General features: G+C 41.4%; 54 protein-coding genes, 1 other RNA gene, 2 pseudogenes and 1 riboswitch (2 of these 58 cut by a window edge). Of the genes and pseudogenes, 42 read left to right on the top strand and 15 right to left on the bottom strand.

Annotated elements, in window-relative coordinates:
* From ACF1X7_RS00560 to ssrA, 11 genes and pseudogenes are all read left to right on the top strand, one after another.
* A protein-coding gene (locus ACF1X7_RS00560; RefSeq protein WP_064777317.1) for a type II secretion system F family protein crosses the window boundary here: on the top strand, nucleotides 1-578 show its 3' portion. 424 nt of this gene lie to the left of the window's left edge; 578 of the gene's 1,002 nt are visible here — the last part of the coding sequence; its start codon lies beyond the left edge, outside the window; the stop codon is at nucleotides 576-578.
* Nucleotides 575-883: a competence type IV pilus major pilin ComGC gene (locus ACF1X7_RS00555; RefSeq protein WP_004270901.1), complete on the top strand. Its 309-nt coding sequence runs from the start codon at nucleotides 575-577 to the stop codon at nucleotides 881-883. Before ACF1X7_RS00560 ends, ACF1X7_RS00555 begins: the two co-directional genes overlap by 4 nt.
* Nucleotides 884-947: 64 nt before the next feature.
* Nucleotides 948-1,307: a hypothetical protein gene (locus ACF1X7_RS00550; RefSeq protein ID WP_158022155.1), complete on the top strand. Its 360-nt coding sequence runs from the start codon at nucleotides 948-950 to the stop codon at nucleotides 1,305-1,307.
* Nucleotides 1,294-1,599 (top strand): hypothetical protein, encoded by a 306-nt coding sequence (locus tag ACF1X7_RS00545; protein ID WP_039099485.1) that lies wholly within the window; start codon nucleotides 1,294-1,296, stop codon nucleotides 1,597-1,599. The genes ACF1X7_RS00550 and ACF1X7_RS00545 overlap by 14 nt, the downstream gene beginning before the upstream one ends.
* Nucleotides 1,565-1,648: pseudogene (locus tag ACF1X7_RS00540) on the top strand (type II secretion system protein); the annotation flags it as partial. The gene ACF1X7_RS00545 and the pseudogene ACF1X7_RS00540, both read left to right, overlap by 35 nt.
* Before the next feature lie 3 nt (nucleotides 1,649-1,651).
* Nucleotides 1,652-2,050, top strand: coding sequence for a ComGF family competence protein (locus ACF1X7_RS00535; protein ID WP_240327155.1), 399 nt, complete (start codon nucleotides 1,652-1,654; stop codon nucleotides 2,048-2,050).
* Entirely contained in the window at nucleotides 2,028-2,351 is a 324-nt protein-coding gene (locus ACF1X7_RS00530) for a hypothetical protein (protein WP_039099486.1), read from the top strand. Before ACF1X7_RS00535 ends, ACF1X7_RS00530 begins: the two co-directional genes overlap by 23 nt.
* Nucleotides 2,352-2,475: 124 nt before the next feature.
* Entirely contained in the window at nucleotides 2,476-3,486 is a 1,011-nt protein-coding gene (locus ACF1X7_RS00525; RefSeq protein ID WP_039099487.1) for a class I SAM-dependent methyltransferase, read from the top strand.
* A 21-nt stretch (nucleotides 3,487-3,507) separates the two neighbouring features.
* Entirely contained in the window at nucleotides 3,508-4,701 is a 1,194-nt protein-coding gene (locus ACF1X7_RS00520) for an acetate/propionate family kinase (RefSeq protein WP_064777313.1), read from the top strand.
* 59 nt (nucleotides 4,702-4,760) lie between these two features.
* Nucleotides 4,761-5,213 carry a laaL gene (locus ACF1X7_RS00515; RefSeq protein WP_004270908.1) on the top strand — a complete coding sequence of 151 codons (453 nt, stop codon included), beginning with the start codon at nucleotides 4,761-4,763 and terminating at the stop codon, nucleotides 5,211-5,213.
* Between the two features lie 53 nt (nucleotides 5,214-5,266).
* Nucleotides 5,267-5,636: a transfer-messenger RNA gene (gene ssrA / locus ACF1X7_RS00510) on the top strand.
* Between the two features lie 126 nt (nucleotides 5,637-5,762).
* On the opposite strand, the gene ACF1X7_RS00505 is transcribed toward ssrA, so the two are convergent.
* The 5 genes from ACF1X7_RS00505 to ACF1X7_RS00485 all read right to left on the bottom strand — a co-directional run bounded on the left by ACF1X7_RS00505 (nucleotide 5,763) and on the right by ACF1X7_RS00485 (nucleotide 9,058).
* Complete coding sequence (locus ACF1X7_RS00505; RefSeq protein ID WP_004270896.1) at nucleotides 5,763-6,128, bottom strand: DUF805 domain-containing protein; 366 nt, start codon at nucleotides 6,126-6,128, stop codon at nucleotides 5,763-5,765.
* 154 nt (nucleotides 6,129-6,282) lie between these two features.
* Nucleotides 6,283-7,050, bottom strand: coding sequence for a TraX family protein (locus ACF1X7_RS00500; protein WP_411162353.1), 768 nt, complete (start codon nucleotides 7,048-7,050; stop codon nucleotides 6,283-6,285).
* A gap of 167 nt (nucleotides 7,051-7,217) precedes the next feature.
* The gene (locus ACF1X7_RS00495; RefSeq protein ID WP_069468081.1) at nucleotides 7,218-8,045 is read right to left on the bottom strand and encodes a DNA/RNA non-specific endonuclease; all 828 of its coding nucleotides are present in this window, start codon (nucleotides 8,043-8,045) and stop codon (nucleotides 7,218-7,220) included.
* 3 nt (nucleotides 8,046-8,048) lie between these two features.
* Complete coding sequence (locus ACF1X7_RS00490) at nucleotides 8,049-8,648, bottom strand: hypothetical protein (RefSeq protein WP_064777300.1); 600 nt, start codon at nucleotides 8,646-8,648, stop codon at nucleotides 8,049-8,051.
* Between the two features lie 101 nt (nucleotides 8,649-8,749).
* Nucleotides 8,750-9,058, bottom strand: a complete 309-nt coding sequence (locus ACF1X7_RS00485) for a hypothetical protein (RefSeq protein WP_004270905.1) — start codon at nucleotides 9,056-9,058, stop codon at nucleotides 8,750-8,752.
* A gap of 151 nt (nucleotides 9,059-9,209) precedes the next feature.
* On the opposite strand from ACF1X7_RS00485, the gene ACF1X7_RS00480 reads away from it, so the two are divergent.
* The gene (locus ACF1X7_RS00480) at nucleotides 9,210-9,335 is read left to right on the top strand and encodes a hypothetical protein (RefSeq protein WP_004270909.1); all 126 of its coding nucleotides are present in this window, start codon (nucleotides 9,210-9,212) and stop codon (nucleotides 9,333-9,335) included.
* 136 nt (nucleotides 9,336-9,471) lie between these two features.
* Nucleotides 9,472-11,310: a translation elongation factor 4 gene (lepA, locus tag ACF1X7_RS00475; protein WP_039099490.1), complete on the top strand. Its 1,839-nt coding sequence runs from the start codon at nucleotides 9,472-9,474 to the stop codon at nucleotides 11,308-11,310.
* 140 nt (nucleotides 11,311-11,450) lie between these two features.
* Here the strand turns inward: lepA and ACF1X7_RS00470 are convergent, their stop codons facing one another.
* The 3 genes from ACF1X7_RS00470 to ACF1X7_RS00460 form a co-directional block, all read right to left on the bottom strand.
* Nucleotides 11,451-11,660 (bottom strand): DUF378 domain-containing protein, encoded by a 210-nt coding sequence (locus ACF1X7_RS00470; protein ID WP_221276462.1) that lies wholly within the window; start codon nucleotides 11,658-11,660, stop codon nucleotides 11,451-11,453.
* 167 nt (nucleotides 11,661-11,827) lie between these two features.
* On the bottom strand, nucleotides 11,828-12,022 hold the full coding sequence (locus tag ACF1X7_RS00465) for a hypothetical protein (RefSeq protein ID WP_039099492.1): 195 nt from the start codon (nucleotides 12,020-12,022) through the stop codon (nucleotides 11,828-11,830).
* A gap of 87 nt (nucleotides 12,023-12,109) precedes the next feature.
* Nucleotides 12,110-13,015 (bottom strand): tyrosine-protein phosphatase, encoded by a 906-nt coding sequence (locus ACF1X7_RS00460; protein ID WP_411162336.1) that lies wholly within the window; start codon nucleotides 13,013-13,015, stop codon nucleotides 12,110-12,112.
* Between the two features lie 197 nt (nucleotides 13,016-13,212).
* Here ACF1X7_RS00460 and ACF1X7_RS00455 point away from each other — a divergent pair, with 197 nt between their 5' ends.
* The 3 genes from ACF1X7_RS00455 to ACF1X7_RS00445 all read left to right on the top strand — a co-directional run bounded on the left by ACF1X7_RS00455 (nucleotide 13,213) and on the right by ACF1X7_RS00445 (nucleotide 15,478).
* Nucleotides 13,213-13,722, top strand: a complete 510-nt coding sequence (locus tag ACF1X7_RS00455; RefSeq protein ID WP_221276464.1) for a DinB family protein — start codon at nucleotides 13,213-13,215, stop codon at nucleotides 13,720-13,722.
* 147 nt (nucleotides 13,723-13,869) lie between these two features.
* Nucleotides 13,870-14,469: a WxL domain-containing protein gene (locus ACF1X7_RS00450; RefSeq protein WP_136904345.1), complete on the top strand. Its 600-nt coding sequence runs from the start codon at nucleotides 13,870-13,872 to the stop codon at nucleotides 14,467-14,469.
* Nucleotides 14,470-14,497: 28 nt separating this feature from the next.
* Nucleotides 14,498-15,478 carry a WxL domain-containing protein gene (locus ACF1X7_RS00445; RefSeq protein WP_221276466.1) on the top strand — a complete coding sequence of 327 codons (981 nt, stop codon included), beginning with the start codon at nucleotides 14,498-14,500 and terminating at the stop codon, nucleotides 15,476-15,478.
* Nucleotides 15,479-15,557: 79 nt separating this feature from the next.
* Here the strand turns inward: ACF1X7_RS00445 and ACF1X7_RS00440 are convergent, their stop codons facing one another.
* The 3 genes from ACF1X7_RS00440 to galE all read right to left on the bottom strand — a co-directional run bounded on the left by ACF1X7_RS00440 (nucleotide 15,558) and on the right by galE (nucleotide 17,370).
* Nucleotides 15,558-15,884 carry a heavy metal-binding domain-containing protein gene (locus tag ACF1X7_RS00440; RefSeq protein WP_039099495.1) on the bottom strand — a complete coding sequence of 109 codons (327 nt, stop codon included), beginning with the start codon at nucleotides 15,882-15,884 and terminating at the stop codon, nucleotides 15,558-15,560.
* 15 nt (nucleotides 15,885-15,899) lie between these two features.
* Entirely contained in the window at nucleotides 15,900-16,265 is a 366-nt protein-coding gene (locus ACF1X7_RS00435) for a DUF1304 domain-containing protein (protein WP_004270080.1), read from the bottom strand.
* Between the two features lie 109 nt (nucleotides 16,266-16,374).
* On the bottom strand, nucleotides 16,375-17,370 hold the full coding sequence (gene galE / locus ACF1X7_RS00430; RefSeq protein WP_064777296.1) for a UDP-glucose 4-epimerase GalE: 996 nt from the start codon (nucleotides 17,368-17,370) through the stop codon (nucleotides 16,375-16,377).
* A gap of 152 nt (nucleotides 17,371-17,522) precedes the next feature.
* On the opposite strand from galE, the gene recJ reads away from it, so the two are divergent.
* Both recJ and ACF1X7_RS00420 read left to right on the top strand, forming a co-directional pair.
* The gene (recJ, locus tag ACF1X7_RS00425) at nucleotides 17,523-19,817 is read left to right on the top strand and encodes a single-stranded-DNA-specific exonuclease RecJ (RefSeq protein ID WP_411162335.1); all 2,295 of its coding nucleotides are present in this window, start codon (nucleotides 17,523-17,525) and stop codon (nucleotides 19,815-19,817) included.
* Nucleotides 19,818-19,851: 34 nt separating this feature from the next.
* Nucleotides 19,852-20,370, top strand: a complete 519-nt coding sequence (locus ACF1X7_RS00420; protein ID WP_004270038.1) for an adenine phosphoribosyltransferase — start codon at nucleotides 19,852-19,854, stop codon at nucleotides 20,368-20,370.
* A 218-nt stretch (nucleotides 20,371-20,588) separates the two neighbouring features.
* On the opposite strand, the gene lexA is transcribed toward ACF1X7_RS00420, so the two are convergent.
* Entirely contained in the window at nucleotides 20,589-21,203 is a 615-nt protein-coding gene (lexA, locus tag ACF1X7_RS00415) for a transcriptional repressor LexA (RefSeq protein ID WP_146955458.1), read from the bottom strand.
* A 135-nt stretch (nucleotides 21,204-21,338) separates the two neighbouring features.
* Between lexA and ACF1X7_RS00410 the strand changes: the two genes are divergently transcribed.
* From ACF1X7_RS00410 to mgtA, 6 genes and pseudogenes are all read left to right on the top strand, one after another.
* Nucleotides 21,339-21,581, top strand: coding sequence for a DUF896 domain-containing protein (locus ACF1X7_RS00410; RefSeq protein ID WP_004270057.1), 243 nt, complete (start codon nucleotides 21,339-21,341; stop codon nucleotides 21,579-21,581).
* An 80-nt stretch (nucleotides 21,582-21,661) separates the two neighbouring features.
* Nucleotides 21,662-21,889, top strand: coding sequence for a YneF family protein (locus ACF1X7_RS00405; protein WP_004270078.1), 228 nt, complete (start codon nucleotides 21,662-21,664; stop codon nucleotides 21,887-21,889).
* Nucleotides 21,890-22,045: 156 nt separating this feature from the next.
* On the top strand, nucleotides 22,046-23,791 hold the full coding sequence (locus tag ACF1X7_RS00400) for an ABC transporter ATP-binding protein (protein ID WP_069468087.1): 1,746 nt from the start codon (nucleotides 22,046-22,048) through the stop codon (nucleotides 23,789-23,791).
* Nucleotide 23,792: 1 nt separating this feature from the next.
* Complete coding sequence (locus ACF1X7_RS00395; RefSeq protein ID WP_411162334.1) at nucleotides 23,793-25,583, top strand: ABC transporter ATP-binding protein; 1,791 nt, start codon at nucleotides 23,793-23,795, stop codon at nucleotides 25,581-25,583.
* A gap of 59 nt (nucleotides 25,584-25,642) precedes the next feature.
* A complete protein-coding gene (locus tag ACF1X7_RS00390; RefSeq protein ID WP_004270067.1) occupies nucleotides 25,643-26,575 on the top strand; it encodes an alpha/beta hydrolase in 933 nt (310 codons plus the stop codon).
* A 59-nt stretch (nucleotides 26,576-26,634) separates the two neighbouring features.
* Nucleotides 26,635-26,798, top strand: a riboswitch (M-box (ykoK) riboswitch).
* Between the two features lie 59 nt (nucleotides 26,799-26,857).
* Nucleotides 26,858-29,407: pseudogene (gene mgtA / locus ACF1X7_RS00385) on the top strand (magnesium-translocating P-type ATPase).
* A 39-nt stretch (nucleotides 29,408-29,446) separates the two neighbouring features.
* Here mgtA and ACF1X7_RS00380 read toward each other — a convergent pair.
* Nucleotides 29,447-30,070 carry a lysophospholipid acyltransferase family protein gene (locus tag ACF1X7_RS00380; protein WP_064777293.1) on the bottom strand — a complete coding sequence of 208 codons (624 nt, stop codon included), beginning with the start codon at nucleotides 30,068-30,070 and terminating at the stop codon, nucleotides 29,447-29,449.
* A gap of 104 nt (nucleotides 30,071-30,174) precedes the next feature.
* Between ACF1X7_RS00380 and ACF1X7_RS00375 the strand changes: the two genes are divergently transcribed.
* The 7 genes from ACF1X7_RS00375 (at nucleotide 30,175) to frr (ending at nucleotide 35,100) form a co-directional block, all read left to right on the top strand.
* Entirely contained in the window at nucleotides 30,175-30,918 is a 744-nt protein-coding gene (locus tag ACF1X7_RS00375) for a tRNA1(Val) (adenine(37)-N6)-methyltransferase (RefSeq protein WP_411162333.1), read from the top strand.
* Nucleotides 30,911-31,186: a GIY-YIG nuclease family protein gene (locus tag ACF1X7_RS00370; protein WP_004265409.1), complete on the top strand. Its 276-nt coding sequence runs from the start codon at nucleotides 30,911-30,913 to the stop codon at nucleotides 31,184-31,186. The genes ACF1X7_RS00375 and ACF1X7_RS00370 overlap by 8 nt, the downstream gene beginning before the upstream one ends.
* Before the next feature lie 15 nt (nucleotides 31,187-31,201).
* Nucleotides 31,202-31,741, top strand: coding sequence for a GNAT family N-acetyltransferase (locus ACF1X7_RS00365; RefSeq protein WP_069468091.1), 540 nt, complete (start codon nucleotides 31,202-31,204; stop codon nucleotides 31,739-31,741).
* 161 nt (nucleotides 31,742-31,902) lie between these two features.
* Nucleotides 31,903-32,697 carry a 30S ribosomal protein S2 gene (gene rpsB, locus ACF1X7_RS00360; protein WP_004265428.1) on the top strand — a complete coding sequence of 265 codons (795 nt, stop codon included), beginning with the start codon at nucleotides 31,903-31,905 and terminating at the stop codon, nucleotides 32,695-32,697.
* Between the two features lie 106 nt (nucleotides 32,698-32,803).
* Nucleotides 32,804-33,679 (top strand): translation elongation factor Ts, encoded by an 876-nt coding sequence (gene tsf, locus ACF1X7_RS00355; RefSeq protein ID WP_004270050.1) that lies wholly within the window; start codon nucleotides 32,804-32,806, stop codon nucleotides 33,677-33,679.
* A gap of 136 nt (nucleotides 33,680-33,815) precedes the next feature.
* The gene (pyrH, locus tag ACF1X7_RS00350; RefSeq protein WP_221276471.1) at nucleotides 33,816-34,541 is read left to right on the top strand and encodes a UMP kinase; all 726 of its coding nucleotides are present in this window, start codon (nucleotides 33,816-33,818) and stop codon (nucleotides 34,539-34,541) included.
* 1 nt (nucleotide 34,542) lies between these two features.
* Nucleotides 34,543-35,100, top strand: coding sequence for a ribosome recycling factor (frr, locus tag ACF1X7_RS00345; protein WP_004265410.1), 558 nt, complete (start codon nucleotides 34,543-34,545; stop codon nucleotides 35,098-35,100).
* Between the two features lie 53 nt (nucleotides 35,101-35,153).
* Here the strand turns inward: frr and ACF1X7_RS00340 are convergent, their stop codons facing one another.
* Nucleotides 35,154-37,901 (bottom strand): YhgE/Pip family protein, encoded by a 2,748-nt coding sequence (locus ACF1X7_RS00340; protein ID WP_411162332.1) that lies wholly within the window; start codon nucleotides 37,899-37,901, stop codon nucleotides 35,154-35,156.
* A 313-nt stretch (nucleotides 37,902-38,214) separates the two neighbouring features.
* On the opposite strand from ACF1X7_RS00340, the gene ACF1X7_RS00335 reads away from it, so the two are divergent.
* From ACF1X7_RS00335 to ACF1X7_RS00290, 10 genes are all read left to right on the top strand, one after another.
* Nucleotides 38,215-38,967: an isoprenyl transferase gene (locus ACF1X7_RS00335; RefSeq protein ID WP_085845014.1), complete on the top strand. Its 753-nt coding sequence runs from the start codon at nucleotides 38,215-38,217 to the stop codon at nucleotides 38,965-38,967.
* Between the two features lie 14 nt (nucleotides 38,968-38,981).
* On the top strand, nucleotides 38,982-39,770 hold the full coding sequence (locus ACF1X7_RS00330) for a phosphatidate cytidylyltransferase (protein ID WP_004270081.1): 789 nt from the start codon (nucleotides 38,982-38,984) through the stop codon (nucleotides 39,768-39,770).
* 264 nt (nucleotides 39,771-40,034) lie between these two features.
* Nucleotides 40,035-41,306: an RIP metalloprotease RseP gene (rseP, locus tag ACF1X7_RS00325; protein ID WP_411162331.1), complete on the top strand. Its 1,272-nt coding sequence runs from the start codon at nucleotides 40,035-40,037 to the stop codon at nucleotides 41,304-41,306.
* 25 nt (nucleotides 41,307-41,331) lie between these two features.
* Nucleotides 41,332-43,053 (top strand): proline--tRNA ligase, encoded by a 1,722-nt coding sequence (locus tag ACF1X7_RS00320; RefSeq protein ID WP_411162330.1) that lies wholly within the window; start codon nucleotides 41,332-41,334, stop codon nucleotides 43,051-43,053.
* A 294-nt stretch (nucleotides 43,054-43,347) separates the two neighbouring features.
* Nucleotides 43,348-47,688 carry a PolC-type DNA polymerase III gene (locus ACF1X7_RS00315; RefSeq protein ID WP_146955450.1) on the top strand — a complete coding sequence of 1,447 codons (4,341 nt, stop codon included), beginning with the start codon at nucleotides 43,348-43,350 and terminating at the stop codon, nucleotides 47,686-47,688.
* Between the two features lie 164 nt (nucleotides 47,689-47,852).
* Nucleotides 47,853-48,419 carry a hypothetical protein gene (locus ACF1X7_RS00310; RefSeq protein WP_004270077.1) on the top strand — a complete coding sequence of 189 codons (567 nt, stop codon included), beginning with the start codon at nucleotides 47,853-47,855 and terminating at the stop codon, nucleotides 48,417-48,419.
* Nucleotides 48,420-48,422: 3 nt separating this feature from the next.
* Nucleotides 48,423-51,632: a type I restriction endonuclease subunit R gene (locus ACF1X7_RS00305; protein ID WP_411162329.1), complete on the top strand. Its 3,210-nt coding sequence runs from the start codon at nucleotides 48,423-48,425 to the stop codon at nucleotides 51,630-51,632.
* A 30-nt stretch (nucleotides 51,633-51,662) separates the two neighbouring features.
* Nucleotides 51,663-53,279 (top strand): type I restriction-modification system subunit M, encoded by a 1,617-nt coding sequence (locus ACF1X7_RS00300; RefSeq protein WP_411162328.1) that lies wholly within the window; start codon nucleotides 51,663-51,665, stop codon nucleotides 53,277-53,279.
* Nucleotides 53,280-54,506 carry a restriction endonuclease subunit S gene (locus ACF1X7_RS00295; protein ID WP_411162327.1) on the top strand — a complete coding sequence of 409 codons (1,227 nt, stop codon included), beginning with the start codon at nucleotides 53,280-53,282 and terminating at the stop codon, nucleotides 54,504-54,506.
* Between the two features lie 86 nt (nucleotides 54,507-54,592).
* Nucleotides 54,593-55,516, top strand: coding sequence for a site-specific integrase (locus ACF1X7_RS00290; RefSeq protein ID WP_411162326.1), 924 nt, complete (start codon nucleotides 54,593-54,595; stop codon nucleotides 55,514-55,516).
* Between the two features lie 46 nt (nucleotides 55,517-55,562).
* On the opposite strand, the gene ACF1X7_RS00285 is transcribed toward ACF1X7_RS00290, so the two are convergent.
* On the bottom strand, nucleotides 55,563-56,756 hold the full coding sequence (locus tag ACF1X7_RS00285) for a restriction endonuclease subunit S (RefSeq protein WP_411162325.1): 1,194 nt from the start codon (nucleotides 56,754-56,756) through the stop codon (nucleotides 55,563-55,565).
* A gap of 220 nt (nucleotides 56,757-56,976) precedes the next feature.
* On the opposite strand from ACF1X7_RS00285, the gene ACF1X7_RS00280 reads away from it, so the two are divergent.
* Nucleotides 56,977-57,671: the beginning of an McrB family protein gene (locus tag ACF1X7_RS00280; RefSeq protein WP_411162324.1), read on the top strand. Its footprint extends 955 nt past the window's final position; the window shows 695 of its 1,650 coding nt (coding positions 1-695); the start codon lies at nucleotides 56,977-56,979; the stop codon falls past the right edge of the window.

Raw genomic sequence — 57,671 nt, 5'->3', positions numbered from 1 at the left:
CGGCGACATCACCATTACAACTATTTTTTAGAGTGATGGGGACATTCGTTATTATGGCTGGTGGTCTGATTAGTGTGTATTTATTCCGTTGGTATCGGCGACCGCTATTACAACGATTGGCGGCGGCATTTAGATGGCCGTTCATCGGTAAAACGTTGCAGGCTTACTATCAGTATTGCTTATTATTTGATTTAGCGACTTGCCTGAATAACGGCTTAAACTTGGCCGAAATGCATCAGCTTACACATCGTTTGGCGAAAACATCGTGGCTTGTACAATTAATGCAACAACTTGAAACGGCTGTCCAAAAGGGGGGCACGCTATTAGCGAACTTAGCGGATGGCGTTTTTTATCCACCTGAGCTGCAATTAGTGCTCGCTAAGGGAAGTCCGTTACAACAGATGGCCAAGGAGGTTGATCTGCTTGCAGTCATTAAATACGATGAACTGCAACGGCAATTGAAACAGAAGGTGAATTGGCTACAACCGCTCTTGTTTATCCTAATTGGGATCATCATTATTTGTACCTATCTCAGTATTTTATTACCGCTATATCATACAATGGAGGGAATTTCATGAAGAAGAAAAGAAATGCATTTACATTGATCGAAATGGTCGTTGTGCTAGCTGTGATAGCAATGTTAGTCTTGTTAATTGCACCTAATTTAATGCATCAGAAAGAGACAGCTGAGCAAAAAACGGATACGGCTCTAGTGGCAACGATTCAAACACAAGTTGAATTAGCTGAGGATGACGGTAAAACGGTGTCGAGTCTAGCCGATTTAGCATCAGGTGAAAAATATTTAACCAATAATCAGGTTAAACAAGCTGAAAAACGCGGCATAACAATTAAGGATAATAAAGTTGTTCAAAATACAAAATAAGGCGTTCACTTTAATCGAGAGCTGTCTTGTTTTGTTCATTGTTGGAGTAGTCAGTTTATTTGCGTTGCAACATATTCGAGATTATCGTGCACGGCAGGCGGAGCGTTTATTTTTTGAACAATTTGAAGCGTCTTGGCATGCGACTCGCGAATATGTCGCTGTTGAGCCGCATAATGTGCACTTATCTTGGGATCAAACCAACCACACGTTGCATTACACAAGTGCGGATCCACAATACCAAAGTATGGATATCCCGATTCCAGAAACATTGATGTGCGTCGATCCAGAAACATGGTTTAGGATCCAATTTAATCATGACTCAGCTGCTAGACCGCGGTCATTGATTTGTCGGTCTAAAATTGATGGGCACCGTTATGAATATCGGGTCCAGATGATGTGGGGGATGTTACATGTTAAGAAGTAGACCGGCATTTCTATTAATAGAACAAATCGTGGCGTTAAGTCTTCTCCTGATGGGAGGCTTGACCTTGACAATGAGTCTACGGCAGTTTAAAGCACATCAAGTTCAACGGCGGTGTGCTGCTACAGAATATGCTGTAATGGCAATGGCTGCCAATCGATTGGCAAATGAGCAGCCGCCACGAGCACAATGGCAGTTGCAACGGGAAACATACCAAGTCGTCACCAAAAAACAGGCCATTTATGTCACAAATAAAGCGGGTGAGCGAGTTGCACTTCAATGGTATTGTTACTAAACGCTCTGGATTTACACTGATTGAAATGGTTGTAGCTCTCGTTATTCTGATATTGAGCAGTCAATTAATATTGGCAACCACTAAAACACTAACGCACACAACGCAATTAACCCAGATGGAACGTCAGAATATTAATTGGCACATTAGTATGATTGAACTTGATCGTTTTCTGGATGACGCTCAATTTATTTCAATTGAACAGGCGAATTATGAACAGCAATTAACCGTCGCTAAAGATTCGAAACGACGCTATACCTTAACGAAAACTAAGAAGGAACTGGTGGTTTCGAGTACGAAGAATGGTTATATGCCTCTGTTTGATGGGGTCTCGCGGTTAAAAATGGTGTATCATGAACCTTTTTTAGAACTCGAAGCGCGCTTAAGCGATGGGACAGCCTATCAACATGAATGTTTTTTGGAGGCGCAACATGACACGAAAAATACAGATTAAACGCTCTGCAGTCGCGCTCTTGAATGCAGTTTTGATGTTGAGCTTGGTGACAAGTGCGTTGTTGATTGTGACCCACAGTTACCAACAGCAACAACAGAGTTACGTCAGTTTGACTAACTATTACCAAACGCAAATCTTGCTTAAATTAACAAATAAAGCGCGGCAAACTCAGTCAATTCAAGGTATAAAGACTAACATCGGTAAGAGTCGTATCGACCAGCAACACAAGTTAATCATCATTGAGTTAAACAATGGTTATCGAAAACAGTTTCCAGATCAGAATGAAACAGATCAAGGATAAATTTTCTATTTGATAAAGCGCTTACTATGATTTATAATTCTAGGTATACCCACCTGTATTACTTGCTTTGCCGTTAGAATACCGATAGAATATAACAGGAATCTAATGAATAGAGGTGGCTATTTTGCCTAAGAGTGCTGTAGAAACGTTGTTTGATCAACTTGATCAAACAACACAATTAATTGAAAAGAATTTAGAAACAACCTATTTGGATGCACTCACCGAGACCATTGCTAATATTGCAGATGGTGGCCGCGTAAAGGTTGAAGACGGCTTACCAGATGCTGCCACTGTTGCACAACTAGAACCGCTTTATGCGGCGGTTAATCTCAACCAATTTGAAGCAGAAGAAATTCGCCAAGCATTACAGTTGGCAACGCTCAAGGGTTTGCGTCAAGTTAAAGTGGAACCAAACAAGCAAATGACACCAGATGCGATCGGCTATCTTGTAGCTTATTTGGCAGAGGTTTTTGGTGGTGCTGACCAAATCAAGACAATTTTGGACCCAGTTGTTGGAACGGGGAACTTATTGGCAACCGTAATCAATCATATCCAAAAACTAACGGGGAATACCGTGCAAGGTTTTGGGGTTGATAATGATGATAGTTTGTTGGAAATTGCGGGCATCAGTAGTGAATTGCAGAAGCATTCAACAACCTTTTTCCATCAGGATGCGATTGAACCGCTACTGGTTAAACCAGTTGATATCGCCGTTGCGGATCTACCAATTGGTTTTTATCCATTAGATGAACGGGCGGCTGATTTTGAAACCCACGCTGCCAGTGGTCATTCATATGCACATCACTTGTTGATTGAACAAACGATGCATTATGTGAAAGAAGGCGGCTATGGCTTTTTCCTAGTACCAAATGTGATTTTGGAAACGGATGAAGCTAAGCAACTGATTAAATGGGTGACAAAACATGTCTATTTGCAAGGCTTATTGAGTTTACCAGCAAACTTGTTTAAGACTAAGGAAGGTCAAAAAGCAATTTTAGTCCTTCAAAAACAAGGTGCCAGGGCTAAACAAGTGGACCAAATTTTATTAGGTGAATTTCCAAATTCTAACGATCAAAAGGCGTTTGCAACGTATCTACAGAAGATCCGGACTTGGCATAAAGATAATTTACAATAATCGAATAGAAAAGGTGATTAGATGTCAAAAGTATTAGCAATTAACGCTGGTAGTTCTACCCTTAAATGGAAGTTATTTATCATGCCTGAAGAACAAGTTGTCGCACAAGGGATGGTTGATCGTTTAGGATTATCCGATTCAGTCTTTACCGTTAAATACGGGGATGGTCAAAAATTCTCAATGACCCAGGATATTAAGACGCAAGATGTTGCGGTTGATTTGTTATTGAAGAAGTTAATCGAATTTAAAATCATCAATGAATATAGTGAAATTAGTGGAATTGGTCATCGGGTCGTTGCCGGTGGGGAAGACTTTAAGTCATCCGCATTAATTGATGAAGCGTCATTAAAACGGATTGAAGAATTGTCAGAATACGCACCATTACACAATCCTGCTGAAGCAGGTGTTATCCGTGCTTTCCGCAAGATTTTACCTGATGTACCACAGGTTGCTATTTTTGATACATCTTTCCATACAACGATGCCTGAAGAAAATTATCTTTACAGTTTGCCGTTGGAATATTATCACAAGTATGGAGCACGAAAATACGGTGCCCACGGGACTAGTCATCGGTATGTTTCCCACCGTGCTGCTGAAATGTTAGGCAAACCATTGGAAGAATTAAAGATGATTACCATGCATCTTGGTAGTGGTGTTTCAGTGACTGCTATTAAAGACGGTAAATCGTTGGATACATCCATGGGCTTTACACCACTTGCAGGGGTGACAATGAGTACGCGTTCAGGGGACATTGACGCATCACTCGTTGCATTTTTAATGGAAAAATTAAACATTAAAGATCCAGCAGAAATGATCGATATTTTGAATACTAAATCAGGTATTTATGGGATTTCTGGATTATCTCCTGATATGCGCGATCTTGAAAAAACGCGTGAAGAACGTCCAGAATCACAATTGGCAATTGATATCTTCGTCAATCGTTTAATCAAGTATGTTGGTTCATACGTTGCCATTATGGGTGGTCTTGATGTCCTAGTGATTACAGCCGGAATGGGTGAAGGTGACATCTTAATGCGTCAACGCATCGCCGATCGCTTGAGTTTCTTTGGCGTTAAAGTTGATCCAGAACGCAATAACGTGATGGCTCAAGAACGCGTCATCAGCGCTGACGATTCTCGCGTTAAAGTATTATTAGTACCAACTAATGAAGAAGTAATGATTGCCAGAGACGTTGTTGAAATTGGCCACGTCTAAGGCATCAGTGAAAATGACCAGCGCATGGCTGGTCATTTTTTAGTGGAGGGAATGGGAATATGACAGGTTTTACATTATTTTATGGCTTATTGGCAATTGCCTTGCTCATTATCTGGCTGATTGTTGAAACGAAAATAGTTTGGCGCGCAAAACGGAATCGACTATGGACGATTTTTTTATGTTGTGCTGGAATCCTCTTACTAGGTTTAACGTTAGTGATGGGCAGAACGCTCAGCGATCAAATCACAGGTATCGGCTCTGTTGTAATTTTAATTGTGATTGCTTTTTGGCCTCGTGGTTTAACCAAAACAAGTTTGATTGCAAACTTAAATACTATTCGTCAATTTGCAGCGATTTCTAAGATTGAATTACTAACACAAGGTGACTTAGTCGAAGCTTGTTTTTATGTCGGTGAAATTCGGATTGCCAAGTTGCGCTTTAAAACGACGGTAGAAAAATTACAAACCTTTTTAAAAGACCGGTTTCCTAAGAAACGCTTAGTGGTGAAATAGGGTTAAAGTCTTTCATATTACTGGCTGATATGCTAAACTAGTATTTGCATATCGGGGCCGTTACGGATTCGACATGTGTAGGTGAGCGTGAGTTGCACTTCGTAGGTTACGTCTACGTTAACAACGTTACAGTTAATTATAACTGCAAACAATAACAATTCTTACGCTGTAGCTGCCTAAACACCAGCATAGCGTGATCCGCCTGACTTCACCCAAGGGTTAGATCCGGGTCTCAAATTAATTGGGTTACGTTAAACGCTGCCGTTTGAGGTGTTTAAAAGAGATTTGCAAACTAGCTAGTTCATCCGAGCTTCTGTCGGACGGCGTTTTGGACTAGCGAACTCCTAAATCGTTCGACTATGAGTGTAGAGATTGACGTGGCAATGCGCATGGACGCGGGTTCAACCCCCGCCGGCTCCATTAGATAACAAGGTGTTAAGCAGAATTAGGCGCTTAACAAAAGGCGATTAACACTACCGTAACGGTGTTAATCGCCTTTTTTGTTTGCAAAAAAATAACAGCCACACGTGTGACTGTTACATTAATTGCTTATGCCCAACGGTTTGTTTTTGTTGGTAAGAGCATTAGGATATAGAACCAAATTGTCCCGATAAGCGGTATGAATTCAATGAGTACCCACCAGCCTGAGCGGTCTGTATCGTGAAGTCGGCGCATTTTAACGGATAAAGTTGCAATCCAAACAATGAAGACGACGATGTTACGACCCATTGAGATGCCTAAATCCCCAATATTATAGATTTCTGAAATTGGATGGCCGGTTATTGTTTGAATAATACCGATGATAATACCACCTAGAATGTAGTTAATGATGATTGGCCACCAGAAATCAGGTCGGTTTGAAGTGCCTGAGAAATCAAAAATCCGGGACCAAAAACTTTGATATGATTTAACCATGATGTAAAACCCCCTTCTCCTTATCAGCTTTTCGCGTCGTCAGTTCTGGACGAGATGAGAAGTTATGATAAATTTAATAACTTCCTACCAAAGATATTATGACATACTTAAACGAGTTTTTTACAGTTTTTAGCTTACATAGAGAATCAATAATTTATTCGCCAACGCCCATTAATGAAGCAAGAATGAATAATAACCAAATGTGAATTGGGTAGAACAAGTAGAAGAAATACTTCATGCTACGTCCTTTTTGTCCGTTGTACAAGAGGATTGGGATAATCGCGAAGATCATCATCCATTGCGTATTGCTAGTGAAGAGTCCAGTGAAGGCAAATCCGGAGTTGATTCCAGCGTCAAGGAATGCGAAAACAAGAACGGTAAGACATTGTAAGGGCCGGTTGTTTCGGAAAAGATAAAAAAATACTCCTATGTAGAGGAGAAGGCCATTTTCCGCAAGCATAATGGTTGGAATAACCATTGCGAGATTGGCAGCAAACATCATTGTCTTAGGATTAGCAATTAGACCAAGCGCCAATAATGATAAGAGGATAGGAGCAATAATTGCCAGTCCACCAAGCAAAATTTGTTTGGAATGGTGCGTGCGGCGACCGACACTAATTTCTTGAATCCCATACATTGCTAAAACGGCAATGTATAAATCGGTAAAAATATTGTTTGACAGTGCGAGGTTACCGACTTCGAAGAAGTGTTTGACAATGGGGCTTCCCAAGTTCATAATCCAAAAACCAACGAGTAATTGGAACATGTAACGTTTTTGATTCCGCGTATGTATGAATCCTTCAACTGCCATAAAGAAGAAGATGGGGGCAACTGGTCGTCCGAACCAATCAACCCAGCCAGGGACCCCAGCCCCGGCGAACATTTGGTGCACGTGATCAATAAACATGAGGATAATTCCAATTACGTTGATGTCGAAGTTATTTAAAACTTGATATGATTTAGCCTCCCTAAAAGTTAAGTAAGTACATTATCGCATGTTTAGCTCATATTATTAAGTTTTAAATGGCTAGTGACAATAATGTTAGATAGCAAAAACCACGATAAAAGGAATTTATCGTGGTTCTGAGCTTATTTAGCAATTTGGCTTGTGCCATCTGCGTAATTTAATGTAACGCCGTCTTGGACGTTAAAAATGTAAGTGTTAAATTGAATGCTGTTATCCCCGACGGATTGGCCTTCCATTTGAACGCCGCGGGCTAGCAGCTCATTATCGTTAAAAATAGGTGTGACACGGTAACGAACAAAACGATTAGGGTGTTTTTTGAGATAATAAGCAATATCTGATTCATGGGCCAGCATTTCGGGTGCGTTTAGCTGGCGTGTTCCTGTCATCAGATTCTTTGGATTATTATTTTCACCGGTTAGTTGATAGCCAATTAAATGACTCCGATTATACAGCCAGCCAGATTTAATCCGCTTATTATGCCAACCGGTCGGATTCCAAGTGAGTCCTTCGCGCTTGGCAGTAGGCATCATCGATTGATTTAAAAGAACATTTGCAGCACCAACGCGATTTAGTGCGTCGAGATTACTAAAGGTTTGCCAACCACCGTGATCGGTAGCCAAATCAGTAGCACTGAAGCTTGGTTGGTTATTATTGACGAGTACCTCGTTTTCACCACGGTAGGTCAGGGCCGCGAGCTCTGATGTGTTATGACGCTCAGGACTAGTCGTTTGTATTTGTTGCTGATAGTTAGTGAGTTTTTTGTTTAACTGGTTAATTTTACGTTGAAGCGCATTAATTTGACGTTCGGTTTTTTTGTTGTGCGCATTAATGCGCTTGGTTTCTTGACGTAAGGTGGTAGCGTGAACGGTAGTTGGTTGTTGCAAAAGGGTTCCGACACCAGCAAGTGAAATTGTTACCACCACGCGACTTATCAAACGGGTTGCTTTCATTGGCTAATCCTCCCATCCGCAAAGGGTATAGCCTTCTGCTTGTGCTTGTGACAATGGCATGGTTGTAGTACTGTTGGCACGACTTAAGCCACGGCAATTGGGATCAAGATGGTATTTTTTACCAGAATTAGGGGCAATTGTCACCATTTGTTCAACTTGTTGAGCACTAGCAGCTTGTTGTGCTTGTTGGCTTGTCTGAATTGCAGCCTGTTGCTGAGCGGCCTCGCTAGCTTGACTAGTAGCGGCGATTGAGGCTGAAGCCGCACGGACTCTTTCTGACTCAGACGCTTTTTGCTGCTTTTTAACAAGTCGTGATTGACTGGCAACTTGTTTTGTCAGTTGGCTAGCCTCTGTTTTCTTTGTAGCTAGTTGTTTTTTTAAAGCGCTCGAGTTAGCACGGGCCGCCTTGTTTTCGCGTACATCAACTTGATGTTGGCTGGTCTTCTTGGAATTCGCAGCAGCCACCGGCATTAATGAACCGCCTAAGCCGATTAAGGCGATGATGATAATCAGTATGCGACGCCATTTTCTGGGTCGTTGCCGGTTAAAAAATAGTAGTGAAATCAGTGCGCTCCCCAAGAACGCTAAAAATAAATAGGACATAATAACCTCCAAAGTAATGAATAACAGTTCTTAACGATTGTATATTGTACATAATATGAAAGCAATTATAAAAAGCCTAGGCGTACCTAGGCTTTTATCGGTTAATCTTTGGTTGTGAGTGAAACAATTGCTTTTGTTTGATAGTATTTTTCAGGATTGGTTTCAAAAGTTAACCAATCTGCATCAGCGAATAGACCAGCCAATGCAAGAATTGGGCGTTCTTTAGCGAGTTGTTGTTCGCTAGAAGTTGCAATGGCGTCTTGGTAGCTACCATTGAAGATTTCATCTAGATAAAAGGCTTGATCATCACCAACGTTTAAATAGGTAGTATCATTCTTCCAAGCATGTAGCAAATCCGTTTCCGAAAAAGTAACGGTTTCGTTATTTGAAAAAGTCATGATAAATTGCATATGGGTCAACTCCAATCAATTAATTAAGCAACAATCTATTTGGTTGCCTGCCTAAATTATAGCATTTAGATAATAAAAGGCGAACCTTTTGACAGTCATTGTGGTTAAAAAGTAGAATGAAGGTGAACAAAATAGAAAGGAAGTCATTGATATGGCAAACGAAGAACGATTAGATAGTTTGAAAAATGTAATTGAAGGCACAGTTAAGAAGGTTGTCAGTGAAGTGACACCTAATAAAGATAAGAAAGAAAAGGCGCAAAAAGCTGACAAAAAATAGGACTTAGTAATGAAGTAAAGGTCAAAATCATCCGTTTGGTTTTGGCTTTTTTATTGGAAAGCCGTTAAATGCGTTCGCTTTTACGAGGCAGGCTTGGTATAATTTAAAGGATAGTCAGAGGAAGTAGGTACAATTAATGGATTACGCAGAAATGTTAGACCGGCAAAAGCACATTCGTAATTTTTCGATCATCGCGCATATTGATCATGGTAAATCAACATTAGCTGATCGGATTCTCGAGATGACGGATACTATTGCCAAGCGCGATATGCAAGCGCAAGTCTTAGATGACATGGAATTAGAACGTGAACGTGGGATTACCATCAAGTTAAACGCGGTGGAATTACACTACCATGCCAAAGATGGCGAAACTTATATTTTCCATTTAATCGATACACCTGGACACGTCGATTTTTCATATGAAGTGTCACGAAGTTTGGCAGCTTGCGAAGGCGCCTTATTAGTCGTCGATGCGGCCCAAGGGGTTGAAGCACAAACGTTAGCCAACGTTTATTTAGCGGTCGACGATGATTTAGAAATCGTCCCTGTCATTAATAAAATCGATTTACCATCTGCACAACCAGACGTTGTTAAAGCAGAAATCGAAGAGATGATTGGTTTGGATGCTTCAGAAGCCGTGCTTGCTAGTGCTAAGAGCGGGATTGGGATTGAAGAAATCCTAGAAAAACTGGTAACGGACGTGCCAGCACCAACGGGTGATTTAAAAGCACCATTGAAGGCGCTGATTTTTGATTCGATCTACGATAGTTATCGGGGTGTTGTGTTAAACGTGCGGGTTTTTGATGGCACTGTTAAAGTCGGCGATAAGATTCGCTTGATGAATAACGGGAAAGAATTCGAAGTCACTGAAGTCGGTGTGATGTCGCCTAAAGCCGTTAAACGCGACTTCTTAATGGTTGGTGATGTGGGTTATATTACGGCCAGCATCAAGACCATTCAAGATACGCGGGTTGGGGATACGGTCACCCTTGCTGACAATCCGGCAGCAGAAGCCCTTGATGGTTATCGGCATATTCAACCAATGGTTTATTCTGGGATGTATCCCGTGGATAACGCGAAGTTTAACGACTTGCGTGAAGCCCTTGAAAAATTACAATTAAATGATGCCGCGTTGGAATTCGAACCTGAATCGTCACAAGCATTGGGCTTTGGGTTCCGTTGTGGCTTCTTAGGCCTCTTGCATATGGATGTCGTACAAGAACGGCTTGAACGGGAATTCAATCTTGACCTGATCATGACCGCACCATCAGTGGATTATCATGTCGATTTAACCGACGGCACAGAAGAAGTGATTGATAACCCATCAGAAATGCCAGAAACATCAAATATTTCAGAAGTTAAAGAACCGTACGTTAAAGCATCTATCATGGTACCGAACGATTATGTGGGGGCTGTGATGGAACTTGCACAACGTAAACGCGGCGAATTCGTCACGATGGATTACTTAGATACCTATCGGGTTAATGTCATCTACAACATGCCACTGTCTGAAATCATTTTCGATTTCTTCGATGACTTGAAGTCCAATACCAAGGGTTATGCCTCATTCGATTATGAAGTGACTGGCTATCGTGCGAGTGATCTGGTGAAGATGGATATTCTATTGAACGGTGAATCCGTTGATGCCTTGAGTTTTATCGTGCACCGTGACTTTGCCTTTGAACGAGGCAAAGCGATTGTTGGTAAGTTGAAAGAAACCATTCCACGTCAACAATTCGAAGTGCCGATTCAAGCAGCTATCGGGAATAAAGTGATTGCCCGTTCAACAGTCAAGGCCTACCGGAAAAACGTGCTCGCCAAGTGTTATGGTGGGGATATTACCCGGAAGCGTAAGTTGTTAGAAAAACAAAAAGCCGGTAAGAAACGGATGAAATCCGTGGGTTCGGTGGAAGTCCCACAAGAGGCGTTCATGTCCATTTTGAAGATGAATGATGAAGATACCAAAGGTAAATAAAAAAATAAAAGCGTGCTAGTCGAGGCTGACTAGCACGCTTTTTTGTTATTGAAAAGAAATAACAGTTTTACCAACACGTTAATGGATAGCGATTGAGACGAGCAGGATGTTTGGTCCCTATAAAAATCCGCTCCAGAAAGCTATTCATACTGCGCGCTGTTGATGGGTGCAAATAACTTAATGCAATATAATGCGCTAAGTCCAACAAGGACATATACGATGCGCGAAATAATAGCTGCTTGACCGCCAAATGACATAGCGACTAGGTCGAATTTGAATAGACCGACAAGTAGCCAGTTAAAACCACCAATGATTAATAAAGTAAGCGCGATATTGTCTAAGGTTTTCATAGTGACACCTCCTTTAGTAGCTTTAAGATAACATCCTCAAAGGTGGGGAACAATAAAATTACTTAGACCAAGTTTTGTAACTTAGCAAAAAATTAAGGGTGGTTTTTTAGAAGATAGATTGCAAAAAAAGCATGCTAGTCAAATTTGACTGGCATGCTTTTTGGTGTTTATTGAAGCATATCGATTAGTTTCAGAAAGATCATCATCACGAGGATGCTGACCCAAAAGAGCACATTCGATTTCTTCTTAAGTTGGTCATTTTTCTTTTGTTGGGCGATGAATAAGACGACTGATGAACTTAAGACGCCGATTGCAGCAATGATCACGATCAATAATAAAATGAGATGTTGAGCAGGTGACATGATGAGGCTCCTTTAACTGATTGATTCTAAGGAGCAGTATACCAAAAAAATGGAGAGACGAGAATAGTGAATCTACCTGATGAAGCATTAACTCTTGGTAAGATACATCGTTTTTAATTGGTTGAGATCCGCCTTAGTCAAACCCAGCCCGTGTTTCAAATAACCATTAACGCCACCATATTCTTTGTTCATTGTGTCATATGCGGCCTGTAGAGAGGGTTTACGGACGGCCATCATTGCAGTGATCGTTTTAACGGCTTTGGGGTTATTGTGAGTTGCCACCTTAATTTGTTCAATTGTCTTTTCATTTTCGGCGCGGCGATATTTATTAGAGGCGAGGTAGTCGTCCATGATGCTCTTTTGATCAACCCCGAGGGCACTGAGGACTAACATAGTACCGAATCCGGCACGATCTTTACCGGCTGTACAATGCCAAAGTGTCGTACCACTTTTATTATTCAATAAGACATTAAAGAACTGTTTATAGTTCGTGCGTGCTGCGGGATCAGTAACCAATTTTTGGTTAATATCAATCATGAAAGCTTCACCATCAACCTTATCGAGATTCTTGAAAAAGTCAGCTTGACTTGCCGAAGTCCCTAAAGACTTGGTGACACCATAGTGATTGTAGTGGACGTTGCTTAAAGCGGGATCGGGTTTAGCCGCAACTTCGCTACTAGTCCGTAAATCAACGATGTTATTTAATTGTTTTCCAACGGTTAACTTCTGTTTATCCTTCGTTGTTAAACCAGCTAATTCACCAGAACGAATTAACCGATTGGCTTTAATTTTGGCACCTGTTTTCGTGACAATTCCACCTAGATCACGAGTATTAATCGCACCGGCTAATTGAATGTGACGACTCATGTTTTGTTTAGGGACAAGGGTGGATTGATGAGCTGTCGATTGTTTAGTATTTTTTTGTGGGGTACAGCCGGCTGCCAAAAGTAATAAAGTTGTTGTTGCCACGTAAGGGATGATTGTTTGGCTCATGCGCATATTGATTGCTTCTTGTAAAACGATTTTTTATTCTTTACAAGGTTAAGCATAAACAAATAATGTAAAGTGTTTGTTGTTCTAGTGAAAATAAAGTGTAAAGCTTCGTAATGGTTTGGTAAATTCATAAAAAAAGGCCTAGTAGTGGTTTAATGATACAATGGGGTTAACTTTTAGATATGGAGGATGATAAGATGCATGCAACGCAACTATTAAGTGCAACGGTCGAACGCGCTCAAGAACGATTACTCGATACATTGGAACAAATGACAGTGGCTGAGGCCAATACAATGCCGCAGCCACTAATTAAATCGGTGACCTGGTTAGTATGGCATACTGCCCGTGAAATGGATTATCAGATTGCGGATTTGAAAGGGATACAACCATTGTGGATACGTGCAGGTTGGTCACAAAAATTTGCATTAGATCTACCCGATGCAACGCAAGATTGGTCGCATTCACCAGAAGAAGCAGCCAAAGTGATTATCATCGATAAAGCATTATTAATTGGTTACTTAGCAGACGCATTGCAATTGACGCTTGATTACCTGGCTGAAGTTACTGACGAGTCTTTATTAGAGATAATTGATGAAAATTGGACACCGGCAGTTACCCGTGAAGCACGCTTAGTCTCAATCGTGGATGATGCGGTCATGCATTCCGGGCAAGCTGTTTACACTAGAAGAATGGTAATGGGGAAATAACTGCTAGGACAGGATTGGAATCGGTTTAACGAATAATTAGTGAAGGGTAAAAATAGATACCGTATGGTATCTATTTTTTGTTATCCGGCAATTGAATTGCGTGCTACTATATTAAATGTAATTAATAATAATTTGGAGGAATTATCAATGAAGACAAAATTATTTTCAGCATTAGCAACAATGGTAGCACCAACAGCAATGACAGTGGGGTCAGTATCAGCTGACGCAGTTGCTCCGCAAACATCAAAAGCCGACTTTAGTGTTGTTGCTAAGGATCCAACAAACCCAACAGATCCTGAAAATGTGACATTAGTATTAAAATCAGTACCAAGTTTCAGCTTTGGGACAATTGAAGCTAGTGCGATTTATGCTGGTTTTACTGGTAAAGTTGCTAAAACAGCTGGCGCTTTAGAAATTGCTGATATACGTTTAGGCAAATCTGACTGGTCGTTGACAGCTGACATGGCTCAATTCACAGATGATGCTAATAAACTAACAGGCGCAATATTGAATTTAGATTCTACTGGTTCACTTGGTGAAACTTTAACAGGTGCTGTTAAGGACGATTCTCCTGCCGTTGAAGTGGTTAAAGGTAACGGGAAACATGGTGTCGATAATTTTAAGATGGAAGCAGCTACGTTAACATTAGCAGCAAATCCAGCAGCCGATTTAGCTAAAGATGAGAGTTTCACAACAACAATTAATTGGAATCTTTCATCAACAACACCAACTGCACCAACTGCTTAATCATTTTACTATTAAACGCACGAAATAAGTGAATAAAGTTAACGAAGCGATTGATGTGGAGGGTGAAAAGTATAAGCCAGATTCGTATTATACTGGAAAATTGAATAAAGATCCGAATACACCAGGGATTCCAGCTAAATATAAAATTGCTGCAGGGAATGTCTCTAAAGAGAAAACGGTTTATGTTGGTGGGTTAGCAGCCTACAAGAAAGCGGCGGATCTCGGTGGGACTTGGTCAGTTGATGGTTTGTCAGACCTAGCTAAGGCATCTGGTTCAACGAGTAATTGGCATTATGAATGGCAATTTACAGATGGTGAGGATAAGACAATAACCCCCGCTACTAATAGTGGTGTTTCTAATCTTAAGGGTGACATTACAAATTTAGCGAACTTAAATACGGAACAACCACTAACCTTTAGTAAAGATAGTACTTTCATGAAAGATGCTGCAGCTGCAACTACGGCTGGGAAGAGTTATCGAGCACAGCTAACATTAACGACTAACGTAACGGAAGAATCAAGTGGAAGTTCAAAAAAAGTTACGATTGTTTCTAACGAAGCTGAATTACAAGCGCAACCAGCAGTTGGTAAGTTGTCATTGGATCAAGTGCCTAGCTTTAGATTTGGGAACGTCTTGTCAAAAGATATTTATGTTGGTACAACTGCTCAGGACAAGCAATATCAGGTCAGTGATGGGTTGAAAATCACGGATACCAGAGCAACGCCAGGTTGGAAATTGACAGCGAAGATGAGTAAAATGGCATCAACCACAGGCAAACAATTAAGCAGCACAGCCATTAATATGACTGGCTTGCCAACGAACGTAGGATTATCTGATAATGGTACTGAAACACCGATTATGACGGATAAGATGTCGAAAACATGGCAAGTTGCTGGGAAATTAGCATTAAGTGCCAATCCAAGTATTCAACTTGCGGCTGGTGATACATTCTCGAGCAACATTACGTGGACTTTAAATAGCGCACAACCCGCAGCACCAGCGGCTTAAGTTGTTGATTAGAATTAATAAGTAAATTAAAAAAGATGAATGATTTCCTGAATATCAGGGAACCGTTCATCTTTTTTTTTTAGTCGATATATTTAACAGCCGTGCCATAAGCGGCAACTGATTGCATATCTGTTCCGATTGAACCAGAGTCAAAGCGCATCATGACAACCGCATCTGCGCCCATTTCAAGTGCGTTTTGGCGAAGCCGGTCGATGGCTACGTCGCGTGATTCAGTCATCATTTCAGTATAGGCCTTGATTTCGCCACCGACGACATTTTTCAATGAAGCGCCGATGTTTTTGAAAACGTTCTTGGATTGAGTGGTTAAACCGAAAACTTCACCGAGCACTTCATATTTTTTACCAGGAATGGTTTCGGTGGTGGTGATGAGAATTGGATTTGTCATGATTAAAGCTCCTTTTTAGAAGAATAAGATTAACAATAATGTGATTAAAGCGGGTAAGCCTTGTAAGAAGAAAATTTTCTTGGTGGCGGTAAATGTCCCGTAAAGCGCAACGATGAAGATGTAGAGCATTAATAGGGCGAGGACAATCTTGAGCGTTTGGCCGGCTAATAATAGGTTGACCATGATAATTACGGCGCCCAACATTCCGTTATAAATGCCTTGGTTGGCAAGTGCCACGCGGGCATTTGGTAGTTTGACAAAGTCCAGCGGCATGTCAAAAGCTTTCGCCTTTGTTTCAGCACTGGCAAACATTTCCAGCCCCATGATACCGATGTGTTCAACGGCGATTAGGTAAGTTAAAATAAGAATCAATACTTGCATAAGTTAGTGCCTCCTCAATAGTGGTTTCATTGTAACAAAAACAATGACGCACGTCCAAATTAGGTCATAAAAAAACACGCCAGAGAATTTCTGGCGTGTTCCTTCATCATTAACCGCGGTCTGTATAACCGTTTGGATGATTTAAATGCCAATTCCAGGCCGTTTCAATAATGGCTTCCATGTTGTCGTATTGTGGTGTCCAACCCAAGACTTCGCGTGCTTTGTCACTTGCGGCAATCAAAGTACTTGGATCACCAGCACGACGCGGTGCCATTGTCACAGGAATTGCCTTGCCAGTCACTTTACGAGCGGCTTCGACAATTTCCATATTTGAAAAACCAGTTGATGAGCCTAAGTTAAAGGCGTTACTATCATGGCCTTCTTCGAGGTAACCGAGGGCCAAAATATGGGCGTCGGCTAAGTCTAACACGTGGACATAGTCGCGGACGTTAGTGCCATCTGGTGTATCATAGTCATCACCAAAGATGGAAAGTTGTTCGCGTTTGCCAGCAGCCACTTGTAACACGATTGGCAACAAGTGGGTTTCTGGGTGATGATCTTCTCCGATTGAACCATCTGGTTTGGCACCAGCGACATTGAAGTACCGTAATGCAACGAATTTAATGCCGTAAGCTCTGTCAGCCCATTTCATCATCGTTTCCATCATTAATTTACTTTCACCATACGGGTTGGTTGGGACTTGTGGGTCGGATTCCTTAATTGGAATTGATTTCGGTTCCCCATAAGTGGCCGCTGTTGATGAAAAGACGATGTGTTTGACGTCGAATTCATTCATCACCTCGAGTAAGGCAGTCATACCGTATGTGTTATTGTCGAAATATTTAAGTGGTGCTTGCATCGATTCGGGCACGATTGAGAAAGCGGCGAAATGAATCACACCGCTGACTTTTTCTTGTTGGAAGACGCTGCGCATGAAATCTTTGTCGCGAATATCGCCTTGATAAAAACGCGCTTGTGGATTAATGGCGGCTTGATGGCCGGTGACGAGACTGTCGACAACGGCGACATCCGTGCCGCGTTGAATTAATTGATCAACGGTGTGCGAGCCGATGTAGCCGGCGCCACCTAATACTAAAACTGTCATGGTTGTTTCCCCCTATGTAATAACCTTGTGTATCAATTAACAGTATATCATTTGGACTGATAAACAAAAGCATTGATTGGATTATTAAACGAAATATAATAATCTTTGCTATAATGGGTAAGTTAATGATTTGGAAGTAGCGAGGGATTAATGTGGAAGCACAATATGAATGGCAATTAAAAGCAACACCAACTGACCAAGACTTACAAGCAATAATGGCAGTTGAAGCACTCCCGAAAGCCGCAGCCCAATTGTTGTGGCAACGAGGAATCAAAACACCTGAGGCAATCAGTGCGTATATGCATCCGAATGTCGGTCAATTACATGATCCATACGCATTGTATGATATGCAAACGGCAGTCGATCGAATCCAAGCGGCTGTGATGGGCGGCGAAAAAATTACAGTCTACGGCGATTACGATGCCGATGGGATTACAAGTACCGCTTTGATGCAAGAGACGCTCGAAAGTTTAGGCGCCGATGTGGAAGTATATGTGCCCAACCGGTTTAAAGATGGCTACGGGCCCAATTTAGATGTCTATAAGCAACTCGTTGAAAATGGAACCCAGTTGATTGTGACCGTTGATAATGGGGTGAGTGGCTTAGAGCCAATCGCCTACGCGCAAGAACACGGTGTCGATGTGGTGGTCACAGATCATCATGAACTACCAAGTACATTGCCAAATGCGACAGCAATCATTCACCCCCGTCATCCAGAGGGACAGTATCCCTTTGGTGATTTATGTGGGGTTGGGGTGGCATTTAAAGTCGCTACGGCATTATTGGAAGAAATCCCTTACGAGAGTTTGGACCTAGTGGCGATTGGGACGGTCTGTGATTTAGTGTCACTGACTGATGAAAATCGCGTTTTAGTTAGCTTAGGCTTACAACAATTACAAAATACCAGTCGTCCCGGTTTAGTGGCTCTTTGCCAGTCAGCGGGTATTGAACAAGAAACGCTTGACGCCACATCGATTGGATTTGGGATTGGGCCACGTTTGAATGCGATTGGTCGCTTAGGTGATGCCAACTTAGGTGTTAATCTATTAACGACTTTCGATGAAGAACAAGCGGTGGAACAGGCCCAATTTGTGGAACAACAAAATAAAAAGCGCCAGGGTCTTGTGCAAGAAATTACTGCGCTAGCTAGCGAAATGGCACAAACACCTGAGAACCAAGCTAGTGCGACCTTAGTGTTGGCACATGAAGGCTGGCATGAAGGTGTGCTGGGGATTGTGGCGAGTCATATCGTTGAACAAACCGGTAAGCCAACTTTAGTGCTAGCAATTGATCCAGCAACTGGCCAAGCCAAGGGATCGGGACGAAGTGTTGAAGCATATCATCTCTTTAAAGCGCTTGATGCCCAACGCACATTGTTGACGCACTTTGGTGGGCATCATATGGCTGTTGGCTTAACGATGCCAGTCGATCAATTGGCTGCTTTACAAACGGCGATGAATACTTATGCCGCTGATAATCAGATTGATTTAACAACGAAACCCACATTGGCGGTTGATTTACAACTCGCATTAGCTGATGTGACGCCCGATGTTTATCAAGCCATCAGTCAATTAGCTCCTTATGGCACGGATAACCCAGAACCTTTGATTGAAATGACGGTGCCATCCGTCACCAATGTGAAGCAGATCGGTGCGGATCAGAAGCATTTGAAATTTACGGCAGTTGATCAAGAAGCGCAGTTAGCAGTCTTAGCATTTAACCGTGGTGCGTTGTACGACGATTTACAAGCGGTGGAACAGTTGAAATTAGTTGGTCAACTAAGTGAGAATACTTGGCGCGGCAATACGACGTTGCAATTGATGCTGAAAGATTTACAAACGAGTGGGCAAGTGTTAATCGATCAACGGAGTAATCGGTTGACGCAACAGTTGTTTAAAGCTAGTGGCACCTATGTCTTTTTCAATGAGAAGCATCTGGCACAGCTACAAAGTTATATCCCAGCCGGCAGCCAAGCCATCTTAGCAGCCGATGTCGCACAGCAAGCAGAATTGATTGTGGTTGATGAACCAACTGATTTAGATGAATTTGAAGCCTTTTATCGCCAACAACAGGCCACTAAAATCAGCTTTATCTTCTATAGTAAGTATTCGGCATATCTTGATGGTATTCCTGATAAGAAACAGTTTGCGACTTTCTTGGTTTACCTACGTCAACATCCAGGAATTGAAAAAGCACGGTTAGGGGAATTAGCGACTTATCTAAAAATTAAATTGCCGCTATTAATTTTTATGTTGCAGGTGTTTTTTGACTTAGGATTTGTTAAAATAGAATGTGGTCTCATTTCGGCCGCGGAACAACCGGAAAAGCACGCATTAGAAAGTGCACCGAGTTATCAACAACGATTAGCTAAAATTGACATGGAAAAGCAGCTTGTTTACTCAACCTTCGCGGAGATGAAAGACTGGCTGGCAGGATTCAATCAGTAGCAAACTGTTGAAAGAGTTAAGGAGCGAATTTAAAATGGCAATCAACTTTAAAGATTACGTTGCAAGTGTGCCCAACTTCCCTGAAGAAGGTGTCACATTCCGTGACATCTCACCTTTGATGTCTGATGGTGAAGCATATGCAGCAGCAACCGACAAGATCGTCGAATACGCAAAGAGTAAAGGGGTCGAAATGATCGTTGGCCCTGAAGCCCGCGGATTCATCGTCGGCTGCCCAGTAGCTTACAAATTAGGCGTTGGTTTTGCACCAGCCCGTAAAAAGGGGAAGTTACCACGCGAAACCGTCTCAGCAAGTTACGGCTTGGAATACGGCGAATCAACATTATACATGCACAAAGACGCGGTCAAACCCGGTCAAAAAGTGTTGGTCACAGATGATTTACTCGCAACAGGCGGCACAATCGCCGCAACCATCAAAATGGTTGAAGAATTAGGTGGGATTGTTGTCGGAACAGCCTTTTTAATCGAACTAAACGATTTAAACGGTCGCGAAAAAATTAAAGACTACGATATCTTCAAATTAATGGATTATTAATGGATGTCTTTCTAAGCTGGGAGAGTCTGAGCATTAACTTAGGTTGGTGAATAACCGATGCAATCGGGTTGTTTGCGGGACGTGGCTAGACGGAAGAAATTGCATCAGAAAGCACGTTAAGAAAAAATGTAACGTCAGTCAGTCGCTAAACGTAAGGACCTGGCTGAAGGAACATGCTAAAAAAGGATTCGCCATAACGGCGAATCCTTTTTTGATAGCTACATTCTGTCGCGGTATAGGCCAACGACCTTACCTAAGATGCTAACTTCATTCAAAATAATGGGTTCAAATGTATCGTTTTCTGGTTGTAGCCGATAATGATCAGGTTCCTGGAAGAATCGTTTGCAAGTTGCTTCATCTTCAGCAGTCATTGCAATCACGATGTCACCGTTATCGGCAGTCGCTTGTTTACGAACGATCACTTCATCGCCGTCTAAAATTCCGGCATTAATCATACTTTCACCGCGAATCGTCAACATGAACAAATCTTGTTCAGTTTGTAGACTTGGTGGAATCGGGAAATAATCGGTCGCTTCTTCAACCGCTAAAATGGGCACCCCAGCTGTAACAACACCGAGAACCGGAATCTTCTTCTGTGATGCACCAATTGCTGTCAAACCAGCTGCTGTTAATTCAATGGCACGTGGTTTAGTCGGATCTTTTTGTAAAAAGCCTTTTTTCTCAAGGCGTGCTAAATGGCCATGAACGGTAGAAGTAGAGGATAAATTAACGGCTTCGCAAATTTCACGAACCGTTGGCGGATAACCTTTATCTTGAACGCGGTCATGGATAAAACGCAAGACCTCTAATTGCTTGGATTCTGTTCTCGTCATAAGAGCACCTCATTTGTTCTAATAGCTATATGTTAGCATACCTATAGCGGGATTTCAAACAAGCGTTCGTGTTTTTTGACATTTTACGGATTTTAGTCCAAAATAGACAAATAGTTTGAATTGGAGGGCAACAAGATGGCAATGGATCAAAAACGATTAGACCGAATTAATGAATTAGCACACAAAGCAAAAGCTGAAGGACTAACTGAAGCTGAAACAGCAGAACGTCAAACACTGCGCGATGCCTATTTAAAGGATTTCCGCGAAAGTTTCCGCTCACAAGTTGAGATGCTACAAGTGTATGACAAAGAAGGTAAGGAAGTCACTCCTGAAAAAGTGAAGGATATCCAACGGGAAAAAGGCTTGCGTGACGATTAATCTTAGAATTCCGCTTTCTTTTTAGGTTAATTATGTGTAAACTATTTAAGTGAACTGAATTAGGAAGGGGTGCATAAGATATGGGATTAGGCATTTTATTATTTGTCATTGGGGCTTTATTAGGCGCAGTCGCTGGTTTCTTTGGCGCACGTGCTTACATGAAGAAGTATTTCCAAGACAATCCACCAATTAACGAAGAAATGTTAAAGGCTATGATGATGCAAATGGGTCAAAAACCATCTGAAAAGAAATTAAATCAGATGATGAGCTCAATGAAAGCACAACAAAAACGTAGCAACAAAAAATAAAACAGTCAAGTCGGTTTTAAAAGGGTTTCTAACGAACAAGTCGTTTGTTAGAAGCTCTTTTTTTATCATAATAAGAACGGAAATACAAATGATTGTCCGGCTTAATTAAGATTGTTATAATAGGACTTATCGAATTTTAGAGGATAGGAGCACAACATGGGAATTTTTAAAAAACTAGGGTGGTATTTTAAACAAGAATACCGCCGCTATTTATGGGGCGTCATCTTTTTAGTCCTCGTGGCGATTGTCCAAATTGTGCCACCAAAAGTGATTGGGACCCTGGTTGATTTAATGGACGCCAAACAATTAACGGCCCAAAAATTAATCATGTGGCTCGGCGTCTTGTTAAGCGCAGCGATTTTACAATATGTTTTTCGCTATGGTTGGCGGACCCGGATTTGGGGCGGCGCGGCTAAACTGGAACGGACATTGCGGAGCCGATTGTTCTGGCATTTCATGAAGATGGACACGACCTTCTTCCAAAAACATCGGACAGGTGACTTGATGGCACATGCCACGAATGATTTAACCGCGATTCAACAAGTGGCTGGTGCCGGTATTTTAACCTTTGCCGATTCAATCATCACTGGTGGGACAACGATTATTGCAATGGTGATTTTCGTTGACTGGCGCTTAACGTTGATGGCCTTGATTCCAATGCCCTTGTTGGCCGTTGCGTCACGACGGTTAGGTGCACATTTACACACAGCGTTTGGGCAATCACAGGCGGCTTTTTCACGGTTAAATGATAAAACCCAAGAGAGTGTCTCTGGGATTAAAGTCTTAAAAACGTTTGGCCAAGAAGAAGCTGATATTAAAGATTTCAACGAGATTGTCACGAAGACAATTGCGATTAATAAACGTGTGAATATGATTGATGGTTTATTTGATCCCGCCATCAGTTTGATTATCGGGTTAACGTACATTGTAACAATCATTTATGGCGGGACGTTGGTTATGAATCACAGCATTTCGATTGGTCAATTGATTTCGTTCATTAGTTATATCGCGGCGCTTGTTTGGCCAATGTTTGCGATTGGGCGCTTGTTCAACGTCTTGGAACGGGGCAATGCGAGTTATGATCGGGTTGATCAACTTTTGAAAGAAACCAGCACCATTGTCGAAGCACCGGATGCGATTCAAACACCAGCAACTGGCGATATTCATTATGCTGTTCAAAAATTTACGTACCCTGGCGACAAACAACCAACGCTCAAACAGGTGGCGTTCACTCTGCCACAAGGTAAAACGTTGGGCATTGTCGGAAAAGTTGGTTCGGGTAAAACCACACTGATTAAATTATTATTGCGTGAATATGATCAGTATCAAGGCGAGATTCAAATTGATGGTCACGATATCCGGGATTATTCGCTGGATGCGTTACTTGATAGTATCGGCTATGTGCCACAAGATAATTTCTTATTTTCAACGGATGTCCGCGACAATATTCGGTTTGCTGATTTTGACCGAAATCAAGCGGCGGTTGAAGATGCCGCGATTTCGAGTGCGGTGCATGATGATATTTTAACGTTTGTCCAAGGTTATGAGACGGTCGTTGGTGAACGCGGTGTGTCGTTATCTGGTGGGCAAAAACAACGAATTGCGATTGCGCGAGCGATTATGACTGATCCAGAAATTCTGATCTTAGATGATTCGCTATCAGCCGTTGATGCAAAGACTGAAGAAGCGATTTTAATGAATTTGAAAACGATGCGGGCTGATCAAACCACCATTATCACTGCTAATCGCTTGAGTAGTGTGATGCACGCCGATGAAATCATTGTCATGGATGACGGTCAAATCACCGAACGTGGGACACACGAAGCACTCCTTGCCGCAGATGGCTGGTACGCAGAGATGTGGTTGAAGCAACAATTAAGTCAAGCCTTAGGAGGTGCATAAGATGGCCAAGCAATATCAATCAGAATGGTCTAAGAAAGTTCCATTGAAAGAGCAATTGCACATCATGAAACGCCTCTTTGGTTATACGAAACGCTATAAACGCCAATTTATCGGCGCAATTGTGGCCGCCGCAGGTTTAGCGACCATCAATATTTTATTACCACGATTACTACAAGTCTTTATGGATCGTTACTTAACCAATCAGAGTGCGACCACCCAAGTTTTAATGGGGGTTGCGGCGTTGTACGGTTTAGGCGTGATTCTCAAAGCCATTACACAATTTTTCCAATCTTTCCTTTTTGGAATGGGTTCGGAACGCGCGATGGAAGATGTCCGGCGCGATTTATTTCAGAAGTTCCATCAACTCGGGATGCGTTATTTCGATCAGACGCCAGCAGGCTCGATTGTCTCACGAGTCACGAATGATACGATGACTTTGATTGATTATTGGAATGTTTTCTTATCCATGTTAGTCGGTTCATTTTCAATCATTTCAGCGTTCATTGCGATGTGGTTAATTTCACCAAAAATTGCCCTTGCAACGGCAGCGTTTCTACCAATATTGTTAATTGTTATCTGGTATTACAGTAGTTACAGTGCGCGGGTTTACCGGCATATGCGTGAAAAATTGAGTCAGTTGAATACGAAACTCAACGAATCAATCGAAGGGATTACGATTATCCAACAATTCCGCCAGGAAAAACGGTTGACCGACGAATTCGAACAAGTTAACGCGGACTATTTAAAAACGCGCGAAGCGATGATTCGAACGAACTCGTTGTTGCTCGCACCAATTGTGAATTTACTCTATACACTGGCATTGGTCGTTGTCTTGAGCTTGTTTGGTGTCTCAGCCCTGCATAGCTTTGTCACGGCGGGTTTGGTTTATGCGTTCACAACCTATGTTGGGAACTTCTTTAATCCGATGACCAATATGATGGATTCTTTATCATCATTACAAGATGGAATGGTCGCTGGTCGCCGAATTTTCAGAATTCTCGATCAAGAAGAATATGCGCCAGCTCAAAATGCCGATGCTGCAAATGAAATTACTGAGGGTCGCGTCGAATTCAAGCATGTTTCGTTTTCATACGATGGGAAAAATGAAATTTTGCATGACATCTCATTTGTTGTTGAACCTGGACAAACTGTCGCCTTAGTTGGGCATACCGGTTCTGGGAAAAGTTCAATTATTAATGTCATGATGCGGTTCTATGAATTTTATGAAGGTCAGATTCTAATCGACGGACATGATATTCGGAGTTTTCAGACAGCAGAACTGCGCCGCAAGATGGGGCTTGTTCTACAAGATGCATTCATGTTTTATGGTGATGTCGCATCAAATATTCGATTATTTAATCAAGAGATTACAGATGCCCAAATTCGCGCAGCGGCTGAATTCGTGCAAGCTGATGACTTTATCGAACAATTACCTGGTCAATATCATGCTCGTGTAATTGAAGGTGGCGCCCAATTTTCAAGTGGACAACGCCAATTAATTTCGTTTGCGCGAACATTGGTTACAAATCCTAAAATCTTGGTCTTGGACGAAGCGACGGCTAATATCGATACGGAAACGGAATCGATGATTCAAACTGGTCTCGCTCGGTTACGTCAAGGACGTACAAGTATTGCCATCGCGCACCGTCTATCGACGATTCGCGATGCTGAATTAATCTTGGTTTTAGATCAAGGGCAGATTGTCGAACGGGGTAATCATGATAGCTTAGTGGCTCAAAAAGGACGTTATTATGAAATGTATCAACTCCAAAATGGTGGCAGTGAAGAATAAGCAGTTTCAAAAAAACACGACTATTATTATTGCGGAGTAAATCGGGAGGAATTTAGCACATGAAGAAAAGACGCTGGCTGAAATGGTCGTTAATTAGCGTTGTTGTCTTAGTGGTGGTAGCACTATTTGGTGCCACTATGTATATGTATCAATACGCATTTGTACCGGGGCAAAAATCATTCTTAAATGGTGGTAAGCCAACGAAAGTCTATCAAGACAATCAACGTTGGTTAAAAAATGTTAAACAATCAAAGTGGCATCAACAATCTGCCACAGATGATTTAAAATTGGCGGCAATTTATGTGCCAGCAACAAAACCTACGAACAAAACAATTTTAGTTGCGCACGGCTATATGGGTAAAAAAGAGGATATGGCACGCTATATTCACATGTATCACGATCTTGGCTACAACGTTCTCGCACCGGATGACCGTGCAGCAGGTGAATCGGAAGGTGATGCCATTGGCTATGGTTGGACGGATCGCTTGGATTACGTCAAGTGGGCCCAAAAAATTGTCGCTACCAACGGACAGGATAGTCAAATTGCCCTTTTCGGGGTCAGCATGGGGGGCGCGACCGTCATGTTTACCGCGGGTGAAAAATTACCTAAGCAGGTGAAAGCGGTGATTGAAGATTGTGGTTATAATAGCATCGCTGACGAACTCGCTTACCAACTAAATGACCTCTTTGGATTGCCGAAATTCCCGTTATTTTACACAACGAATTGGATGGCACGGGTTCGCGCCGGCTATAACTTTAATGATGGCGATACTGCTAAGAGTTTAGCTAACTCGAAATTGCCAATCTTCATGATCCATGGCGATCAAGATAAATTTGTACCAACCAAAATGGTGTATACAAATTACAAAGCGGCGCATGCACCTAAACAACTCTGGGTGGTTCCGGGGGCAGCTCATGGTGAAGCCTTGGCTACAGATCCAACAACCTATCGTAATAAAGTTGCGCAATTTTTAAATGAATATCTTCAATAAGTCTGATTAATTGTATTTTGAAGCCGATTTGGTATGATAGATATATAAATATATTGATATTGCTAATCCGTTAGGTGAGGCTCCTATATGAACAAACGCTGCTACTCAGAAACATCGAGAGATGCCAATTGAGTCAACAGAAACTGCCCTGAAGGCTTTTTCTAATGTAGCTGAACAAAGTTCTACGTCATATAGTGCTAAAGCTCAACGATTGGAATGGCTTGTTTTTCTTGTGAGGCATCCTTTCTTTGAGGATGCCTTTTTTATGCGGATCAGCTGCGAATGGGAGGGATTACGATGGCTAAGACAATTAAAATGACACTCAATCAGATTAATCAATTAACGCCAAAAGCGAGTTTAGAACATTTCGAAACTGACAAGAAGGGGTTATCACGGCAGCAGCGAACAGCACGGTTACAAACCTATGGGGAAAATACGATTCAAAAGTGGCAACAGCGTTCGTTATTGCGAGCTAGTTGGCAGAGTGTGCAAGATCCGTTTATCGGCGTATTAGCTGTCTTAATGATCATCTCCTGGCTCAGTCGAGATATTGATGGCGCGATAGTTATGTTAATCATGATTGTTGTGTCTAGTAGCATTAGATTCGTGCAAGAGCGCAAGTCCGAGCAAGCGAGCATTGCTTTACAAGCGATGTTAGCAAAGACCAGCCGGGTTGTAATTGAGGGTCAACCAACTGAAGTTGCCGCACAAAGTCTGGTACCTGGGGATATTGTGCAGCTGCAGACGGGGGATTTGGTGAATGCTGATTTAAAAATTCTGGCGAGCCATGATTTACAAATTAATCAATCTTCTTTGACGGGTGAATCAAAACCCGTGAGCAAACGCATAACAGCGTAAGCAACTGACGTAACGAATGCGGCGGATATGGCGAGTTTATTGCTGATGGGCAGCACCGTTGTCAATGGGCAAGTGATTGCCACGGGTCAAGCGACTTGCTTTAGCGCAATTGTGACTACTGAACCTAAGTCGCGACCGAATCAATTTGATGCAGGGTTAAAACACATCAGTTGGTTATTAATTCGCATGATGCTCGTTTTGGTGCCCTTTGTATTTGTGATTAATGGTGTGACTAAGGGAGATTGGCAACAGTCGTTTTTCTTTGCGATTGCAGTGGCAGTTGGTTTGACACCGGAGATGTTACCGATGATCGTTAATAGTAATCTGGCGAAAGGCAGTGTCGTTTTAAGTCAACAACAGGTCATCGTAAAGCAGTTAAAGGCCATTCAGAATCTCGGGGCGATGTCGGTTTTATGTACGGATAAAACGGGGACGTTGACGGAAGATCATATTAAATTGATGTACTATGCAGATATTTTAGGCGAGCGGGATGTGCAAGTTTTGCGATTAGCATATTTGAACGCCAAGGGTCAATCCGGCTGGCAGAACCTTCTGGATGAAGCGATTATTCATTACTATGAACAAGACCAAACCAATGATGACTTTCCATATCAAAAATTGGGCGAGATTCCATTTAATTTCGAGCGGCGGCGGCTAACGGTCTGGCTCAAAAACCATGCAGGTAATCAATTAGTGCCAAAAGGGGCCTTTGAAGAAGTGCTAGCAACGTGTTCCCAAGTCAGGTTAGCGGATCAGATTGAGCCGTTGACTGAAGTGCAAAAGCAGAACCTAGTGGCAGTGCATGATCGTTTGGCACAACAAGGGATGCGGATGCTGGCGGTTGCTTATCAAGATGAGTTAGCAGAGACGGCATCAATTGACCGCGTTGGTAATCAAGGTTTGATTTTCGCCGGCTTTTTGGGCTTTTTGGACCCACCAAAACAATCAGCTATCTCGGCAATTCAACAACTACAAGCTCATCAAGTGGCGGTCAAAATTTTAACGGGTGACAGTGCTTTAACGACGCAGCAAGTTGCCCAAAAAGTGGGCATTCAGAATCTAGCTGTGACCACTGGTGAGATGTTAAAGACGTTAACGGATGCACAAGTCAGTGAGCTATTAACCGAGCAAGCATTATTTGCCAAATTGGCTCCACTTCAAAAAGCGCGTTTAATCCGTTTATTACAAGCACAAGGGGAAGTCGTCGGTTTCATGGGCGATGGCATTAATGATACGACAGCTTTGAAACAAGCAGATGTCGGGATTTCAGTTGATAATGCCGCAGACCTCACAAAGGATGCTAGCGATGTAATCCTACTGGAAAAAGATTTGAACGTTTTAGAACACGGGGTACTTGAAGGACGGAGAGTCTTTATCAATATGTATAAGTACATTCGGATTACGTTAGCTTCTAATCTAGGAAATGTTTTGAGCGTGCTGGTTGCCAGCATCTGTTTACCATTTTTACCAATGTTGTCACTGCAAATTCTTGTCCAGAATTTACTGTATGATGTCGCACAACTCTGGTTACCTTGGGATCGGGTTGCTGAAGATCAATTGCGCCAACCAACACAGTGGGCAACTAAAGGCTTACTGAAGAGTGCGTTTATTCTAGGACCGTTGAGCTCAATGGTTGATATCTTAACGTTTGCGATTCTCTGGTTTGGATTTGGCCTGCAAACATCAGCTCAACAGGGGGCTTTCCAAGCGAGTTGGTTCGTCGTTGGTTTATTGACGCAGATGCTAGTGGTTTATGTATTACGGACACCAGCATCACCGTTCAAGGATCGCGCAAATTGGCGTGTTTACTTGGGGAGTTTAATCAGTTTGTTAATTGGAGGTATTCTGGTATTGACACCGCTCAGACAAGCCGTTGATTTCCAAGCGATTCCAACACAATTTGGCTGGATTGCAGTGGCATTAGTTACGGCTTATCTATTGGTGACGAATGCGGTTAAGAATTTAACGCGCTAAAAAAACTGCTAGATGATATCATCTAGCAGTTTTTTGTTATTATTTTTTATCAGGTAGTTCATATTTAAAATCAGGGTTAATTTCGTGGTCAATTTGATCAAATGCGGCTTGCATTTGATGATTGACAACTTCTAAGTTCTCTTCGTTGAGTTTTAATTTCGGATCGATTGGGATTGGTTCACCAAAACGAATCGTAATCTTTTTCCGTTTTAAAACATCAGAGAATTTTAATGGCCCTTGGTAGACTGCTGGTACGAGTGGGACCCGCGCCATCTTGGCAATTACGACCGCGCCGCCTTTAAGTTCGCTTGAATAGCGGCTACCAGTGGGGAACATGATTAACGAAAGTTCTTTTGAGCGGAGGGCTTTCACTGGTGTTTTAATCGCCGATGGGCCAGGATTTGTTCGGTTCACAGGAAATGCGTTTGCGTGGGTTAAGATGAAGCGTAGAATTGGGTTTTTAAAGAGTTCTTCTTTGGCCATGAACGTGAACTTTCGGGGACTAGCAGCAAGTGCGAAGAAGATTGGATCCCACCAAGTTCGGTGCGGGCCAACTAAAACATAAGTCCCTTCAGGCAGGGCTTCTTTATTTTCGACCTTCAAATTGCCATTCAATAACCAGGCTAAAATGCGGACGATAAAACGTGCAAATGAGAAAAACATAGTTTAGATTCCTTTCAAACGTGACTAGTATCTGCTCATTATACCAAATAATGATACTCTTTGTTATAATATGCCTAAATACAAATGAGGTTGAAGGTAGAACGATGTTAAAAGCAGATGAGCGAATTGACCAATTATTTCGCTTAGATATTCAGATTATTCAAAGCCCATCCGTCTTTTCCTATTCGATGGATGCGGTGTTGTTAGCCGACTTTGCCCAGTTACCAAAACGCGGGACGATTGTCGATTTGTGCGCAGGCAATGGGGCGGTTGGATTATTCATGAGTCCCAAAACAAATGGTCAAATTATCGGTGTTGAACTTCAAGAACGGTTGGCCGACATGGCACAACGGTCAATTGAATTAAATGACTTAACCGACCAGGTGAAAATGCTCAATATGGATTTGAAAGACGTTAACACTAAGATTCATAAGGACAGCGTCGATATTGTGACCTGTAATCCACCATATTTTAAGGTTGAACCCAATAGTCAAAAAAATCCCAATCAACATCTGGCACTGGCGCGGCATGAGATTGCAACAGACTTACGCACTGTGGTTCAAACCATGAGTGGCCTGTTAAAGATGAATGGTAAAGGGTATTTAGTCCACCGTCCCGAACGGTTCTTAGAAATCTGTGACGAACTACGCGCCGCACGTATGGAACCCAAACGCGTCCGGTTTGTTTATCCCAAAGCAGGCAAAGAAGCGAATATGGTGTTAATTGAAGCGGTCAAAGATGGTAAAAAAGGGGGCTTACGAATGCTTCCGGAACTGACGATTTATGACCAAGACAGCCACTATACACCAGAGATGCGCACGAAGTTATTCATGGCTGACAATGACTGAGAAGGCTTATTATTTTTACGTATTAGTCTGCGCCGATCATAGTTTTTATGGGGGGTTCACGACTGACGTTACCAAACGCGTTGCCACGCACAATGCTGGCAAAGGTGCGAAGTACACAAAATTGCGCCGACCAGTGCGGTTATTATATTTTGAAACGTTTAGTGATAAATCGGCGGCGCTTAAAGCAGAGTATGCGTTCAAACATCAACCCCGCCGCAAAAAAGAACAATATTTAATGGAACATGGCATTTCAAGAACTCAATTTTAGAATGGAGAGACCAATATGCAACCTAAGTTAGTTGTCGATCAACACATTCATTTACAACCTGTGACGGAAGCGGATGCGCCGGCGTTATTTCAGTTAGTGGATCAAAATCGCGTCAATCTCGATACTTGGTTACCATGGGTGGGCGATATCGAATCAGTGGCCGATGAACTTGGCTTTTTAAAATATGCGCAACAACAAATGGCAAACCAGGAACTTTGGATGGCAACGATTTGGGATGACCACCAGTTAGTTGGTACGATTGATGTCCACAATATTGACGACTTGAATCGTGCGGGTGAAGTTGGCTATTGGTTAGATGAAGCTTTCCGCGGACGAGGTGTCATGCATCGCGCACTAGCCGCCATTGAACAATACGCGGCCAGTGAATTGGAACTTGACCAGTTGAGTATCATTGCTGCACACGAAAACGTGGCGAGTCAGCAAGTCGCGCTAAAAGCGGGCTATCTAGCGGTTGAAACAGTGAGTGGCGTTACCTCAGTGAGCCACCAACCACAAGATGCAACCCGTTATCAGAAACAATTGGGCGGCATGTAAGTTCTTGTTGACGCGCCTTGTTATTTTTAGTATACTTTTAAACGGTATTTCAATACCAAAAAATAATTCACACTGGTTGATTTCTAGAGAGGTGCTTGGCGACAAGTTCTCTAAAAAAGTGAAACCAGTGGTCGAAAAAAACCATATGGAGGTCTGTTGACATGGCTGTATTGTCAATGAAACAATTATTAGAAGCGGGTGTTCACTTCGGTCACCAAACACGTCGTTGGAACCCAAAAATGAAGAAATTTATCTTTACTGAAAGAAATGGTATCTACATCATCGACTTGCAAAAGACAGTTCGCATGGTTGACGATGCTTATGACTTCGTTAAAGAAGAAGCTGCTAACGAAGGTGTATTCTTATTCGTTGGTACTAAGAAACAAGCACAAGATGCAATTGCTGAAGAATCAGTACGTGCAGGCCAATACTTTGTAAACCACCGTTGGTTAGGTGGGACTTTGACTAACTGGGACACAATCCAAAAACGGATCAAACGTCTTAAAGAAATCAAAGCAATGGACGAAGATGGTACATTCGATCGTTTACCTAAGAAAGAAGTTGCCTTGTTGAAGAAACAACAAGAAAAACTTGAAAAATTCTTAGGCGGTATCGAAGATATGCCTCGCATCCCAGACGTAATGTTCGTTGTTGATCCTCGTAAAGAACGCATTGCTATCAAGGAAGCGCAAAAATTAAATATCCCAGTCGTTGCTATGGTTGATACTAACTCAGATCCTGATGATATTGATGTTATTATCCCATCAAACGATGACGCTATCCGCGCTGTTCGTTTAATCACAGCTAAAATGGCTGATGCTATCATCGAAGGCCGTCAAGGTGAAGATGATGTTGAAGAAGCTACATTTGCTGCAGAAAACAAATCAGCAGACTCAATGGAAGAAATCGTTGAAGCAGTTGAAGGCGACAACGATACTAACACTGACGCTAAATAGTAGATTCAAATAAGCTGTCTTAGAGGTTTCGCAAATACTGCCTGACTTGTGGGACAGCTTTTTTTAAACCAATTATATTGAATATAAATTGTCGGAGGTATGAATTATGGCTGAAATTAAAGCTGCTCAAGTAATGGAATTACGTAAGAAAACTGGCGTTGGGATCATGGACGCTAAAAAAGCCCTTGTAGAAAGTAACGGCGACGTTGCTCAAGCAATCGATGCTTTACGTGAAAAAGGGATGGCAAAGGCTGCTAAGAAGAGCGACCGCATTGCTGCTGAAGGTTTAGCAGGCATCGCCATCGATGGTAACACTGCTGCAATCGTTGAAGTGAACTCAGAAACTGACTTCGTTGCTTCAAACGATCAATTCAAAGCTTTATTGAAAGATATTGCTGAAACAATCGCTAAAAACAAACCAGCTGACATGGCTGCTGCAGAAGCATTACCAATGGGCGAAGGCACAATTGCTAGCTCAGTAATCAACTTAACTGCTGTTATCGGCGAAAAGATCAGCTTCCGTCGTTTTGAATTAGTTGAAAAAAATGATGGCGACCACTTTGGCGCATACCTACACAATGGTGGCCAAATCGCTTCATTAGTTACTTTAGAAGGTGCTGACGATGAAGCAGCTCATGACGTTGCAATGCACGTTTCAGCTGTTAACCCTCAATACGTTTCTCGCGAAGATGTTCCTGCTGAAACATTGGATCACGAACGTGAAGTATTAACTGAAGAAACAAAGAACGAAGGCAAACCAGAAAACATCATTCCTAAGATCGTTGAAGGCCGTGTTAACAAGTTCTTGTCAGAAATCAGCTTGAACGACCAAGCTTTCATCAAAGACTCAGATCAAACTGTTGCACAATTTGTTGCATCTAAGAACGGTAGCGTTAAAGGTTTCGTTCGTTTCACAGTTGGTGAAGGGATCGAGAAAAAAGAAAATAACTTTGTTGATGAAGTCATGGGCCAAATCAAATAAGCTTATTTTGCTTCAAAAAGGGAACGCAATTTGCGCTCCTTTTTTTTGCAGTTTTACGATAATTCAGAATCGCATACCCAAATAACTTATTAAATATGGTAAAATGAGCCTAGTAATCAACGGAGGGATATCAATCATGTCAAATACAAAATACAAACGCATCGTCTTAAAAGTGAGTGGTGAAGCACTTGCTGGCGACCAAGGTTTCGGAATTAACCCTGAAATTGTTAAAGTAGTCGTAAACGAAATCAAATCAGTTCACGATTTAGGGGTTCAAATTGCCATTGTCTGTGGCGGTGGGAACATCTGGCGTGGTGTGACTGGTGAACAAATGGGCATGGAACGTGCGCAAGCCGATTATATGGGCATGATGGCAACGGTCATGAATGCTTTAGCTTTACAAGATAACTTAGAGAGCATTGGTGTCCCAACGCGTGTGCAAACATCAATTGAAATGCGTCAAATCGCAGAACCTTATATCCGTCGGAAGGCTGTTCGTCATTTAGAAAAAGGCCGCGTTGTGATTTTTGCTGGTGGGACAGGGAACCCTTACTTCTCAACAGATACAACGGCTGCATTACGAGCTGCTGAAATTGATGCAGATGTGATCTTGATGGCTAAGAACAACGTTGATGGTGTTTACTCTGCTGATCCTAACACTGATTCAAGTGCCGTTAAATTCGACACATTAACACATTTAGATATTATCAACAAAGGCTTGCAAGTGATGGATTCAACTGCAAGTACTTTATCAATGGACAATGATATCCCATTGGTAGTCTTCAACTTAAACGAACCAAACAATATCAAAAAAGTTGTTGAAGGTGCCAACATCGGGACAACGATCGAAGGAGGAGAATAATATGGCAAATCCAATTTTAGATGAAGCAAAAGCAAGCATGGAAAAAGCAGAAGCTTCATTACAAAGAACATTAGGCCAAATTCGTGCTGGTCGCGCGAATGCAAGCTTGGTTAACCGCGTGAATGTTGAGTATTACGGTGCAATGACACCACTTAACCAAATCGCCGCAATTACAGTCCCAGAAGCACGGGTCTTGTTGATTACCCCTTATGACAAGGGTGCGCTTGAAGATATCGAAAAAGCTCTTTATACAGCTGATTTAGGGATTTCACCAGCCAACGATGGCTCAGTAATCCGTTTAGTAATTCCACAATTAACTGGTGAACGTCGGAAGGAAATTGCTAAAGAAGTTGGTAAAGAAGCTGAAATCGGCAAAGTTGCCATCAGAAATGCACGTCGTGATGCAATGGACAGCTTGAAAAAAGCTGAAAAAGCAAGCGAGATTAGTGAAGATGAAATGCATGATTTAGAAGAACAAGTTCAAAAATTGACGAATGAAGCAACGAAGAAGATTGACGAAATCGCCAAGAACAAAGAAAAAGAAATCACAGAAGGTTAATCCCTAATGGATGCAAAAAGCCCCGCCACAACAGTGGCGGGGCTTTTTTTGCGTTAATGAATAATTTTACTCTTCGTCGCTTCTTTGTGGAGTTTTTCAAAGAATGGATTGATTCGATCTTTCAGGAAGAGGCCAATTAGGAAGAAAACAACCGCAAAGAGCGCTAGGATGATAAAGTTATGCCAGAGGTTCGGTGCGTAAATCCCACCAGTTGGTTCGCGTAAGAGGTTGACCCCGTATTTGAACGGTAAAATGGGGTTAATAAACTGGAAGAATTGATCGGAGAGGACAACTGGGAAGTTCCCGCCACCGCCAGAGATGGAAAGCACCAAGACAATCATCGCAATTCCTTTACCAACGTTCCCGAACATCGCGGCGAGAACGTAAACAATTGTCATGAAGACCATGCTCAGGAAGACGGCTAATAAGATTAGCGGTAGTTTATCAACGATGTAGGCCTTCAATAAGAAAATATTACCAAGCGTCACAATCACGGCTTGGGCGACACCAATGACGATGTAGGTTAGCCAGCGAGCAATAAATTGCTGTTTCTTAGTGTACCGTTTCTTTTGTTTGTCGTCTAACGCGAAGTTGGTTAAGACGATGTTACTCAAAAGAAGTGCACCAACCCAGAGACAAAGGGCTGTGTAGAACGGCGCACTTGCTGAGCCATAGGTCTTAATCGGGTAGACGTGTTTTTCTTTCAGTTCAACCGGTTTGGCTAAGAAATTACTTTCCTTAGTTGCATCGCGGCGAAGCAATTTAATCAGATCTTTGAGATCGACCGTCTTTTGTTGTTTGCGAATCGCCTCAGCGCCTTTTTGGATCCCGCTACGTAAGAATGGCCAATCATTGTTGATGAGGTCGGTCGCATCATTTAAGGCGGTTTTAACGAGTGGGAATTTCTCGTTGGCCATGTTGAGCGTCGTTGTTAAGTCGTTTTCGATGCCTGGTAAGTCATTGTTGATGAAACTGGTTGCCAGTTGCAGTTTATTTTTGAGTAGTGGGTAATCATTCTGGTAAACGTCAGAAGCGGTGTTTAATCCAGAGATAATCGTGCCCAGATTGCCATTTAATAATGTATTCGCGTCATGAATTTCTTGTTTCAACGCTGGTAACTGCTGAGCATATTTTTGCAGATAGTCGATGGCTTGTTGGAGCGTCTTTTGTGTGTTGAATAAGAGTGCGGGGAGTTTCGGTAAAACTTCGCCGTTAAGCTGTGTTAAGACGGCGTTACCGCTAGCAATTAATGTTGAAAAGCGGTCGAGCATATTTTTGACGCTGTCACCGATATGGGCCGCTTGAATCTTAGCGACGCTGTCTTCGAATTGGTCGGCGTATTGAATCAAACCATTAATCTTGGTTTGCAAATCGTCAATTGATAAATCATCATAATGGGCGAGAAGGTCATCAACTTGGCCTTTAAAAACGCCGAGTTGGGTCGCCAACGTATTTAAATGTTTAATCGGTGTATCAAGTGCATGTGATTCCGGTTGACCATTCGCCACTGCTGACTGATTGTAGCTGTCTTGCAAGTTTTGGAGGGTTGTCGCAAGTTGAGTCGTATGGGTTTGCAAGGTAGCGGTGTGATCAGATAAGTTCTGGAGCGCTTCTTTGAGCGCTTGCTTGAGTTCAGCATTATTGGGATCCTCTTTGAGTTGACTCAGCAAACTATTGACGGCCGTTAAATCAGTTGAAATGTTAGTTGCCAATTGATTAGTAATGGCTAACCCTTGATCCACTGTTTTTTGAATAACCGGTAAAGCAGCTTGGAGTTTAGGGATTAAGTCTGATTGTAATTGACCCGCGACACCTTGGGCCGTTTGGCTAAAAGTCATTAAGTCCGGTAAGACTTTTTGTGTTTTGTTTAACACATCTAAACCAGTTTGAGCTTCGTTAATGCCGTTCGTTAAAGTATTGGCGATGCCATCGAAATCAGAATCGAGTGTGGCAACTTGTTTGCCAGCACTTTGGATTTCTGGAATCTTAGCCTGAACTTTCGTTGCGAGCTGACCGGCTGCTTCAACTTGTGGTAAGTATTGATTGATGCCGACTACTTTTTGCGCCATGGCATTTGCTTGTGGTAAAAAGGCCGCGAACTCGTTGGCTTGGGCAAGCTTTAATGCCATTTCCGGTAGTTTCTTTTGTAGATTAAGCACTTGTTCTGCGTATTGGTTAATTTCTGGAATTTGTTGGTCTGTTTTGAGAATGAGGCTCGAGAAACGATTAATGACGGGGAGATTTGTATTGAGATCAATCCCGGCCTTGTTTAGGGTACTCATCAATGTTTTACCAACGGTTGAGACGAATTCTTCTGAAATGGTGGACTGAAGCGTAGTTGCACCCGCACTGGTAATTTTAGGCGCAATCGCGTTAATCTTATCATTAGATGAGTAGACTATCTTTGGCTTTTGAATCTTGCCATCGACGAAACTAACGAGATCCTTTGAGAAGTTTTTGGGCACGTAAATCCCGGCGTAGTATTTCCCCGTTTTTACGCCGTCATCTAATTCTTTTTTGCTCGAAGTAAATTGCCAGCCTAATTTGTCGTTTTTCTTTAATTGGCTAATTAGTTCGGCGCCAATCTCGACTTTTTTGTCAGCAATGACAACACTTTGATCGGCTGAGTAAACAGCGACTTTTAAGTCTTGCGTTTTACTATAAGGGTCCCATAACGCCCAGATATTAAACCACGCGTAGAGCGATGGAATGATAATGAGGGCAATAATTAATAGAAGAGCAATCGGGCTTTTTAAGATTCGACGCCAATCAAGTCGAAAGAGTTCGAAGGTTTTTCGCATAATAAACTCCCTTTTTCTGTTTAAGGTATGTATTAGTTTATCATATTTAACCTGTTACATGCCAATAACTATAGGAATCTACTAATATTTAACAATAAATTTCAATGTGATAGTGGCAACAGTACGTTGTGGCGGGAATCGTTGGTATTAAAGGCTTAATCGTGGATAAAAATCATCTGGGAAGAACTCAAAAAGTGCAGAATGGGCGGTTCAGTTTGTACAATGCCGGTGACAATCGGTTGATTTTAAATAGTCACTTCCTGTGATTTTTGGTACAATCATATGAGAGTTATTGAAACTGGAGGAGTATGTGGTGTTTACAAATAAAAAAACAGACGCACAACAACTAGATCCCACCAATATCCCCAACCACGTTGCCATCATCATGGATGGTAACGGTCGGTGGGCGAAGAAACGCTTAATGCCAAGAATCGCTGGGCATAAAGCAGGAATGGAAAACGTTAAGACGATTACCAAAACGGCCAGTCGAATGGGTGTTAAAGTCTTAACGTTGTACGCTTTTTCAACTGAAAACTGGAAGCGTCCAAATGACGAAGTGAACTTCTTGATGCAGTTACCGGTCGACTTTTTTGATACGTTCATGCCGGAATTGATTGCTGAAAACGTCCGCGTGAAAGTCATGGGTAATATTCAGGATTTACCAGAAAAGACGCAAAAAGCGGCTAACAATGCGATGGCCGATACGGCTGATAACACAGGGATGATTTTGAACTTTGCACTCAATTATGGGTCGCGTGACGAAATCCAACAAGCGGTTAAGCAGATTGCTAAAGATGCGGTAAATGGTACAATTGAGGTCGATGCAATCGACGATGCGTTGATTAGTGATTACTTGATGACTGGCTTTTTAGGGGAATATGCTGACCCAGAATTATTGATTCGGACGAGTGGCGAAGAGCGAATTTCGAACTTCTTACTCTGGCAAATTGCTTACAGCGAACTTGTTTTCGTAGATGAATTCTGGCCAGACTTTACCCCAGCAGTGTTTGAACGCTCAATCGGCGCTTACCAAAAACGTAATCGTCGTTTTGGCGGTCTTAAATAGGAGGGAATACAATTATGAAACAACGTGTCATTACAGCAACAATTGCTTTAATCATCTTTATCCCCATCATTTTCTTTGGTGGTATTTACATTGATATCGCGGCAGCCGTTTTAGCACTCGTTGCCTTATCAGAAGTTTTCATCATGCGTAAACGAATTATTGTCTCACCTGATGCAACCATCGCCGGACTAGCGGTGTTAAGTTTAGCCTCACCCAAAGGCGCCTTTAACTGGTTACCAGCAGGTGTGTCACAATTTGATTTATTCTACTTCTTCGTTGCCATTTTATTAGCCATCACAGTCTTCACGAAAAACCGGGTTAACTTCGATGATATGGGTGTCACAACCTTAGCCAGTCTCTATATCGGCTTAGGCTTCCATTATTTAGCCGCAACGCGAAATATTGGTGGTTTTGACACTGTGATGTATATCTTATTGGTCATCTGGATGACAGATATCGGTGCCTACACATTCGGACGGATGTTTGGTAAGAATAAAATGTGGCCAGCTATCAGCCCCAATAAAACTTGGGAAGGTTCAATTGGCGGGACATTATCAGCATTAGTGGTCGCAGCTATTTATTTAAACTTCTTCCCACAAGCTTATTCAATGCCTGTCATGTTAGGTTTAACGTTGATCTTCTCAATTGCCGGTCAATTAGGCGATTTAGTCGAATCAGCTTACAAACGCTATTATGGCGTTAAAGACTCAGGTAAAATCTTACCAGGTCACGGCGGCATCTTAGATCGCTTTGACAGCATGTTGTTTGTCTTACCGCTACTACACTTGTTTGGCATGATTTAGAGTGCGTTTGTGGCGGTTAGCAACTGAGCATTAATACAAAAATTCGAATAATCCCGGTTTTAGGATTATTTGAAATTTTAGATTAGGCGGAAGTTGTTGCAACCAAAAAGCACGTTTTTAAAAGTCAATATTATCTAGCGTTTAGCGCAACTTTTTGGTTTGCGCTAAACGCTTTTCTTGTTTCTAAGGAATTCGTGATATAATATAACAGTTCATATCAAATGAGAGTATTGAAATACGCATTTAGAAGGGAGTCGTACTCTATTGGCGGCGATTATTGCGTTTATTATCATATTTGGCATTTTAGTAGTGGTGCATGAATTTGGCCACTTTTACATGGCGAAACGTTCTGGTATTTTGGTGCGTGAATTTTCAATTGGCATGGGACCCAAATTATTTGCAACGCGCAAAAATGGCACGACTTATACGATTCGTTGGTTACCACTTGGCGGCTATGTCCGCATGGCGGGGATGGCGGATGATGAATCTGAAATCGAAGCCGGCACGCAAGCAACCTTGCTGTTAGACGAACAAGAAACTGTTCAAAAAATTAATACAAGTGACAAAGTAACCACGTTAAACGGTGTCCCATTTCAAATTGCAAAAACTGACTTGCAAAAAGAATTATGGATTGAAGGCTATGAAAGTGGTGACGAATCCGAATTAAAGCGTTATTCGGTCAGTCACGATGCAACGATTGTTGAATCAGACGGAACGGAAGTGCAAATCGCACCCGTGGATGTTCAATTCCAGTCGGCTAGTTTAATCAATCGGATGTTGACCAACTTCGCAGGACCGTTCAACAACTTTATCCTTGCGATTGTGGCGTTTGCGCTCTTTGCTTTTTTAAACGGTGGCGTCCCACAAAACAAAGCGATTGTTGGCACAGTGATGCCAAACTCGCCAGCACAAAAAGCCGGGCTTAAAACGGATGACTGGTTAGTGAAAGTTGCTGGCAAAAAAGTCACGACGTTTACTGATTTCAGCTCGGTGATTGCAAAATATCCGAATAAACCAGTGAATGTCCAGGTTAAACGGACAAAGCAAACTAAGTCACTCGAAATCATACCTAAAGCGGTGAAAGTCGAGGGACAAAAGGGGAAAGTCGGCCAAATTGGTGTGACAGCTGGACTCAACCATAGCGTGGGGGCTAAGTTGAAATATGGCTTCACCCAATCATGGGCGAATGCGACCCAGATTTTTAAAATTCTCGGGTCATTCTTAACGGGTGGTTTTTCACTCAATAAACTAGCCGGACCAGTCGGCATGTATTCAATGACGACGCAATTCGCGAGTCAAGGCTTTACAATGCTCGTCTACTTCTTAGCGTTCTTATCCGTCAACTTGGGGATTATGAACCTGATTCCAATTCCGGCCCTCGATGGTGGTAAGCTCGTGATCAACGTGATTGAAGCGATTCGCGGTAAACCCATCTCACCGGAAAAAGAAGGCATTGTCACCCTTGTCGGGGTCGGCATGATGGTCGTCTTAATGGTCTTGGTCACATGGAACGATATTCAACGCTTTTTCTTTTAGATTATTTTTGGAGGTATAACAGATTATGAAACAGTCAAAATTATTTATCCCAACTTTAAAGGAAGTGCCTAACTCGGCCGAGGCTAAGAGCCATCGGATGATGTTACGGGCCGGCTATATTCATCAAGTATCTGCTGGTGTTTACAGTTACTTACCTTTAGCATTCCGCGTCTTGGAAAATATCCAAGCCATCATCAAAGATGAAATGAGCAAGATTGACGCCGTTCAAATGCAAATGCCAGGGATTTTACCTGCTGAATTGTGGGAAGAATCAGGTCGTTACGAAACATATGGCGATAACTTATTCAAGTTCAAGGACCGTCATGGCCGCGACTTCATCTTAGGCCCAACACACGAAGAAACTTTCGCTGACTTGGTGCGCAATGAAATCAAATCATACAAAAAATTACCATTAACGTTATATCAAATCCAAACGAAGTATCGTGACGAAGATCGTCCACGTTATGGTTTATTACGCGGCCGTGAATTCATCATGCAAGATGCTTATTCATTTTCAGCCAATGAAACTGATTTGGATACGACTTTCCGCCAAATGTACCAAGCATACACCAACATTTTTGAACGCTGTGGGTTAGACTTCCGCGCAATCGTTGGGGATGCCGGTGCCATGGGTGGTAAGGATTCAATGGAATTTTCTGCGATTGCTGAAATTGGGGAAGATACGATTGTTTATTCAGACCAAAGTGATTATGCTGCCAACCTTGAAATGGCAACGAGTATCCGTCCTAAGCAAAACTCAAGTGATGTGCAATTAGAGCTTGAAAAAGTAGCGACTGGCGATGCCCACACAATTGAAGAAGTGGCTGCTAAATTAGACGTCCCAGCACAACAAATCATCAAGAGTGTTCTCTTTATCGCTGACGACCAACCGGTCTTGGTCTTAGTGCGTGGCGATTTTGAAGTTAATGATGTGAAGTTGAAGAACTTCTTAGATGCTGATTTCTTAGAAATGGCAACCCCAGAACAAGTCTTAGCAACAATGAACGCACCAATGGGTTCAATCGGACCAGTTAACGCGCCAGAAGACTTACAAATCGTTGCTGATTACAGTGTCGAAGCCATGGTGAATGCCGTGGTTGGGGCGAATGAAGCCGATCACCATTTCACGAATGTCAACAGCAAGCGCGACTTTACCGTAGCTGATTATTCAGACCTACGTTTCGTTCAAGAAGGCGAAACATCACCTGATGGTCAAGGGAACTTGCACTTTACAAAGGGGATTGAAATTGGGCATATCTTCAAACTAGGCACACGTTACACTGAACAATTCGGTGCCACTTTCTTAGATGAAAATGGTCGTGCGAAACCAATTATCATGGGTTCTTACGGAATCGGTGTAAGTCGCCTCTTATCAGCGATTACGGAACAACAAGCTGACGAAAACGGCTTAGTTTGGCCAAGCGTGATTGCCCCTTATGACTTGCATGTCGTACCGGTCAATGTCAAAGATGCTGACCAAGTCTTGTTAGCTGAACAAATTGAAAACTTACTTGAAGAAGCAGGTTACTCAGTCTTAGTTGATGATCGTAAAGAACGGGCTGGCGTTAAGTTTGCCGACAGTGACTTAATCGGCTTACCAATCCGCATCACAGTTGGTAAAAAAGCAGCAGAAGAAATCGTCGAAGTTAAATTACGTAAGACGGGTGAAACCCTAGAAGTGAAGAAGGATGAATTGATTAATTCATTAAGTATCCTATTGGCTTCAGAGACAACAGAAGCTGAATAGAGTGCGTTCAAGCTCGGTCAACTTTTGAGCATTAGCACAGGGAAGCGCAGAAAGTTAGCTTGAAAAGCACGTTTAGGAATAGAGTGCGTTTGAAACCGTTTGGCTCCAAGCATTAACTTAAATTCGTGAATGAGCGACAACGTCGATCGTTCGCGGATTGTAGTTAAGCGCAAGAGGCAGTTTCAAAAAGCACGTTTACATTATAAATGTTCGGACATCTAAAAAGGGCTGAGACAGAATCATATTTGTCCTAGCCCCTTTTATTTAACTTTCTGAATATGAGGAGGCCCTTTTGTGGCATTAGATCAAACCGCACTGTTTCAAAAATTATTAGAACAAATTGATTTACCCGCGGATGTTGCGAATTATCCTGGCTTCAAAACTGGCCAAGTAGAACAAGTCGTTGTCCACGAAACATCCAAACGCTGGACTTTTAAATTACATTTCGAATCCGTTTTGCCATATGCTGTTTACACAACGTTTGAACAGTATCTAGAAGCAGCATTTAAAGCGATTGCGGGTGTTTCAGTGGAAATCACCACCGATGCAACTGAATTGGACGGCGGTGTTTTAGCAGCTTATTGGGAATACGTCATTAACCATAGTGGGATTCAATCTTCAATGTTGCACGAATTGTGTGAAAAAGAGACCCCCTATATCGACGGTCGCAACGTCTTTTTAGTTGTCGAAAACGACATCGTGAAGACGTTCTTCTTAAATCAAGCGCAAACGACAATCCAAGCTGGTTATCAACGGCTTGGTTTTCCCAAGTTTGCGATTCAACCCTTGATTGACGAATCCGCCTCACAAAAGGCAATCGAGGATTTTCAAGCGAAGAAGGCTGAACAAGATGCAGCCCGCGCACAAGCGGCAGCCGAAGCGATCAAGAAAAATGAAGCACTCAAAGAAAAACGTCAATCAGAAGGCAAACCAGTCGATGGCCCGATTTCAATGGGCCGCGGCTTAAATCCTGCTGAACCAACCCGTCAGATGATTACAATCAATGAAGAAGAACGTTCCGTTGTCATTGAAGGGTTCGTCTTTGATAAAGAAGTCCGCGTTTTACGTTCTGGCCGCCAGCTCTTGATTTTGAAGATGACAGATTACTCATCATCATTTACGGTCAAGAAATTCTCCCGGGATAACGGCGACGAAAGTATCTTCGCAGCCATCGATAAAGGCATGTGGTTCAAGGTACGCGGGAGTGTTCAAGAAGATAACTTCATGCGCGATCTCGTGGTCAATGCCAATGATTTGGTCGAAGTTAGCCATCCCAAGCGCCAAGATACCGCTGAAAATGGCAAGCGTGTGGAATTGCACTTGCATACCAACATGTCGCAAATGGATGCGACCAACAAGATTGGCGACTTCGTTCAACAAGCCGCTAAATGGGGCCAATCCGCGATTGCGGTGACCGATCATTATAACTTACAAGCTTTCCCAGATGCTTATGCAGCAGGGAAGAAGAACGGCGTTAAGATTTTGTACGGTGTCGAAGTCAATTTAGTCAACGATGGCACGCCAGTCGCGTATAACTTGCGCGATGAAGCACTCGACCATGCTGAATACGTGATTTTCGATGTGGAAACGACTGGATTGTCAGCCGTTTACGATTCGATTATCGAATTGGCCGCTGTCAAAATGAAAGATGGCGAAGTGATTGGCTCGTTCGATGAATTTATTGATCCCGGTCACCCGCTATCAGCTTTCACCACGCAATTGACGAGTATCACCAATGAAATGGTGCACGGTGCTAAGAAAGAAGCCGAAGTCCTAGCGCTGTTTAAAGAATTCGCGGGCGACGCCGTCTTAGCTGGGCATAACGTGACGTTTGATATGGGCTTTATCAATGCTGGCTATGGTCGTAACGATCTCGGTCAGATTGAAAATCCCGTCATCGATACGTTGGAAGTCTCCCGGATGCTCCATCCAGAATACAAAAATCATAAACTCGATACATTAACCAAACGTTACAAAATCAACTTGGAACATCATCATCGCGCTAACGCCGATGCTGAATCAACCGGTTATTTGTTATACAAATTAGAAGCCGAAGCGGCCGACATGTATGGGATGGTCAACGTCAATCAACTGAATGATCGCGTTGGGATTGGCGATGCGTATAAACAAGCACGGCCAGCGCATGCGATTTTAATGGCGCAAACCCAAGCTGGGTTGAAGAACTTATTTAAACTGGTTTCAGCATCGATGACCGAATACTATTATCGCACGCCGCGTTTGCCAAAGAGTCGCTTGGATGCCTTACGTGAAGGGATCTTAGTCGGTTCAGCTTGTGCCAGCGGTGAAGTCTTCGAAGCGATGATGCAAAAAGGCTACCAAGAAGCACGCGATCGCGCGAAGTATTACGATTACCTCGAAGTAATGCCAAAAGCCGTTTACGCACCATTATTAGAACGTGAATTAGTTCGCGATAATCGGGCGCTTGAAGAAATCATTCGCAACATGGTCAAACTCGGTGCTGAATTGGATAAACCAGTGGTTGCAACTGGGGATACCCATTATTTGAATCCAGAAGATTCAATCTATCGTAAGATTTTGATTCACTCAATGGGTGGGGCTAATCCATTGAACCGGTCACAATTACCGGATGTTCATTTCCGATCAACCGATGAAATGTTGACAGCGTTCGATTTTCTTGGTGCCGATATTGCCCAAGAACTCGTGGTGACGAACCCGAACCAAATCGCCGATATGATTGATGAAATCACACCGGTCAAAGATAAGTTGTACACGCCGAAGATGGCGGGTGCCGAAGATGAAATTCAAACCTTAACGATGAATCGTGCGCATGAATTATACGGGGATGAACTCCCTGAAATCGTGCAGGCCCGCCTTGATAAGGAATTGAAGAGTATCATCGGGAACGGTTTCTCCGTTATCTACCTGATTTCGCAAAAGCTCGTGTATAAGAGTGGTAAGGATGGGTACTTGGTTGGTTCCCGGGGGTCCGTTGGGTCGAGTTTAGTCGCAACGATGACCGGGATTACCGAAGTTAATCCATTGCCGCCACATTATCGCTGTCCCAACTGTCATTACTCCGAATTTTATACCAAAGGGGAAGTCGGTTCGGGTTACGATTTAGCCGATAAGGACTGCCCTGAATGTGGGACACCCCTTGATAAAGACGGCCATGATATTCCATTTGAAACCTTCCTTGGCTTCCACGGGGATAAAGTGCCCGATATCGATTTGAACTTCTCCGGTGATTACCAACCGGTTGCGCATAACTACACCAAAGTCTTGTTCGGGGAAAATAACGTGTTCCGCGCTGGGACGATCGGGACGGTTGCTGATAAAACTGCCTACGGCTATGTCAAAGCCTACGAACGTGATACCGAACAAACTTTCCGCGGCGCAGAAGTCGATCGTCTTGCCAAAGGCTCAACAGGCGTTAAACGAACGACGGGTCAACATCCGGCCGGAATCATTGTTGTGCCGGATTACATGGACATCTATGATTTCACACCAATCCAATTCCCAGCTGACGATCAAGATGCAGCCTGGAAGACAACCCATTTTGATTTCCATTCGATCCATGATAATATCTTAAAACTCGATATCCTGGGCCATGATGATCCGACCATGATCCGGATGCTGCAAGATTTATCGGGGATTGATCCCAAGACGATTCCAACCGATGATCCTGGTGTGATGGCCTTGTTCTCCGGCACTGATTCACTCGGGGTAACGCCAGAACAGATTAATTCGAAAATGGGCACGCTCGGTGTACCAGAATTCGGGACGCGGTTTGTCCGCGGAATGCTCGAAGAAACGCACCCCACGACGTTCTCAGAATTACTGCAAATTTCTGGTCTTTCTCATGGAACCGACGTGTGGTTGGGTAATGCCGAAGAACTGATTAACAAAGGCGTTGTCACCCTAAAAGACGTTATCGGTTGTCGTGATAACATCATGATGGATTTAATTCACTGGGGTATGGACGATAGCATGTCGTTTAACATCATGGAACGGGTTCGTAAGGGTAAAGGGATTCCGGATGACTGGCAACAAGCCATGCGCGACAACGAAAATGTGCCAGACTGGTACATTGATTCCTGCCTGAAAATTAAGTACATGTTCCCCAAGGCCCATGCGACCGCCTATATTTTGATGGCGTTGCGGATTGCCTACTTCAAAGTCTACTTCCCAATTATCTATTACTGTGCTTACTTCAGTGTGCGTGCCGAAGATTTCGACCTCGTGGCCATGGCCCAAGGAAAAGAAGGCGTCAAAGCCCGCATGAAGGAAATCACTGATAAAGGGATGGAAGCCAGCACCAAGGAAAAGAACTTGTTGACGGTTCTCGAAATCGCCAACGAATGTTTGGAACGCGGGATTAACATCAAGATGGTTGACATCGAAAAATCAGATTCATCTGATTTCTTGATCCAAGACGACCATACTTTACTCGCACCATTCCGCGCCGTCCCAAGTTTGGGCGGTAACGTCGCCAAACAAATCGTCTCCGCCCGCGAAGAAAAGCCATTCTTATCCAAAGAAGACTTATCCAACCGTGGGAAAGTTTCCAAGACACTGATCGAATACCTAACAGAAAATAACGTATTGAATGACCTACCTGATGAAAATCAATTGTCGTTGTTTGATATGATGTAAAAAAGCCTTCATACTTTCACTGAAAATAAATTTTCGGAGAAGTATGAAGGCTTTTTATTTTGCACAAATTTTATGCAATTTTAAAAAATTACATAAAATTTGTTGAATAAACTTTTGATTCGACGTATACTAAGCATATTAAATAAGTGTTGAAGGAGGATTTAATGGAGAAACTTAGTAAGTTTGTTGAATTTGTGAGTGGCTCTCCACAATCTCGTCTATTTGTTTCAATGAATGAAAGTGATCCCAGTTATTGTATTTATGGGCAATCTGAATTGAAAGCTGATTTAGTTCAGTCAGAAACATCGTCCAATGAGGGACGTCAAATTCGGACCCCTGATAAAGTTATGATTTTATCAGAAGGCGATATTATTTTTAATTTAGTTTCTGGAGAAGCAAGTGTTGTTGGAAAAAAGCATGTTGGCTATCTACAAACTCAAAATTTTATTAAATTAATCCCTAATCAGGATTTGGATACTCACTATTTAGTTTTCTTGTTGAATCAGGATCACAATATTAAAAGACAGCTTGTAAGTTCATTACAAGGAACGATGGTTATTAAATATACACTTGCACAGCTAAAAGCGTTGAGAATTAATAAACTACCACCAATAGATGAGCAACGATTAATTGGAAGAATGTATTTCAACCAAATACGATTAAACTGGTTTAGAAAGCAAAGTGCGGATTTAAAACTAAAAATAGCAATGAATCAGTTGCGAAAGGACTAGTGAATGAACGAATTAAATTTCGAATCAGAATTAATTAAATATATTACAAGTGGGACAATAACAGTTTCTGAGGATGATTTTCAAAAAAGTAATATTCGTGAAACAGCAAAAGATTATGTTGTGAAGACTAAGCTGTGGCAGTATCGAGACGATATTAGAACAACTGAACAACTATGGGCTAATTTTAAGCAGATTTTAGAGCAGCATAATCAAAATACACTCGATAATCCGCTAAGTGTCATGGAATTTAATCAGGTGAAGAAAATCATTTCAGATTTAAAAACACCGTATGATGCTGGTCAATTTTTATATGGGTTAAATGGTGTCTCTCAGATTGAAATTGATTTAGATGATGGTCGGCATGTGTTTTTAACCGTTTTTGATCAGAAACAAATTGGCGCTGGTAATACAGTCTATCAAGTCGTCAATCAAATTGAACGACCAGCATTACTAACTGGGAAGCAAGAACGGCGGTTTGACACAACATTATTAATCAATGGCTTACCAATTATTCAAATTGAAGAGAAACGAGACTCACATGATGTTAATGAAGCACTTAATCAGATGCATCAATATATTTTAGAAAATCAATACACTGACATTTTTTCAACATTACAGATTCTGGTGGCGATTACGCCGAATAATGTTAAATATATGGCCAATACAACAGCTGACAAATTTAACAAAGATTTTGCGTTTAATTGGCAACGGAAATCAGATAACAAGATTGTCCGTAACTGGCGCGAATTTGCGGATTCAATGCTAAGTATTCCAATGGCTCATCAAATGGCAACTAACTTTATGATTTTGGATGGTACTAAGAACAAACAAATGATTAAAGTGATGCGCCCTTATCAAGTTTATGCAACACAAAACGTTATTCAAAAACTTAAAAAAGTTGATTTTGATATGGGACTAAACAAAATTGGCTATATCTGGCATACAACGGGTTCGGGTAAGACAATCACCAGTTTTAAAACAGCATGGCTTGCTAGCCGAATGCCGGGAGTCGATAAAGTTGTTTTCATTGTTGACCGAATTGCTTTAACAAAGCAAACGAATGAAAATTACAAAGCGTATGATCCTGATGGTGCAGTGGATGATGATAGTCGCTCTGGCAGTGTGCAAGGGACACAGAGTACCAACGACTTAAGCCGGAAATTAAAGAGCAAGGATAACAATATCATTGTTACCTCAGTCCAAAAACTAGAAACACTGGTTAAGCGTAAGAGTTTTAAGTCACCTGATAAACACATTGTCTTTATTGTTGATGAAGCACACCGGTCAACTGGCGGGGATGCTTTTGAATTATTGCAAAAGAGCTTTAAAAAATCTGCATGGGTTGGTTATACGGGTACACCTATGTTTGATGAAACAACTAATGGGTTACGAACTGAGGATATTTTTGGCGAATTACTGCATGCTTATACCATTAAAGAAGCTATTGCCGATCGAAACGTACTAGGCTTTAAAGTTGATTTTGAGACGACGATTGATACGGAAAGTATGAAAACACAATATTTGCCAGACTTCTATAAAAAACAACATCCCGATTGGGAACAGCGTCAGATTCAAGATAAAATTGATAATTTATCACAAGAAGATATGGATGACGAAATTGCACCTAGTTTCTATGATGAAAATGAAGATCATGTTCACTTAGTCGTTCAGGATATTTTTAAGAATTGGCGTAATCGTTCTAATGAAGGAAAGTACAATGCACTATTTACAACCCATGTTGGTGGTGGTAAAGCAAGTACGCCAATGGCCATGATGTACTTTAAAGAATTTCAACGGGTCAATGAAGAGCATGCAAAAAACGGTGGCCAATTACTGAAAGTTGCGATTACATTTAGTCAAAATACCACGAATAAAGATGGCATGGTCGAAACCAATCAGAATTTACATGATGCGATGAAGGTTTATAATCATCAATTTGGAACAAGTTTTGGGTTAGATGACGTTTCTGGCTATACGCAAGATGTTACGAGTCGCCTTAATCGAACTGCAACTGACAAGAACTACCTAGATTTAGTGATTGTCGTGGATCAATTACTAACCGGATTTGATGCGCCAGAAATGAATACCTTGTATGTTGATCGTACTTTAAAAGGGGCAGGTCTAATTCAAGCGTACTCTCGAACAAATCGAATCGCTGATATGAAAGAAAAACCTTGGGGCCGAGTGGTTAATTATCGGTGGCCTAGCCAGAACGAAAAATTAATGAATAAGGCGCTAGCAATTTATTCCAACAAGGATTCAGCCACTTTATCAGAAAAAGAACAGAAAAAGGAAAACGTCGATTCTGGTGTTTTAGCGAAAGATTTTAAAAACATGGTGCAAGAGGTTCGTGGGATTGTCGGACAACTGGATGATTTAACGGATGGTTTTAATCAATTACCACCAAGTGAACGCCAAAAGGACGAGATGTTTGAATTATTGCGACAATACAACGTCGGTATGTCGAAACTTAAACAATATACACCGCAAGATGGTGAAGAAGATAGTGGATTTAACTATGATACGCCGGACGATTTAATTCGTGCTTTAGGGATGACACCGGCACAAGAAAAGGAATTGACCACTGTTTTAACGAATGAAATAAAACAATACATTAGTGTGCGGGATAAAGTGCCTGTTCAGCAAATTGAGTTAAAGATGACGCACATCAAAGATGTTCAGGTCAACTACGATTACTTGACGGAACTCGTTGAAAAACTCTTGAATGAAATGCATGAAGAAAAAATTGAGGCTGCTCAGAAGACGAAGAAGGATATTGATCAATTTGCAAATGGCTTAGAAGACCAAAATTATGCGCACAAAATTAAAAACGCGACACAAGCGATCCTTGATGGCTACTATCCACCTAAAGGGATGGCAATGATATATCCTGTCAAGTTGGACGATAGTGAGCAAGTTATTCAAGAAGCTAATCAGATTAGTATTGATCGGATTTTATTAGAATTTCGAAACCAGTGGGGGATCACAGATGTGATTACAAGTGCTGGGTTACGACAACTATTTAGTACGCATCAATATGGCCAACAAGATTTAGATGATGCTGGCCAATTGCGAGATATTATTGCTGAAGCAAGTTTGAGTTATAAGAATTTAGCATTAGATACTGATATCCAAGCACTTTCGAAAATCAGGTACCGAAACGGATTACGCGAAGCAATTTATTTGGCAGCTGATAAACATGTAATACATTAAAAGATCCACAATTAAAGGAGAACGAATCTAATGAGTGAGACAACAACATTACAAGACATCACTAAGAAATTATGGGCAATGGCTAATGAACTACGGGGAAATATGGACGCTGGTGAATTTAAGAATTATATCTTAGCCTTTATGTTTTATCGGTACCTTTCAGAACATCAGGAACAATATTTAGTTTCTAATAATGTGATTGATGTTGCCGATGGACAGACAATTAATCAAGCTTATGTCGAACAAGCAACGGCAGATGAATTAGCTGATTATCTTGAAGATATTTCGTCAAGTTTAGGTTATGCGATTGCGCCAGCTGATACGTGGCAATCATTAAATGAACGAATTGAAAATAGCACGGTTATTCCAAGTGATTATCAAACGATTTTTGATAACTTCAATAAAAATGCGGTCTTAAATCAAGAGGCTGCTCAAGATTTCAACGGGGTCTTTAACGACATTAATCTCGGTGATTCGCGCTTGGGTAGTTCAACGACGGCACGTGCTAAATCCTTGAATAATATTGTCAAATTAGTTGATGATATCGAATATAAGAGCGATGAAGATAAAGATATTCTAGGTGAGATTTATGAATACTTAATTGGACAATTCGCAGCTAGCGCTGGGAAAAAGGGTGGCGAATTCTACACACCCCATCAAGTCAGCAAGATTCTTGCTAAACTAGTGACGATGGATGTTGCACCAAGTAATACAGCATTCTCAGTATATGATCCAACCATGGGCTCTGGATCATTATTGCTAACTGTTCGTAATCAATTACCCGAAACAACTCAATCAGGAGCGATTAAGTTCTACGGACAAGAATTAAATACAACGACTTACAATTTGGCACGCATGAATTTAATGATGCACGATGTGTCATTTAACAATATGACTTTAAACAATGCTGATACACTTGAAAGTGATTGGCCAGACGGTCCTGATGAAGCTGGGGTTGATCAACCTAGGAGTTTTGATGCAGTGGTTGCTAACCCACCATACTCGGCAAAATGGGATAATAATGAAACGAAACTAAAAGACCCACGTTTTAGTGAATACGGTAAACTAGCACCAGCTTCAAAAGCTGACTTCGCATTCGTATTGCACAGTCTCTATCATTTAAACAACGACGGGACAATGGCAATTGTCTTGCCACATGGTGTGTTATTCCGAGGCGCGGCTGAAGGCAAGATTCGGCAAACGTTAATTGAAAAAAATTATTTAGATGCCGTCATTGGCCTACCAGCTAACTTATTTTATGGTACAAGTATTCCAACTACAATTCTTGTTTTTAAGAAAAACCGCCAAGTGAAAGACGTTCTATTCATTGATGCAAGTAGTGATTTCGAGAAAGCTAAGAATCAAAATAACTTGCGAGATAGCGATGTTGATAAGATTGTCGCTGCATACAAGAGTAGGGAAGATGTTGATAAATACGCTCATGTTGCAACTTTAGATGAAATCAAAGAAAACGACTTTAACCTTAATATACCGCGTTATGTAGACACTTTTGAAGAAGAAGAACCAATCGACATTGATGAGGTTAAAAAAGAAATTACAGCTATCGATTTAGAAATTGCAAAATTAGAAAAAGAATTTGCAGAAATGGAAGCACAGCTCGTATCAACGAAAAAGGAGTCTGATTAAATGAAAGAGCAAAAAAAGCAACCAGAACTCCGGTTTAAAGGCTTTACTGACGATTGGGAACAAGTGAAGCTAAAGGACGTAGCAATTTATATACGTGGTTCGTTCCCACAGCCTTATACGAATCCTGATTTTTATGATGAATTAAATGGAAAACCTTTTGTGCAAGTTGCTGATATTGGATTTAATTTGAAATTAAATCCAGATACAAGGGCACATATAAGTAAATTGGCTGAAAATAAGAGTCGCTTTGTCGAAGCCGGAAAAGTTGTGGTTGCTTTACAAGGAAGTATTGAAAAGAGTATCGGAAGAACGGCGATTACTCAATATGATGCTTTCTTTGATAGAACAATATTAATTTTTCAAAGTTATAAGATCCCCATGAATGATCGGTATTTTGCACAAGTAATTGAACGCTTATTTGAATATGAAAAAGAAAAAGCTTGGGGCGCGACAATTAGTACAATTACAAAAGAAAAATTAAACGATTTTATTATTGGAGTAACAGATTTGAGGGAACAAATAGAAATCGGAGAATTCTTTCAAAAATTAGATCAAGCTATAACACTTCAGCAGCGTAGGCTCAAACTTCTTAAAAAGTTGAAGCAAAGTTATTTACAGCAAATATTTCCTGCTAAAAGACAGTCTATTCCCGATATAAGATTTTCAGAGTTTAAAGAAAATTGGATACAAAAAAAATTAGGGAATTACTTATCAATACCTGAAAAGAAGCAAGTTGATAATCTAAAAAATTTAAGATTAATGACTTTAAAACTAAACCTCGGCGGAATTAATTTATCTGCTAATCGTGAAACACTTGAACTAGGTGCTACAAAATATTTCATAAGAAAATCAGGACAACTGATTTACGGGAAGCAAAATTTCTTTCATGGATCGATTGCAATTATCCCTGATAGTGCAGATGGTTATGCGACATCTGGAGACGTTCCAGCATTGGATATTGAGGGTATACAGCCAAAGTTTCTGCTGAATTATATTAGTAGGCCATCGTACTATTTGGAAAAAGAAGCACGAGCAATAGGGACCGGTAGTAAACGGATTCACGAAAAAGATTTATTTTCATTCGAGATAAGTTCTCCATCACAAATCGAACAAATAAAAATAACAAATATCGTAGATAGGATGGATAAAATTATAATTTTGCAAAAATCTAAAATACAAAAATTACAAAAATTAAAACAGGCCTATCTCCAAAAACTCTTCCCTTAAATAAAATTCGTTAATTAACGATCATTTATTTATACTTTGATAGTGACCAAAATTGGTCACTATTTTTTATATGGGAGTGGTTAGTTATGCGGAGAAAATATCTTTTTCACGAATACTTTGAAGAATGGATGGTGTTATATAAGCGCGGTGCGATTAAGCAGGTCACTTATGATAAATATGAATTAACGCAACGTCAGATTAAAACACTTGCGCCAACGCTGCTATTGTCGGAGTTAGACCGTCGAGCCTATCAGCAATTATTAAACGATTATGCTGCGACGCACGAACATCAAACGACAATGGATTTCCACCATCAGTTGAAATCGGCAATCTATGATGCACTTGACGAAGGTTATTTAAAGAAAGATCCGACGCGTAAAGCAATTATCAAAGGTGTTGTTCAGAGACGCCATAAAATGAAATATCTTAATCAGGGTGAGTTACGCCGACTTTTTGGTGTCTTGAATCTAGAAGACGAGGTTAACTGGGATTACTTCATTCTATTACTCGCTAAAACAGGGTTGCGTTTCGGTGAAGCACTAGGACTGACACCATCGGACTTTGATTTTAGAACCCAACAACTAACGATTGATAAAACATGGAATTACAAGCATTATTGCGGCGGCTTTCAATCAACTAAAAATCAGTCATCAGTTCGGAAAATTTCATTGGACTGGCAAATCGCAACTCAATTTGCACATTTAATTAAAGATTTGCCTGAAAAGGAACCGATTTTTATCGACAGAACACGCCGAACACATAATGATACAGCGAATCACTACCTAGAGCGCAAATGCAAACAAGCACAGATTCCGGTCATTAGCGTACATGGTCTCAGACATACGCACGCTTCAATTTTGCTATATGCGGGCGTTTCGCTAGCATCTGTTGCTAAAAGACTAGGTCATGCTAATATGACAACCACGCAAAAAACATATCTGCATATTATCAAAGAGCTTGATAGTAAAGATAACGACAAAATAATGCAGTGCTTGATGACACTGAACTAAGCAAAAAAGGCCGCGATTTTTCGCGACCTTTTTACATACGTTTGTTTTATGGAAAGAGTTTTTGAAGATAAGCTTGTTTTAATTTATTTAACTGATCTATTTTTGTTTGTTGAAGAAGTAACATGTTGTCAACCTGATTGAAAGTATTAGAAATTCTTCTTTGCTCATCAAAATGTGGAACATTGATCTTAATTGATTTGAGTGTAGGGAACTTTAAATTCCAAGTATCAGATGTTAGACCTTGGGAGTTTCTTTTAAAGGCTTGTATCATATTAAAACGTTTAAAATCATAAGCAAAAAACTCCGAATCAATTTCATTTTTAGGAGTAATCACAGTATACGCCGGACTAAGAATACCTTTGTATGGAGAATATCCACTCGCACCTTGCCACATTCTCATTGAATTGTATGCAATGTCTCCAATCTCAACTTTTTTATAATTTGATTTGTTCTTACTCGAGTTATCTTTTCTGTCTAGCTCACTGGCCTTAACAACACCTGAATTTATAGTAACAGAAATCAGTTCACCTTCTCCACTTCGTTCTGTGCGTTCTGTAAAAATTTCTTCCAGTTTACATTGCTCCCAATCATCATTAAACTCGTTAAACCTTAATTGCGGAATATACATATCTTTAGCAGGAAACATTTGTTGCAAATATCCCCGTTTCAACTTCTTAAGAAGCTCGAGCTTACGCTGCTGAAGTGTAAGAAGGCGATCCATTATTTTTAAAAGCTGTGAAATTTTATTTTGTTCCTTTTTTGACGGTAACAAGGTTTTAAATGCTAAAACATTATTAGCTGTAATTCCAAAAACCTTCATCCCTGTTCCCATACGATATCCATGCCTTTTAAAACTTTTCGTTTTTAGTAAATAGTATAAATACAAGGAATCACATTTATCAGATGGTCGTAACACAATTGTATGAAGACCGGCCACGATTCTATACTTAGTAGTTTCTAAAATAATAGCTGGTGTTGCAATACCTTGATAGTCTTCAGAGGCATCAGCTAAAATCAAATCCCCCTTTAACAAGGGTTCATAGGAATCTTCTTTAATAAATGGAAGCTGATTTTTATTCGTTATTTTATCAGCGATTCCAGTATGAATATCTCCATAGTGAATGTAGCGAGTTTCTGTCTCTTTTTCGGTCTCTACATCTCGCGACAATGAATATGATTTTTCTTTAGTAACTAGTTCAGAGAGCTTCACTTGTTCCCAATTGATAAGCAGTGTACGCATATCATTTTTAGAAAAATAAACTAGTGATATTCGATAACTTTTACGCTCGATAAAAACGTAAGGTTTTTACGGTTTTTTAAAACGATTATTTCATATTTTCAATCTATGCTAAAATAATCATAAATAAAAATTTGAAGTGAAGGTGCCGGGTATCGTTAATACTAATGAAAATGTGAGTCAATTTAAGTGGTTATTACGTCGCTTTGTCGAACAAGCGAATTTGAATATTCAATCAAAAGAAGGACGCAGTACGACAGTGGGCGCATCTGGGTTTGAAAAGAATCGATTTAGACATACCGGTAATTTTGATGAGTTGGAAATCGATAATATTCATTATATGATCCATCTTTTTAATTCGGGATCATATGGACCACTTAGCGGTGAAGGCGATAGTAAGTTGCCATATTTGAATTATGATTTGGCAGTAGGTAAGAGTGTTAATATCCGTGCAAGTTTCAGACAGCAGAAAATTGAAACGTTACGAATTATTGTGCATCAAGATCAACACGATACTGAATTAAATGAAGCATACCAAGTGGACGATTTAGATTTATTTTCGAAAGATATACCCAATCAGAAACTTACTCATTTTTATGCAATATTTACAAACTATCCAGTACGGAATGGGGACAATGATGTGTTAGGTAATTTAGAGGAAAAACTGAAAGAATCTAAAAATATTATTCTACGGGGCGCCCCTGGAACGGGGAAATCATATCTTGCTAAGGGCATTGCTGCGAGTTTAATTAGTAATGGTTCTGTTCAAAAATACGCTGACTTAACCTTAGAACAGAAGCAACAAGTTGGTTTTGTTCAATTTCACCCAAGTTATGATTACACTGATTTTGTTGAAGGCCTTCGTCCGGTTACTACTGATGATGGGGAAATAGGATTTAAATTACAAAACGGAGTATT

The sequence above is a fragment of the Latilactobacillus sp. VITA-14 genome (assembly GCF_046580785.1).
Lineage (GTDB): Bacteria > Bacillota > Bacilli > Lactobacillales > Lactobacillaceae > Latilactobacillus > Latilactobacillus curvatus.
Note: the sequence above shows the minus strand (reverse complement) of the source record. Positions and strands in the feature narration are given on the sequence as shown.

Coding starts and splice junctions, on each gene's coding strand:
- ACF1X7_RS00555 (WP_004270901.1), top strand. CDS start 575: ATGAAGAAGAAAAGAAATGCATTTACATTGATCGAAATGGTCGTTGTG.
- ACF1X7_RS00545 (WP_039099485.1), top strand. CDS start 1,294: ATGTTAAGAAGTAGACCGGCATTTCTATTAATAGAACAAATCGTGGCG.
- ACF1X7_RS00530 (WP_039099486.1), top strand. CDS start 2,028: ATGACACGAAAAATACAGATTAAACGCTCTGCAGTCGCGCTCTTGAAT.
- ACF1X7_RS00520 (WP_064777313.1), top strand. CDS start 3,508: ATGTCAAAAGTATTAGCAATTAACGCTGGTAGTTCTACCCTTAAATGG.
- ACF1X7_RS00515 (WP_004270908.1), top strand. CDS start 4,761: ATGACAGGTTTTACATTATTTTATGGCTTATTGGCAATTGCCTTGCTC.
- ACF1X7_RS00505 (WP_004270896.1), bottom strand. CDS start 6,128: ATGGTTAAATCATATCAAAGTTTTTGGTCCCGGATTTTTGATTTCTCA.
- ACF1X7_RS00495 (WP_069468081.1), bottom strand. CDS start 8,045: ATGAAAGCAACCCGTTTGATAAGTCGCGTGGTGGTAACAATTTCACTT.
- ACF1X7_RS00490 (WP_064777300.1), bottom strand. CDS start 8,648: ATGTCCTATTTATTTTTAGCGTTCTTGGGGAGCGCACTGATTTCACTA.
- ACF1X7_RS00485 (WP_004270905.1), bottom strand. CDS start 9,058: ATGCAATTTATCATGACTTTTTCAAATAACGAAACCGTTACTTTTTCG.
- ACF1X7_RS00480 (WP_004270909.1), top strand. CDS start 9,210: ATGGCAAACGAAGAACGATTAGATAGTTTGAAAAATGTAATTGAAGGC.
- lepA (WP_039099490.1), top strand. CDS start 9,472: ATGGATTACGCAGAAATGTTAGACCGGCAAAAGCACATTCGTAATTTT.
- ACF1X7_RS00470 (WP_221276462.1), bottom strand. CDS start 11,660: ATGAAAACCTTAGACAATATCGCGCTTACTTTATTAATCATTGGTGGT.
- ACF1X7_RS00465 (WP_039099492.1), bottom strand. CDS start 12,022: ATGTCACCTGCTCAACATCTCATTTTATTATTGATCGTGATCATTGCT.
- ACF1X7_RS00460 (WP_411162336.1), bottom strand. CDS start 13,015: ATGAGCCAAACAATCATCCCTTACGTGGCAACAACAACTTTATTACTT.
- ACF1X7_RS00455 (WP_221276464.1), top strand. CDS start 13,213: ATGCATGCAACGCAACTATTAAGTGCAACGGTCGAACGCGCTCAAGAA.
- ACF1X7_RS00450 (WP_136904345.1), top strand. CDS start 13,870: ATGAAGACAAAATTATTTTCAGCATTAGCAACAATGGTAGCACCAACA.
- ACF1X7_RS00440 (WP_039099495.1), bottom strand. CDS start 15,884: ATGACAAATCCAATTCTCATCACCACCACCGAAACCATTCCTGGTAAA.
- ACF1X7_RS00435 (WP_004270080.1), bottom strand. CDS start 16,265: ATGCAAGTATTGATTCTTATTTTAACTTACCTAATCGCCGTTGAACAC.
- galE (WP_064777296.1), bottom strand. CDS start 17,370: ATGACAGTTTTAGTATTAGGTGGCGCCGGCTACATCGGCTCGCACACC.
- ACF1X7_RS00420 (WP_004270038.1), top strand. CDS start 19,852: ATGGCAATCAACTTTAAAGATTACGTTGCAAGTGTGCCCAACTTCCCT.
- lexA (WP_146955458.1), bottom strand. CDS start 21,203: ATGACGAGAACAGAATCCAAGCAATTAGAGGTCTTGCGTTTTATCCAT.
- ACF1X7_RS00410 (WP_004270057.1), top strand. CDS start 21,339: ATGGCAATGGATCAAAAACGATTAGACCGAATTAATGAATTAGCACAC.
- ACF1X7_RS00405 (WP_004270078.1), top strand. CDS start 21,662: ATGGGATTAGGCATTTTATTATTTGTCATTGGGGCTTTATTAGGCGCA.
- ACF1X7_RS00400 (WP_069468087.1), top strand. CDS start 22,046: ATGGGAATTTTTAAAAAACTAGGGTGGTATTTTAAACAAGAATACCGC.
- ACF1X7_RS00395 (WP_411162334.1), top strand. CDS start 23,793: ATGGCCAAGCAATATCAATCAGAATGGTCTAAGAAAGTTCCATTGAAA.
- ACF1X7_RS00390 (WP_004270067.1), top strand. CDS start 25,643: ATGAAGAAAAGACGCTGGCTGAAATGGTCGTTAATTAGCGTTGTTGTC.
- ACF1X7_RS00380 (WP_064777293.1), bottom strand. CDS start 30,070: ATGTTTTTCTCATTTGCACGTTTTATCGTCCGCATTTTAGCCTGGTTA.
- ACF1X7_RS00375 (WP_411162333.1), top strand. CDS start 30,175: ATGTTAAAAGCAGATGAGCGAATTGACCAATTATTTCGCTTAGATATT.
- ACF1X7_RS00370 (WP_004265409.1), top strand. CDS start 30,911: ATGACTGAGAAGGCTTATTATTTTTACGTATTAGTCTGCGCCGATCAT.
- ACF1X7_RS00365 (WP_069468091.1), top strand. CDS start 31,202: ATGCAACCTAAGTTAGTTGTCGATCAACACATTCATTTACAACCTGTG.
- rpsB (WP_004265428.1), top strand. CDS start 31,903: ATGGCTGTATTGTCAATGAAACAATTATTAGAAGCGGGTGTTCACTTC.
- tsf (WP_004270050.1), top strand. CDS start 32,804: ATGGCTGAAATTAAAGCTGCTCAAGTAATGGAATTACGTAAGAAAACT.
- pyrH (WP_221276471.1), top strand. CDS start 33,816: ATGTCAAATACAAAATACAAACGCATCGTCTTAAAAGTGAGTGGTGAA.
- frr (WP_004265410.1), top strand. CDS start 34,543: ATGGCAAATCCAATTTTAGATGAAGCAAAAGCAAGCATGGAAAAAGCA.
- ACF1X7_RS00340 (WP_411162332.1), bottom strand. CDS start 37,901: ATGCGAAAAACCTTCGAACTCTTTCGACTTGATTGGCGTCGAATCTTA.
- ACF1X7_RS00330 (WP_004270081.1), top strand. CDS start 38,982: ATGAAACAACGTGTCATTACAGCAACAATTGCTTTAATCATCTTTATC.
- ACF1X7_RS00320 (WP_411162330.1), top strand. CDS start 41,332: ATGAAACAGTCAAAATTATTTATCCCAACTTTAAAGGAAGTGCCTAAC.
- ACF1X7_RS00310 (WP_004270077.1), top strand. CDS start 47,853: ATGGAGAAACTTAGTAAGTTTGTTGAATTTGTGAGTGGCTCTCCACAA.
- ACF1X7_RS00305 (WP_411162329.1), top strand. CDS start 48,423: ATGAACGAATTAAATTTCGAATCAGAATTAATTAAATATATTACAAGT.
- ACF1X7_RS00300 (WP_411162328.1), top strand. CDS start 51,663: ATGAGTGAGACAACAACATTACAAGACATCACTAAGAAATTATGGGCA.
- ACF1X7_RS00295 (WP_411162327.1), top strand. CDS start 53,280: ATGAAAGAGCAAAAAAAGCAACCAGAACTCCGGTTTAAAGGCTTTACT.
- ACF1X7_RS00290 (WP_411162326.1), top strand. CDS start 54,593: ATGCGGAGAAAATATCTTTTTCACGAATACTTTGAAGAATGGATGGTG.
- ACF1X7_RS00285 (WP_411162325.1), bottom strand. CDS start 56,756: ATGCGTACACTGCTTATCAATTGGGAACAAGTGAAGCTCTCTGAACTA.